Origin of the sequence: Streptomyces sp. NBC_01551 (genome assembly GCF_026339935.1) — a bacterium.
Taxonomy (GTDB): domain Bacteria; phylum Actinomycetota; class Actinomycetes; order Streptomycetales; family Streptomycetaceae; genus Streptomyces.
In genome coordinates, this window is sequence record NZ_JAPEPX010000004.1 from 1 (window position 1) to 42,361 (window position 42,361).

Annotated in this window: 5 protein-coding genes; all 5 read right to left on the bottom strand. The window is 74.9% G+C overall.

Translation table 11 applies throughout. The features are described 5' to 3' along the window. A partial coding sequence (locus OG982_RS30490) for a type I polyketide synthase (RefSeq protein WP_266950192.1) occupies positions 1-18,776 on the bottom strand: 18,776 nt, incomplete at its 3' end. A gap of 24 nt (positions 18,777-18,800) precedes the next feature. After that, complete coding sequence (locus OG982_RS30495; RefSeq protein ID WP_266950194.1) at positions 18,801-29,144, bottom strand: type I polyketide synthase; 10,344 nt, start codon at positions 29,142-29,144, stop codon at positions 18,801-18,803. Positions 29,145-29,234: 90 nt separating this feature from the next. Next, positions 29,235-32,159, bottom strand: a complete 2,925-nt coding sequence (locus tag OG982_RS30500; protein ID WP_266950196.1) for an SDR family NAD(P)-dependent oxidoreductase — start codon at positions 32,157-32,159, stop codon at positions 29,235-29,237. After that, entirely contained in the window at positions 32,159-32,473 is a 315-nt protein-coding gene (locus OG982_RS30505) for an acyltransferase domain-containing protein (protein ID WP_266950197.1), read from the bottom strand. Before OG982_RS30505 ends, OG982_RS30500 begins: the two co-directional genes overlap by 1 nt. Then, positions 32,386-41,991, bottom strand: coding sequence for a type I polyketide synthase (locus OG982_RS30510; RefSeq protein ID WP_266950199.1), 9,606 nt, complete (start codon positions 41,989-41,991; stop codon positions 32,386-32,388). The genes OG982_RS30505 and OG982_RS30510 overlap by 88 nt, the downstream gene beginning before the upstream one ends. Positions 41,992-42,361 lie beyond the last annotated feature (370 nt).

A 42,361-nucleotide genomic window follows, 5' to 3' on the forward strand; every position in this document is an offset into this window, starting at 1 on the left:
CCCAACGCACCGAGCTGTTCGGTGAGTTCGGCGGCCGTGTCGGTGTCGGCGCCCCTGCGGCCGGTGAGCAGCAGGTGCCGGACCCCGTGTTCGGCGACCAGGTGGCGGGCGAGGAGACCGGCGAGTCCGCCGCCCGCCCCGGTGACCAGGACCGTGCCGCTCGTGTCGATCCGGCTGCGCGTGCCACCGTCGGGCGCCGTCGGGGCGCCGACCCGGGCGAGGCGGGGTGTGTACAGCGCCCCGCCGCGTACGGCCAGTTCGGGTTCCTCGGACGCGAGGGCGCCCGCGAGGGCCCGGCCGGAGGCGTCCGCGTCATCGAGGTCGACGAGGACGAACCGGTCGGGGTGCTCGGTCTGCGCGGCCCGCAGCAGGCCCCACACCGGGGCGTGGGCGAGGTCGCCGGTCTCGGTGTCCGTGTGGGCGGCCACGGCGCCCCGCGTGACGACGGCCAGGCGCGCGCCGGCGAAGCGGCCGTTGTCCAGCCAGCCCTGCACGGTCGCGAGCGCCCGGTGCGTGGCGTCGCGTACCTCCTGCGCGAGATGGGCGTTGACCTGGTCGGCCGTCGTGCCGGTGGCCGCCGTGAACGGCACGACCACGGTGTCGGGCATCGGCTGCCGGCCGGCCGTGAGGGCCGCGTCCAGTGCGGCGAGGTCCTCGTACGTCGCGACGTGGACGCCCGCGCCGCCCAAGGCGGCGGCGAGCGGCGACTGGCCGTCGGCGGCGTCGCCGATGACCACGAGGGTCGCGCCGGCCGGGCGGGCCGGCACCGTCGTACGGACCCAGTCGAGCCGGAACAGCGAGTCGTGGGCTCCTTCCGGGGCCACCGCGAACCGCTCCACGTCGAGGTCCCGTGTCACCAGGGCCTCGATCGACGCGACGGGCGCGCCCTGCTCGTCGGCCAGCTCCACGGACACGGTGTCCGCGCCGTCGGGGGTGATCCGAAGACGGAGCGCGTCCGCCCCGGCCGCGTGCAGCCGGACTCCGCGCCAGGCGAGCGGCTCGCGGCCGGCGGTGCCCACCGCCGCCAGCGCCTGCACGGTGGTGTCGAGCAGCGCCGGGTGAAGGGCGAACCCGCCCGCCGGGGCGTGCGGTTCGCGGGTCAGCCGGGCCTGCGCGAAGACCTCCTCGCCCCGCACCCAGACCCGGGTCAGGGTCTTCAGAGCGGGCCCGTGGTGGAGCCCGGCCGCCGTGAGCCGGTCGTAGACCACCTCGGCGGAGACTTCCTCGGCGCCGGTGGGCGGCCACGGCTCGTTGGTGCCCACGCCGCCCGTTTCACCGGTCTCCGTGAGGAACCCGGTGGCGTGACGGGACCAGGACCCGCCGTCCGGACCGTCGCCGTCGGTGGCCTCCGGGCGGCTGTGCACCTGCACGGAGCGGCGTCCTTCGTCGTCCGCCCCGCCCACGGTGAGCCGCAGCTGCACGGCCCCGTCCTCGGGGAGCACGAGCGGCGCCTCCAGGGCCAGCTCCCGCACCTGCCCGCATCCGACCTCGTCGCCGGCCCGCAGGGCCAGTTCGACGAAGGCCGCGCCGGGCACGACCACCGAGTCGGCCACGACGTGATCGGCCAGCCACGGGTGCGTACGCAAGGAGAGCCGGCCGGTGAACAGGAACCCGCCCGTGTCCGGCAGCTCGACCGCCGCGCCGAGCAGGGGGTGCCCGGCCGGCTCGACGCCGAGCGAGACGGCGTCCTCCGGTGCGACGAACGAGTCGACCCAGTAGCGCTGGCGCTGGAAGGCGTAGGTGGGCAGGTCGACGCGCCGGGCGCCGGTTCCGGCGAAGTACGCCGTCCAGTCGACGGTGACGCCGTGGGCGTGGGCCCGGGCGAGGGCCGTGGTGACGGCCTCGGCCTCGGGGCGGCCCTTGCGGAGCGCGGGTACGAAGACGGCGTCGTGCTCAATGCAGTCCTGAGCCAGGGCCGACAGCACACCGTCGGGGCCCAGCTCGACGTACGTGGTGACTCCGGCGGCCTCCAGGGCGCGGATGCCGTCGAGGAAGCGGACCGCCTCGCGGACGTGGCGGACCCAGAAGTCGGCCGAGGCCATTTCGTCCGTGACGAGGGCGCCGGTCAGGTTCGACACGACCGGGATGCGGGGGCTCGCGTACGTCAGCCCCTCCACGACCTGGCGGAAGTCGGCCAGCATTCCGTCCATGTGCGGGGAGTGGAAGGCGTGGCTGACGGTGAGGCGCTTGGACTTGCGCCCGGGGAAGGACGCCACGATCGCGGTCGCCGCGTCCTCGTCGCCGGCCACCACGACGGCCTGCGGGCCGTTGATCGCCGCGATGCTGACGCGATCGGTGAGCAGCGGCAGGACCTCGTCCTCCGAGGCCTGGACGGCGATCATGGCGCCGCCGGCGGGCAGGGCCTGCATCAGCCGTCCGCGCGCCGACACCAGTTCGCAGGCGTCGTCCAGGGAGAAGACACCGGCGACGTGCGCGGCCGCGATCTCACCGATCGAGTGGCCGGAGAGGAAGTCCGGCCGCACACCCCACGATTCGAGGAGCCGGAACAGCGCCACCTCGACCGCGAACAGCGCGGGCTGGGTGAACGCGGTCTGGTCCAGCACGGTGGCGTCGGACCCGAACAGGACGTCTCGCAAGGGCAGTTCGAGGTGGGAGTCCATGCGGGCGCAGATCGCGTCCAGCGCGTCCGCGAACACGGGGTAGGTGGCATAGAGCTCGCGGCCCATGCCGAGCCGCTGGCTTCCCTGTCCGGTGAACAGGAACGCCGTGCCGCCGGAGCCGGCCGCAGTACCGCGAACCACTCCCGCTGCCTGCTCGCCAGCCGCGAGGGCCCGCAGAGCGGCGAGGAACTCTTCCCGCTCCCCCGCGATGACGACGGCTCGGCGTTCGTGGGCCGACCTCGACGTTGCCAAGGAGTAGGCGACGTCGGTGGGTTCGAGCTGCTCGTCCGATGCGAGCAGGGTGGTCAGGCGCTCGGCCTGGACCTGCAGGGCCGCCTCGGTCTTCGCGGACAGCACCCACGGCACGGAGCCGGAACGCTGCTGCGGGGCCACGGACGGCTCCGTTTCGTGGCTGTCCGGCGCCTGCTCGATGATCGTGTGGGCGTTGGTTCCGCTGAAGCCGAACGAGGAGATGCCTGCGCGGCGCGGACGACCGGTGTCCGGCCATTCCCGCTGCTCGGTGAGCAGGGCGACCTCGCCCGCGGTCCAGTCGACGTGCGGGGTCGGCTCGTTCACGTGCAGGGTCTGCGGAAGCACCCCGTGCTGCATCGCCAACACCATCTTGATGACGCCCGCAACACCCGCGGCGGCCTGGGTGTGGCCGATGTTGGACTTGATGGAGCCCAGCAGCAGCGGCTGTTCGGCCGGACGGTCCTGACCGTAGGTGGCCAGGAGGGCCTGCGCCTCGATCGGGTCACCGAGACGGGTACCCGTGCCGTGCGCCTCGACCGCGTCCACCTCGGCGGCCGACAGACCCGCACTGGCGAGGGCGGCGCGGATGACACGCTGCTGGGACGGGCCGTTGGGGGCGGTGAGTCCGTTGCTCGCACCGTCCTGGTTGATCGCGGAGCCCCGTACCACCGCGAGTACCGGGTGGCCGTTGCGCCGGGCATCCGACAGCCGCTCCACGAGCAGCATGCCCACGCCCTCGCCCCAGCCGGTGCCGTCGGCGTCGGCGGCGAAGGCCTTGATCCGGCCGTCGGCAGCGAGACCGCGCTGACGGCTGAAGTCGATGTAGGCCCCCGGCGACGACATGACCGTCACACCGCCGGCCAGCGCCAGCGAGCACTCGCCACCGCGCAGCGCCTGGATCGCCCAGTGCAGGGCGACCAGAGAAGCCGAGCAAGCCGTGTCGACCGTGACCGCCGGGCCCTCGAGACCGAACGCGTAGGAGAGACGGCCGGAGACCACGCTCGCCGCGTTGCCGGTACCGAGGAAGCCCTCGATGCCGTCCGGAACAGCGTTCAACGTCGTTCCGTAGTCCTGCCCGTTGGTCCCGATGAACACGCCGGCCTGGCTTCCGCGCACCGAGGACGGAGCGATGCCGGCCCGTTCGAAGGTCTCCCAGGTGGTCTCCAGCAGCAGGCGCTGCTGCGGGTCCATGGCCAGGGCCTCGCGCGGCGAGATCCCGAAGAAATCGGCGTCGAAGTCCGCTACGTCGTAGAGGAAGCCGCCCTCACGGGCGTAGAACGTGCCCTGCTTGTCCGCATCGGGGCTGTAGAGGCGGTCCAGGTCCCAGCCACGGTCTACGGGGAACTCACCAATGGCGTCACCGCCGGTCGACAGGAGCCGCCAGAGGTCCTCGGGAGTACTGACGCCACCGGGGAAACGGCAGCTCATCGCGACAATCGCGATTGGATCGTCGTCCACGGCCTTGACCGCCGGTGCCTCCGGGCCGGTGATCCCGGCCTCGGTACCCAGCAGTTCGTCCCGGAGGAATCCCGTGAGGGCGGAGGCGGTCGGGTAGTCGAAGATCAGCGTGGCCGGCAGGCTCACACCGGTGGCGGCACCGAGCCGGTTGCGCAGCTCGACCGCCGTGAGCGAGTCGAACCCGAGTTCCTTGAAGGCACGTTCGGCGCCGACGGCGTCAACGCCGTCGTGTCCGAGGACTGCCGCGACGTGCGTACGGACCAGACCGAGCAGCTCCCGCTCCAGCTCCGCCACACCCAGACCGGCGAACCGGTCAACCGGCGACGCGCTGCCGTCCGCGGTGCGGGCAGCGGGCCCGGCAGGCCGGACCTCCGACAGCTCGGCGAAGAGCGAGCTGGGTCGCACGACGGTGAAGGCTGGCGCGAAGCGCTTCCAGTCGACGTCCGCGACCAGCAGCGCCGCGTCGCCGGACGAGGCAACGCTCTGACGCAGCACTGCCATCGCCGTGTCCGGAGCCATCGGCGGCAGACCCTCACGACGCATCCGCGCCTCAAGCGCCTCATCCGCCGCCATGCCGCCTTCGGCCCACGGACCCCACGCGAGCGAGGTCGCAGCCAGACCGGTGGCGCGCCGCTGCTCGGCCAGCGCGTCCAGGTAGGCGTTCGCGGCAGCGTAGTTGGCCTGACCCGGCGCACCGGTCATGCCGCTCATCGAGGAGAACAACACGAACGCCGACAGCTCGATGCCGAGTTCGACGGTCAGCTCGTGCAGGTTGAGCGCGGAAGTCGCCTTGGCGCGCAGCACGCTCTCGAAACGGTCCGGCGTGAGTGCGTCGAGAACACCGTCATCGAGGATTCCGGCGGTGTGGACGACCGCCGTGAGCGTGTCGGCCTCGGCCGCCAGCAGCGTGCGCAGGGCATCACGATCGGCGGCGTCACACGCCACGACCGACACATCGACACCCTGCTCGGACAGCTCCGCGACCAGCTCGGCGGCACCAGGCGCATCCGTGCCCCGGCGGCTGGTCAGCACCAGACGCTCGGCGCCCGCACCGGCCAGCCAACGGGCGACGCGGCCGCCCAGAGCGCCCGTACCACCCGTCACCAGAACGGTGCCGGACGGCGTCCAGGAGTCGGCGCTCCCAGCAGAGGCGCGGACCAGCCGACGTCCGAAGACACCGGAGGACCGCACCGCGACCTGGTCCTCACCAACACCGGCCAGCACACCGACCAGACGGGACATGGCCCGCTCGTCCCACACCTCGGGCAGGTCGACCAGACCACCCCAACGCTCAGGAAGCTCCAGAGCAGCCACACGCCCCAGACCCCACACCTGAGCCTGGACAGCAGACGCCAGACGGTCCGAACGCCCCACACTCACCGCGCCACGGGTCAGGCACCACAACGGCGCCTCCACCCCGATATCACCCAACGCCTGCACCAAACCAGCCGTCGAGATGACCCCGGCAGCCTCATCCAGCGCCAGCAGCGACACCACACCGGAAACAGCACCAACGCCGGCCAGCAAGCCCGCCAGAGCCGCACGATCCGTACCCGGCTCGACCACAACCCGCCGGACCTCGCCACCACGCCCGGCCAGGGCTTCCGCCACAGCCGCGTCCTCCACGCCCGCAACAGCGACCACCAGCCACAGCCCCGACAACGACGCACCCGTACCCGCGTCCGTCAACGGCTTCCACGACACCCGGTAACGCCAGCCATCGATGTCCGACGGCGTGCTCGCGTCGCCGCGGCGCACGAGAGCCGTCTCCGGCCAGTACCGCCGGCGCTGGAAGGCGTACGTCGGCAGGTCGACCCGTACGGCACCCGCTCCGTAGAGCGCCTGCCAGTCGACGGAGATCCCACGGACGTGGCTCCGGGCCAGAGCGGCCATCGCCGTCTCGGTCTCGGGACGGCCCTTTCGTACGACGGGTAGGAACGCCGCTCCGTCGACGCTGAGGCACTCCTGGCCGAGGGCGGAGAGGACACCGTCGGGGCCGAGCTCGAGGTACGTCGTGACGCCCGCGCCCTCCAGGGCGCGGATGCCGTCGAGGAAGCGGACCGCCTCGCGGACGTGCCGCACCCAGAACGCCGCCGAACCCATCTCGTCCGAGACGAGGGCGCCGGTCAGGTTGGAGACGACCGCGATGCGCGGGGCCTCGAAGGACAGGCCCTCCACCACCCGGCGGAATTCCTCCAACATGCCGTCCATGTGCGGCGAGTGGAACGCGTGGCTGACCGTGAGCCGCTTGGACTTGCGGTCGGCGAACGCCTCCACCACCGCAAGCGCGGCGTCCTCGTCACCGGCGACCACGACCGATCGCGGGCCGTTGACGGCCGCGATGCTCACGCGGGCGGTCAGGAACGGCAGGACCTCGTCCTCCGAGGCCTGGAGCGCGATCATCGCGCCGCCCTCGGGCAGGGCCTGCATCAGGCGGCCACGGGCCGCGACCAGCGTGCACGCGTCCTCCAGCGAGAACACGCCCGCCAGATGCGCGGCGGCGATCTCGCCGATCGAGTGGCCGGAGAGGAAGTCCGGCCGCACACCCCAGCTCTCCAGGAGCCGGAACAACGCCACCTCGACGGCGAACAGCGCCGGCTGCGTGTACTCCGTACGGTCCAGCAGAGCCGGATCCGTCCCGAACAAGACGTCCCTCAGGGGCAGTTCGAGGTCGAACCCCGCGCACACCCCGTCGAGCGCGTCGGCGAAGGCCGGGTAGGCCTCGTACAGCTCACGCCCCATGCCCGGCCGCTGGCTGCCCTGTCCGGTAAAGAGGAAGGCGACCTTGCCGCCGGCGGGTGAGCCCTTGACCACGCCCGGCGCCGAGTCGCCCGCCGCCAGCGCCGCGAGGCCGGCCAGCAGGCCCTCACGGTCCGCGGCCACCACCGCCGCACGCTCGTCGAACGCCGAACGTCCGGTCGCCAGAGTCCTGCCGACGTCGGCCGGCCGGAGAGCCGGCTCCGCGAGCAGCCGTGCACGCAGGCCGTCGGCCTGGGCGCGGAGTCCCGCGTCGCTCTTCGCCGAGATCACCAGCGGAAGGGGCAGGAAGCCCGGGTCCGCCGACCCGGCGTTCTCCTGCTCCTCCTCCGCCCGCGGCAGTGGCGCCTGCTCGATGATCGTGTGGGCGTTCGTACCGCTGAAGCCGAACGAGGAGATGCCTGCGCGGCGCGGGCGGCCGGTCTCGGGCCACGCACGCTGCTCGGTGAGCAGGGCGATGTCGCCCGCCGCCCAGTCCACCTGCGGCGACGGCTCGTCGATGTGGAGGCTCCGCGGCAGCACCCCGTGCTGCATGGCCAGCACCATCTTGATGACGCCCGCGACACCGGCGGCGGCCTGCGTGTGACCGATGTTGGACTTGATGGAGCCCAGCAGCAGCGGCCGGCCGTCGGCCGACCGGTCCTGGCCGTACGTCGCCAGCAGGGCCTGCGCCTCGATGGGGTCACCGAGGGTCGTGCCCGTGCCGTGGGCCTCGACCGCGTCGACCTCCGCGGCCGACAGGCCGGCGCTCGCGAGGGCCTGGCGGATGACACGCTGCTGGGAGGGGCCGTTGGGGGCCGTCAGGCCGTTGCTCGCACCGTCCTGGTTGACGGCCGAACCGCGGACCACGGCCAGCACCGGATGTCCGTTGCGCTGCGCGTCCGAGAGCCGCTCGACGAGCAGCATGCCGACACCCTCACCCCAGCCCGTGCCGTCGGCTGCCGCGGCGAACGCCTTGATACGACCGTCCGCGGCCAGGCCGCGCTGGCGGCTGAACTCGATGAAGGTGCCGGGCGTCGACATGACGGTGACGCCACCGGCCAGAGCCAGCGAGCACTCGCCGTTGCGCAGGGCCTGGATCGCCCAGTGCAGGGCGACAAGCGACGACGAGCAGGCCGTGTCGACGGTGACCGCCGGGCCTTCGAGACCGAACACGTACGACAGCCGGCCGGACACGACGCTGGCGGCGTTGCCCGTGCCCAAGTGCCCCTCAAGGCCCTCCGGTTCCTCCAGGAGGACGGAGAGGTAGTCCTGGCCGTTGGTACCGACGAACACGCCGGCCTGGCTGCCGCGCAGCGTCTCGGGGTCGATGCCGGCCCGCTCGAACGCCTCCCACGAGGTCTCCAGCAGCAGGCGCTGCTGCGGGTCCATGGCCAGGGCCTCGCGCGGCGAGATCCCGAAGAAGTCGGCGTCGAAATCGGCGGCGTCGTAGACGAAGCCGCCCTGCCGGGCGTACGAGGTGCCCTGCGCGCTCGGGTCGGCGTCGTACAGGGCGTCGAGGTCCCAACCGCGGTCCAGGGGAAGGTCCGAGATCGCGTCGGAGCCGGATGCCAGCAGCTGCCAGAGGTCCTCGGGATTGCGGACCCCGCCGGGGAAGCGGCAGCTCATCGCGACGATCGCGATCGGGTCGTCGTCGACCGCCGAGGCCACCGGGCCGATCGCCTCGGCCTGCGCGCCGAGGAGTTCGGAGAGCAGGTTGGCGGCCAGTACGGCCGGGGTCGGGTAGTCGTAGACGAGCGTGGCCGGCAGCCGCAGTTCGGTGGCCGCACCGAGGCGGTTGCGGAGTTCGACGGCGGTGAGCGAGTCGAAGCCGATCTCGCGGAAGGCCCGCCCCGCCTCGACGTCCTCGGCACCGGAGTGCCCGAGGACCTCGGCGACCTGCGTGCGCACGAGGTCCAGGAGGAACGGCTCGCGGTCGCTGTCGGACATGCTCCGGAGGTGCTCGGCGAGCGACGAACCCGAACGCTCGGGGCGGTCGCCCGCATGCCCCGAAGCACGGGCGACGGCCTCGGCCTCCGGCAGATCGGTGAGCAGCTTGCCGGCGCGCACCGCCGTGAACCCGGGCACGAACTTCGCCCAGTCGAAATCGACGATCGTCAGGGCCGCGTCGTCGGAGCCGACGGCCTGCCGGAGCGCGGTGATCGCGAGATCGGCGTTCATGGGCGGGACACCGCCCCGGCGCATCCGGGCCTCAAGCGCCTCATCGGCGGCCATGCCGCCTTCGGCCCACGGACCCCACGCGAGCGAGGTCGCTGCCAGACCGGCAGCACGACGCTGCTGGGCCAGGGCATCCAGGTAGGCGTTCGCGGCAGCGTAGTTGGCCTGACCGGCGGCGCCGATCGTGCCGCTCATCGAGGAGAACAGCACGAACGCGGAGAGCTCGATGCCGAGTTCGACGGTCAGCTCGTGCAGGTTCAGCGCCGAAGCCGCCTTCGCACGCAGGACACTCTCAAAGCGCTCGGGCGTCAGAGCGTCGAGAACACCATCATCGAGGATCCCGGCGGTGTGGACGACCGCCGTCAGCGTGTCCGCCTCAGCCGCCAACAGCGTGCGCAGGGCGTCACGGTCGGCGGCGTCACAGGCCACGACCGACACGTCGACACCCAGCTCCGCCACCAGCTCGGCGGCACCCGGAGCATCAAGGCCACGACGGCTGGTCAGCACCAGACGCTCGACACCCGCACCAGCCAGCCAACGAGCAACCCGGCCACCCAGAGCACCCGTACCACCGGTCACCAGAACGGTGCCGGACGGCGTCCAGGAGTCGGCGCTCCCGGCAGAGGCACGGACCAGCCGACGCCCGAAGACACCAGAAGACCGCACCGCGACCTGGTCCTCACCAGCACCGGCCAGCACACCCACCAGGCGGGCCATGGCCCGCTCGTCCCACACCTCGGGCAGGTCGACCAGGCCACCCCAACGCTCAGGGAGCTCCAGCGCCGCCACACGGCCCAGACCCCACACCTGAGCCTGAACGGCCGAGACCAGACGGTCCGACCTGCCGACACTGACCGCACCACGGGTCAGGCACCACAGCGGCGCCTCCACCCCGGCATCACCCAACGCCTGCACCAAACCAGCAGACGCCACAACACCAGCGGCCTCATCCAGCGCCAGCAACGACACCACACCGGCCACAGAGCCGACGTCCGACAGCAGACCCGCCAGAGCCGCACGATCGGCGTCAGCCTCGACGACAACCCGCCGGACCTCGGCACCACGCCCGGCCAGCGCACCCACCACAGCTGCGTCATCCACACCACCGGCGGGGACAACCACCAGCCACGAGCCCGACAACCGCACACCAGAGCCCGCGGCATCCGTCAGCGGCTTCCAGGACACCCGGTAGCGCCAGCCGTCGATCTCGGACTGCTCCTGGCCCTGCCGGCGCCATGCCGACAGCGCGGGGACGAGCTCGCTGAAGCGTGCATCGCCGTCCACGTCCAGTTCGGAAGCCAGAGACGTGAGATCGCCGCGCTCCACCGCGTCCCAGAAGCGGGAATCCACCACGTCAACGGCCGGAGCGGGGGCAACGGCGCCGGACAGGATCGTCTCCGGCCAGTAGCGCTGCCGCTGGAACGCGTACGTCGGCAGCTCGACCCGCTCCGCGCCCGTACCGGCGAAGAAGGCGGACCAGTCCACCTCCACACCCCGCACATGAGCCTGCGCCACAGCGGTGACCGTCGTCTCCGCCTCGCCACGGCCCGCACGCAGCACCGGCACGAAAGCGACGTCCGCGTCACCGGCCAGGCAGTCCTGGGCGAGGGCCGACAGCACGCCGTCAGGGCCCAGCTCGACGAACGTCGTCACGCCGGCCGCTTCCAGGGCGCGGATCCCGTCGAGGAAGCGAACGGCCTCACGGACGTGCCGGACCCAGAACTCGGCCGAGGCCATCTCGTCCGAGACGACCGAGCCCGTCAGGTTCGACACGACCTGGATACGCGGGGCCTCGAACGACAGGCCCTCCACCACCTGGCGGAAGTCCTCCAACATGCCGTCCATGTGCGGCGAGTGGAACGCGTGGCTGACCGTCAGCCGCTTGTGCTTCCGGTCGGCGAACGCCTCCACGACCGCGACGGCCGCGTCCTCGTCGCCGGCGACCACAACCGACTGAGGACCGTTGACCGCCGCGATGCTCACGCGCTCGGTCAGCAGCGGCAGGACCTCGGCCTCCGACGCCTGAACCGCGATCATCACGCCACCACCCGGCAGCGCCTGCATCAACCGCCCACGCGCCGCCACCAGCGCGCACGCGTCGTCCAGCGAGAAGACCCCGGCCACGTGCGCGGCCGCGATCTCACCCACCGAGTGGCCGACCAGGAAGTCCGGCCGTACGCCCCAGGACTCCAGGAGCCGGAACAGCGCCACCTCGACCGCGAACAACGCCGGCTGCGCGTACTCAGTACGGTCCAGCAGCGCCACATCCGCCCCGAACAGGACGTCTTTCAGCGGCAGTTCGAGGTCCAGCCGCTCGCACACCGCGTCCAACGCATCCGCGAACACCGGGAAGGCGTCGTACAGCTCACGCCCCATCCCCAGCCGCTGGCTCCCCTGCCCCGTGAACAGGAACGCCAGCCCGCCACCCGACACCGCACCCCGCACCAGCCCCGGGACCTGCTCACCGGCCGCGAGGGCCGCAAGGCGGCCGAGGAGGGTCTCGCCGTCCGACGGTGCGCCGATCAGTACCGCGCGGTGCTCCAGCGCGGCTCGGTGCGCGGCGAGGGAGAGGCCGAGGCCGAGTGCGCCCCGGGCCCCGGACTGCGTCAGTACGTCGGCCGCGGCCGGGTGCAGGCGGTCCGCCTGGGCCCGCAGGGCGGCCGCGGTGCGGCCGGAGACGAGCCACGGCAGCACCGGGAGTCCCGGCCCGGCCGGGGTCGCGGGCGTCGGTTCGCCCGTGTGCTGCGGTGCCTGCTCGATGACGGCGTGGGCGTTGGTGCCGCTGTAGCCGAAGGAGGAGATGCCGGCCCGGCGCGGGCGCCCCGTCTCGGGCCAGGCGCGCTGCTCGGTGAGGAGCTCGATGTCCCCGGCCGACCAGTCCACGTAGGGGGTCGGCTCGTCGATGTGGAGGGTCTGCGGGAGTACGCCGTTGCGCATCGCCATGACCATCTTGATGACGCCGGCGACACCGGCCACGGCCTGCGTGTGCCCGATGTTCGACTTCACGGAGCCCAGCAGCAGCGGCCGGTCCGCGAGCCGGTCCTGGCCGTACGTGGCCAGGAGTGCCTGCGCCTCGATCGGGTCGCCGAGCCGGGTACCCGTGCCGTGGGCCTCGACGGCGTCCACGTCGCCGGCGGTCAGGCCGGCATCGGCGAGGGCTTCGCGGATGACGCGCTGCTGCGAGGGGCCGTTCGGGGCGGTGAGTCCGTTGCTCGCGCCGTCCTGGTTGACGGCGGTGCCGCGGACGACCGCGAGCACCGGGTGGCCGTTGCGGCGGGCGTCCGAGAGCCGCTCCAGGAGGACGAGGCCGACGCCTTCGGACCAGATCGTGCCGTCGGCGGCCGCCGCGAACGCCTTGATGCGGCCGTCCGAGGCGAGCCCGCGCTGGCGGCTGAACTCGGTGAACGCGCCGGGCGTGGACATGATGGTCACGGCGCCCGCGAGAGCCATCGCGCACTCGCCCCGGCGCAGCGACTGGGCCGCGAGGTGCAGGGTGACGAGCGACGAGGAGCAGGCCGTGTCGAGGGTGACGGCCGGACCCTCCAGGCCGAAGGAGTAGGAGATGCGGCCGGAGACGACGCTGGCCGCGTTGCCGGTGCCGAGGTGGCCTTCGAGGCCGTCGCCGTCGTTCAGCCAGAGCTGGAGGTAGTCCTGGGCGTTGGAGCCGATGAACACGCCGGTGCGGCTGCCGCGCAGGCCGGTGGGGTCGATGCCGGCCCGCTCGAACGTCTCCCAGGTGGTCTCCAGCAGCAGGCGCTGCTGCGGGTCCATGGCCAGGGCCTCGCGGGGCGAGATCCCGAAGAAGGCGGCGTCGAAGTCGGCCGCCTCGTGCAGGAAGCCGCCCTCGCGGACGTAGCTGGTGCCCTCTCGGTCGGGGTCGTCGCTGTAGAGGGCGTCGAGGTCCCAGCCGCGGTCGGCGGGGAAGGCGGTGATGCCGTCGCGGCCCTCGGCGAGCAGGCGCCACAGGTCCTCGGGGGAGGTGATGCCGCCGGGGAAGCGGCAGCTCATCGCGACGACGGCGATGGGGTCGTCGTCGTCCGCGGCGCGCGTGGTCGCGGCGGCCGGGCGGCGGGCCGGGAAGCCGCCCCGGCCGGCGTCGGCGGCCGCGGCGTCCGCGAGGTCGCCGACGAGCTCCTCGTGGAGGTACTGGGCGAGGGCGGTCGCCGTCGGGTAGTCGAAGACCAGCGTGGCGGGCAGCCGGCGGCCGACCGCCGCGCCGAGCCGGTTGCGGAGTTCGACCGCCGTGAGCGAGTCGAAGCCCAGCTCGTTGAAGGAGCGGCCCGGCTCGACGGCGGCGGCGCCCGGGTAGCCCAGCGCCGCGGCGACCTGCTTGCGTACGAGGTCGAGCAGCGTACGGTCGCGCTCGGCGGCGGGCAGGCCCGCCAGGCGCTGCCGCAGCCCGGAGGCGCCCGCCGCGGCGGCCGCGCCGCCCGCGTGCCGCCGGGTGGGGACCCGTACGAGTCCGCGCAGCAGCGGGGACAGCGTGCCGGCCTGGGCCTGCGGGCGCAGCCCGGCGAGGTCGACGCGCATCAGGACCGGCGCGGCCTCGTCGAGCCGGTGCGCGAGGTCGAAGAGGTCGAGGCCCTCCGCCGAGGTGAGCGGGGGCAGTCCGCCGCGGGTCATGCGGCTGATGTCGGCGTCGGTGAGGCTGCCGGCCATGCCGGCGCCGTCGGCCCACAGGGCCCAGGCCAGGGAGGTGGCGGGGAGCCCCAGGGACCGGCGGTGCTGGGCGAGCGCGTCGAGGAAGACGTTGGCGGCCGCGTAGTTGCCCTGGCCGGCGCCGCCGAAGACGCCGCCGATGGACGAGAACAGCACGAAGGCGCGGAGGTCGAGGTCGCGGGTCAGGTCGTGGAGGTTGACGGCCGCGTCGACCTTGGGGCGCAGTACGGCCGACAGGCGCTCGGGCGTGAGGGAGGTGATCACGCCGTCGTCGAGCACGCCGGCGGTGTGGACGACGGCGCCGAGCGGGTGCTCGGCGGGTATCTCCGCCAGTACGGCGGCCAGCGCGTCCCGGTCCGCGACGTCGCAGGCGGCCCAGGTCACCGAAGCGCCCTCGGCGGTGAGTTCGGCGCCGAGCCGCTGCGCCTCGGGGGTGGATCCGCCGCGGCGGCCGACGAGGAGCAGGTGCCGTACGCCGTGCTCGGCGACGAGCCGGTGGGCGATCAGGCCTCCGAGGAGGCCGCCGGCGCCGGTGATCAGCACGGTCGACTCCGGCGCGTAGGCCGGGCCGGCGGCGGAACCGGCCGTGGCCTGCTCGTCGGGGGTCGCTTCGGAGGTCTCTTCGGCGGTCTCCCGGGCCACGCGGGCGAGGCGGAGCGCGTGAAGCGTGCCGGCGCGTACGGCGAGCTGCGGCTCGCCCGCGGCGAGCGCGGCGGGCAGTGCGCGTACCGATTCCTCGGCGGCGTCGGTGTCGATCAGCAGCAGCCGGTCGGGGTGCTCGGACTGCGCGGAGCGCAGCAGGCCCCGGACGGCCGCGTGGACCGGGTCGGTGACCGTGTCGGTGGCGTCGGCGCCGACGGCGACGGCTCCCCGGGTGAGGACGACGAGGCGGGTGGCGGCGAACCGGTCGCCGGTGAAGGGCTCGTCGCCCAGCCAGGTGCGGGCGAGGGCGAGGGCGCGGTGCGCGGCCCGGTGCACGGCCTCGGCGGAGAGTTCCGGCGTGGTCTCGGCGTCGGCGTCGGCCTGTCCGAAGCCGACGAACACGGCCTCGGGTACGGGCGCTCCGGCGTCGACGGCCGCCGCCAGCTCGGCGAGGTCGGCGTGGACGTGGATCGCGTCGGCGGCGGAGAGGAGGGCGGCGGGGACCGCGGTACCCAGCGCGGCCCACCGGCCCTCGGGCGCCGTACCCGGCGCGTCGGCAGCGGCGGGCAGCGCCGTCCACTCGGTCCGGAACACCGACTCGTGGTAGGCGGTGCGCGCGGCTTGGACCTGCTCGGCCGATACGGCGCGCAGGACGAGCGAGTCGACGGTCGCGACGGGCACGCCCGTGGGGTCCGCGATCTCCAGACGCACGCCGTCGGTCCCGCGGGGCGTGAGGCGCACGCGCAGGGCGTCGGCCCCACCTGCGTGGAGGGTCACGCCGCTCCACGCGAACGGGAGACGGCCCTCGCCCTCGGTGCCGCCCAGGACGCCGAGGCCCAGCGTGTGGAGCGCGGCGTCCAGCAGGGCGGGGTGGAGGCCGAAGTCCCGTGCCGCGGAGGCGGTTTCCTCGGGCAGGGCGACCTCGGCGTAGACGCTGTCGCCGTGCCGCCAGGCCGCGGTGAGGCCGCGGAACGCCGGGCCGTAGCCCATGCCGACCTCGGCGAGGTCGGCGTAGAGGCCGTCCGTGTCGAGGGTCTCGGCGCCGGCCGGGGGCCACTGCTCGGGAGCGAAGCGCGGCGAAGTCGAGGCGGGCGCGTGGGCCAGTACGCCGCCGGCGTGGCGCGTCCACGGCTCGTCGGCCGCGCTGTCCTTCGGGCGGGAGGAGAGGCCGAAGGCGCGTCGGCCCGTGCCGTCGGCGTCGGGAGCGCTCACGTACATCTGGAGCTGGACGCCGCCGCGTTCGGGCAGGATCAGCGGCGCTTCGAGGGTCAGCTCCTCGACGGTGTCGCAGCCGACCTGGTCCCCGGCCCAGATCGCCAGGTCCACGAAGGCGGTGCCGGGCAGCAGGACGCTGCCCATGACCTGGTGGTCGACCAGCCAGGGGTGGGTGGTGGGCGAGAGCAGGGCGGTGAAGACGAAGCCCTCGGAGTCGGCGAGCGCGACGGTCGCTCCGAGCAGCGGGTGCGAGGCCTCGTCCAGTCCGGCCGAGCCCACGTCACCGGCCCGGGTGCCCGGCTCGATCCAGTAGCGCTGTCGCTGGAAGGCGTAGGTGGGCAGGTCGTCGACGCGGTGGGCGTCGGCGGCGGGGAAGAAGGCCTGCCAGTCGACCCGGATGCCGTGGGCGTGGGCCCGGGCGAGGGCGGTGACGAGGCTCTCCGCCTCGGGGCGGCCCTTGCGGAGCACGGGGACGAAGACGGCGTCCTGCTCCACGCAGTCCTGGGCGAGGGCGGACAGCACGCCGTCGGGGCCGAGTTCGACGTACGTGGTGACTCCGGCGGCCTCCAGGGTGCGGACGCCGTCGAGGAAGCGGACGGCGTCGCGGACGTGCCGGACCCAGAAGTCGGCGGAACCCATCTCGCCGTCGGTGACGAGGGCGCCGGTCAGGTTGGAGACGACCGGGATGCGCGGGGCGCCGAACGACAGCCCGGCCACGACCTCGCGGAAGGCGTCGAGCATGCCGTCCATGTGCGGCGAGTGGAAGGCGTGGCTGACCGTCAGCCGCTTGGACTTGCGGTCGGGGAACGACTCGGCGATCGCCGTCGCGGCGTCCTCGTCGCCGGCGATGACCACCGAGCGCGGGCCGTTGACGGCCGCGATGCTGACGCGGTCGGTCAGCAGCGGCAGGACCTCGTCCTCGGACGCCTGGAGGGCGATCATCACGCCACCACCCGGCAGCGCCTGCATCAGTCGGCCGCGCGCCGCCACCAGTGCGCACGCGTCCTCCAGGGACAGCACCCCGGCGACGTGCGCGGCGGCGATCTCGCCGATCGAGTGACCGGCGAGGAAGTCCGGCTTCACACCCCACGACTCCAGCAGCCGGAACAGCGCCACCTCGACCGCGAACAGCGCGGGCTGGGTGTACTCGGTCCGGTCCAGCAGGTCGGCGTCGTCGCCGAACAGCACGTCCTTGAGCGGCAGTTCCAGCCGCTCGCACACCGCGTCCAGCGCGGCCGCGAATACCGGGTGGGTCTCGTACAGCTCACGCCCCATCCCCAGCCGCTGGCTGCCCTGCCCGGTGAAGAGGAAGGCGACCTTGCCTGCGACCGGCGAGCCCTTCACCACGCCCGGCGCCGCGTCGCCCGCCGCCAGTGCGGCGAGGCCGGCCAGCAGACCCTCGCGGTCGGCGGCCACCACCGCCGCGCGGTCCTCGAAGGCCGCCCTGCCGACCGCGAGCGACCGGGCGACGTCGACCGGGCTCAGCCCGGGGTTCTCCCCGGCGTGGGCGAGCAGGCGCTCCGCCTGCTCGCGCAGCGCGTCCTGGCCCTTGGCCGACAGGAGCCAGGGCACGGCTTCGGGCTCCGGCCCCGCCCCGCCCTCGGCCCGCTCCGGGTTCCGGTCGGCCTCCGGCGCCTGCTCGATGATGGTGTGCACGTTGGTGCCGCTGACGCCGAAGGCGGAGACACCGACCCGGTACGGGCGCCCGGTCTCCGGCCACGCCCGCTGCTCGGTGAGCAGCGAGACCGCGCCCGCCGACCAGTCGACGTGCGAGCTCGGCCGGTCCACGTGCAGGGTCTTGGGCAGCACGCCGTGCCGCATGGCCATGACCATCTTGATGATGCCCGCGATGCCGGCGGTGTTCTGGGTGTGACCGAGGTTCGACTTCAGGGAGCCCAGCCACAGCGGCCGGTCCGCCGGGCGGTCCTGCCCGTACGTGGCCAGCAGTGCCTGCGCCTCGATGGGGTCGCCCAGGGTCGTGCCCGTGCCGTGGGCCTCGACGGCGTCGACGTCGGCGGGGGCCAGGCGGGCGCTTTCGAGGGCCTGGCGGATGACGCGCTGCTGCGCCGGCCCGTTGGGGGCGGTCAGGCCGTTGGAGGCGCCGTCCTGGTTGACGGCCGAACCCCGTACGACGGCCAGGACCCGGTGCCCGTTGCGGCGGGCGTCGGAGAGGCGCTCCACCAGCAGGACGCCGACGCCCTCCGACCAGCCGGTGCCGTCCGCCGCCTCGGCGAAGGACTTGCAGCGGCCGTCGGCCGACAGGCCGCGCTGGCGGCTGAACTCGACGAAGACCTCCGGGCCGGCCAGGACGGTGACGCCGGCGGCCAGGGCCAGCGAGCACTCCCCCTGGCGCAGGGCCTGGACGGCCATGTGCAGGGCGACGGAGGAGGACGAGCAGGCCGTGTCGACGGTGGCGGCGGGGCCCTCCAGGCCGAAGACGTAGGCGAGCCGCCCGGAGACCACGCTGGAGGCGGTACCGGTCAGGAGGTGTCCCTCGACGCCGTCGGGCAGCTCGTCCGAGCCGGCGCCGTAAGCGTTGGCGGACGCGCCGACGAACACGCCGGCGCGGCTGCCGCGCAGGGTCGCCGGGTCGATGCCGGCGCGCTCGAAGACCTCCCAGGTGGTCTCCAGCAGCAGGCGCTGCTGGGGGTCCATGGCGAGGGCCTCGCGCGGGGAGATCCCGAAGAAGGAGGCGTCGAACTCGGGGGCCTCGTGCAGGAAGCCGCCGTGGCGGGCGTAGGTCGTGCCGGGGTGGTCGGGGTCGGGGTCGTACAGCGACTCGACGTCCCAGCCGCGGTCGGCGGGGAAGCCGGAGATGGCGTCACCGCCGCTCTCGACGAGATTCCACAGGTCCTCGGGCGAGCTGATTCCGCCGGGGAAACGGCAGCTCATGCCGACGATCGCGATCGGTTCGCGGGAGGCGTCGGTGAGCTCCTGGTTCCGGCGGCGCAGCCGCTCGGTTTCCTTCAGGGAGGCCCGCAGCGCTTCAACGACTTTTTCGTTCGGGGTGGTCATCACTTACTCCGCACTTCGGGCACGTCAGAAGTTGCTGTTGCTGGTGGTGTTGCCGGAGGTGTCCTCGTCGAGGCCGCCACCGCCGTCGAGGGCGAGGTCGAGGAGGTCCTGGAGGTCCATCGTGTCGATGGACCCGGCCGTCTCGGAGGCGCCCGCACCGGGGTCCTCGGCGGGGGTGTCGGGTCCGGCGAGCCGCAGGAGGGTGTCGAGGAGTCCCGCTTCGCGGATCCGGCCCATGGGAATGGTGGCCAGGGTCCGGCGCAGCTCCACGTCCTGCGGGTCGGTGTCGAGGTCCGCGCCGGCCGTTGCGCCGCTTCCCTCGGGGAAGAGGGTGCGCAGCAGGTGGCGGGTGAGGGCCTCGGGGTTGGGGTAGTCGAAGACGAGGCTGGACGGCAGCCGCAGGCCGCACGCGGCGCCCAGGCGGTTGCGCAGTTCGACCGCCGTGAGGGAGTCGAAGCCCAGGTCCTTGAAGGCCCGGTCGGCTGCGACGGCGTCCGCGGAGGGGTGGCCGAGCGCTGCCGCCGCGTGCTCGCGCACGAGGTCGAGGAGGGCCGTGTCCCGGTCGTCCCCGGACAGTTCGGTCAGCTTGCCGAGTACGGACGCGGACGGGTCGGCGGTCGCGGAGGTGGCCGCTGCGGGTGCCTCCTCGCGCAGGGCGCCGCGTACCTCGGGCAGGTCGCCGACGAGCGGCCGGGGCCGTGCGGCGGCGAACACCGGGGCGAACCGCTCCCAGTCGACGGAGGCCACGGTCACCGCGGCGTCCCGGCCGGCGAGGGCGCGTTCCAGGGCGAGCAGGTTCGTCTTCGGGTCCACGGGCGGCAGTCCGCGGCGGCTGAGCTGCTCCTCCGCGTCGCCTTCGGTGGCCATGCCGGCTTCGGCCCACGGCCCCCAGGCGATCGCCGTGGCGGCGAGCCCGCGGGCCGCGCGGCGCTCGGCGAGCGCGTCGAGGAAGGTGTTGGCGGCGGCGTACGCCCCCTGGCCGCCGCTGCCCCAGACACCGGCGATGGAGGAGAAGAGGACGAACGCGTCGAGAGAGTCCGGGGCGTCGAACAGCGCGTCGAGGTGGACGGCGCCGGCGGTCTTGGCGGTGACGACCCGGGCGAAGCCGGGCAGGTCGGTGCCCGTGCCGGGCGGCTGGGAGACACCCGCGGCGTGCACGACGGCGCGGACGGGGGTGCCGTCGGCCGCCAGGCTCGCGACGAGCGCTTCGAGCGCGTCCCGGTCGGTGACGTCGCAGGCCGCCACGGTCACGGCCGCGCCGAGCGCCTCCAGTTCCGCGCGGACCTCGCCGGCGCCGGGCGCGTCGGCGCCGCCGCGGCTGACGAGCACGAGCCGCCGCGCGCCGCGTTCGGCGAGACGGCGCGCCACGTGGCGGCCGAGCGCGCCGGTACCGCCCGTGATGAGCACGGTGCCGGCCGGGGTCCACCGGGGTGCGGTGCCCGCGCCGGTCGTCGGGGCGTGGACGAGGCGTCGTACGAGCGGGCCCACGGCCCGGATCGCGAGCTGGTCCTCGTCGCCCGCGCCGGTGAGTACGGCCGACAGCCGGGACAGGGCGCGCTCGTCGCACGCCTCGGGCAGGTCGACCAGGCCGCCCCAGCGGTCGGGGTGTTCCAGGGCGACGACCCGGCCCAGGCCCCAGACCTGGGACTGGGCGGCGCCGCCGAGCGCGTCGCCCGGGGCGGCGGCGACGGCGTCGCGGGTGACGCACCACAGGGGTGCGTCGGCGCAGCCGGCCGGCCCGTCCGGGTCGGTGAGCACCGAGGTGAGGGCGGCCGTGAGGGCCAGTCCGACGGGGACCGCCGGGTGCTCGGGGTGCGGCCGCTCGTCCAGTGCCAGGAGCGACAGGACGCCGGTGACCGGTCGCCCGTCGGCGGCCGCTGCCACCGCGTCGCGCAGCGTCTCGTCCAGGCGTGCGCGCAGGACCGCCGGGTCGCCGTCGGCGACGTCGAGCGGGAGCGGCAGGATCCGGGCCCCGTCTCCGCTGATGCGGTCGGTCAGCGCGCGGACCCACGGGTCCGCCGCCTGGGGGGCGGGTACGGCGACGAGCCAGGTGCCGCCGACGATCGCGGGGGTGCCCCGGTCCTCGCCGGACCACGGCTGCCAGACGACGCGGTACAGGAGGGAGTCGGCCCGCTCCTGTGCCTGCTGCTCCCTCCGCCATGCGGACAGGGCGGGCAGCGCGGCGCTGAGCGGCTGGTCGCCGTCGAGGGCGAACTCGTCGGCGAGCGCGCTCAGGTCGGCCCGCTCCACGACGTCCCAGAACCGGGCGTCGGTCTCGCTGCCGGCGGAGCCGGCCTGAGCGGTGCCGGTGCGCGTAGTGGCGGGCTCGGGCCAGTAGCGGCGGGACTGGAAGGGGTAAGTGGGCAGGTCGACGCGCCGGGCGCCGGCCGCGGTGGCGGAGAAGTACGCCCGCCAGTCGAGGGGGACGCCGCGGGTGTACGCGTGGGCGAGCGCCGTGGTGGCGGTCTCGGCTTCGGCGTCGGGGCGCGCGGCGCGCAGGACCGGCACGAAGGCGGCGTCCTGCTCGACGCAGTCCTGGGCGAGGGCGGAGAGGACGCCGTCGGGACCGAGTTCGAGGTACGTCGTGGCTCCGGCGGCTTCCAGGGCGCGGACGCCATCGAGGAAGCGGACCGCCTCGCGGACGTGCCGGACCCAGAACTCGGCCGATGCCATCTCGTCCGAGACAACCGAGCCGGTCAGGTTGGAGACGACCGGGATGCGCGGGGCGCCGTACGACAGTTCCTCGGCGACCTTGCGGAAGTCGGCGAGCATGCCGTCCATGTGCGGCGAGTGGAACGCGTGGCTGACGGTCAGCCGCTTGGACTTGCGGTCCGGGAAGGCCTCGGCGATCGCGACCGCCGCCTCCTCGTCACCCGCGACGACGACCGACCGGGGACCGTTGACCGCCGCGATGCTCACGCGCTCGGTCAGCAGCGGCAGGACCTCGTCCTCCGACGCCTGCACCGCGATCATGACCCCGCCGGACGGGAGCGCCTGCATCAGACGACCACGGGCCACGACCAGGGCACACGCGTCCTCCAGCGAGAACACACCCGCCACGTGCGCGGCGGCGATCTCACCGATCGAGTGGCCCGACAGGAAGTCCGGGCGCAGACCCCACGATTCGAGGAGCCGGAACAGCGCCACCTCGATCGCGAACAGCGCGGGCTGGGTGTACTCCGTACGGTTCAGCAGAGCCGCGTCCGCCCCGAACAGGACGTCCTTCAGCGGCAGTTCGAGGTCCATCCGCGCGCACACCGCGTCCAGCGCGGCCGCGAACGCCGGGTAGGTCTCGTAGAGCTCATGCCCCATCCCCAGCCGCTGGCTGCCCTGTCCCGTGAACAGGAACGCCAGGCCGCCACCGGAGACCGACCCACGGATCGGCCCCGGCGTCTGCTCGTCGGCCGCGAGGGCCGCGAGGGCGCGCAGCAGGCCCGCGCGGTCGCCGGCGGCGAACGCAGCCCGGTGTTCGAGGCCCGCGCGGCCGGTGGCCAGGGAGTAGGCCAGGTCCAGGAGGCCGGAGCCGTCCTCGGAGACGGCGTCCTCGGCAGTGGTGAGCAGCCGGGCCGCCTGGGCGCGGAGCGCCTGCGGGCTCTTGGCCGACAGGGCGTACGGAACCGGGCCGGCGGCCGAAGTCGGCGTCGCCGGCGGGTCCGTGGGCTCCGGTGCCTGCTCGATGATCGTGTGGGCGTTGGTGCCGCTGATGCCGAAGGAGGACACCGCCGCGCGCCGCGGCCGACGGGTCTCGGGCCATGTCGTGGCCTCCGTCAGCAGGGCGATGTCACCGGCCGACCAGTCGACGTGCGGGGTGGGCTCGTCGACGTGGAGGGTCTGCGGGAGCACCCCGTGGCGCATGGCCTGCACCATCTTGATGACGCCCGCCACACCGGCGGCGGCCTGGGTGTGGCCGATGTTGGACTTGATGGAGCCCAGCAGCAGCGGCTGTTCGGCCGGACGGTCCTGACCGTAGGTCGCCAGCAGGGCCTGCGCCTCGATCGGGTCGCCGAGCCGGGTCCCCGTGCCGTGCGCCTCGACCGCGTCGACCTCGGCGGCGGACAGGCCCGCGCTCGCGAGGGCGGCGCGGATGACGCGCTGCTGAGAGGGGCCGTTGGGGGCGGTGAGTCCGTTGCTGGCACCGTCCTGGTTGATCGCCGAACCCCGTACCACCGCGAGTACCGGGTGCCCGTTGCGCCGGGCGTCCGAGAGCCGCTCGACGAGCAGCATGCCGACACCCTCACCCCAGCCCGTGCCGTCGGCCGCCGCCGCGAACGCCTTGCAGCGGCCGTCGGGGGCGAGACCGCCCTGGTGGCTGAACTCGCTGAACGTCCCGGGCGTCGACATCACCGTCACGCCGCCCGCGAGCGCGAGGGTGCATTCGCCGCCCCGCAGTGCCTGGACGGCCCAGTGCAGGGCGACAAGCGACGACGAGCAGGCCGTGTCGACGGTGACGGCCGGGCCCTCCAGGCCCAGGGCGTACGAGACGCGGCCGGACATGACGCTGCCCGCGTTGCCGGTCATCACGTGGCCGAGGACGCCGTCCGGGTCTTCAGAGCGCTCCAGCTGGGCGTCGTAGCCACCGTACGAGGCGCCGACGAACACGCCGGCCCGGGTCCCGCGCAACGACGACGGGTCGATGCCGGCCCGCTCGACCGCCTCCCAGGAGGTTTCGAGGAGCAGTCGCTGCTGCGGGTCCATGGCGAGGGCCTCGCGCGGCGAGATGCCGAAGAAGTCGGCGTCGAAGGAGTCGGCGTCGTGGACGAATCCGCCCGCGAAGGTGCGGCCGTCCTGTCCGGCGTACAGCTCGGCGGTGTCCCAGCCCCGGTTGCCGGGGAGTCCGGCGATCGCGTCGCCGCCGGTCTCGACGAGCCGCCACAGCTCTTCGGGACTGCGGACGCCGCCGGGGTAGCGGCAGCTCATGGCGATGATCGCGATGGGGTCGTCGGCAAGGGTCACGGCAGCGCCCGGTGCGGCGTGCGCGCCGGTCTCGTCCGCGCCGGCTTCGTCGGCGTTGCCGAGGAGTTCGGTGCGCAGCTGCCGGGCGAGCGCGGTGGGCGTGGGGTGGTCGAAGACGAGCGTGCTGGCCAGGCGCAGCCCGGTGGCCGCGCCGAGGCGGTTGCGCAGTTCTACGGCGGTCAGCGAGTCGAAGCCGAGGTCCTTGAACGCCTTGGCGGGTTCGACCCGTTCGGCCGAGGCGTGGCCGAGTACGGAGGCGACCTGCGTGCGTACGAGGTCCAGCAGGGCCCGGTCCTGTTCGGGGCGGGTGAGTCCGCTCAGCCGCTCGGCGAGCGGGGTGCCCGCGTCGGTACGGGTGCTCGCGGTCCGGCGTCCCGCCGGGCCGAGGAGTTCCCGGAACACGGGGGCGACGGGGCCGGGTGCGGCAGCATCGCGCAGTGCGGCGGGGTTGAGGCGGGCGGGGACGAGGACGGGCCGGCCCGAGGTCAGCGCCGCGTCCAGCAGGGCCATGCCGTCGGCGGCGGACAGGGCGCCCATGCCGTGCTGCTCCATGCGTCGCAGCTGGGCCTCGTCGAGGCCGGCGGTCATGCCGCTGGCGTCGGCCCACAGGCCCCAGGCGAGCGCGGTGGCCGGCAGGCCCTGGTGGTGGCGGTGCTGGGCGAGGGCGTCCAGGAATACGTTGGCGCAGGCGTAGTTGGCCTGGCCCGCGCTGCCGAGGGTGCCGGCGATGGCGGAGTAGAGGACGAACGCCGTGACCGGCAGGTCGCGGGTGAGTTCGTGCAGGTGGAGGGCGGCTACGGCCTTCGGCCGCAGGACGGTGTCCAGGCGCTCGGGAGTGAGGGATGCGAGCACGCCGTCGTCGAGGACGCCCGCGGTGTGGACCACGGTGGTGAGGGGGTGCGCGGCGGGTACGCCGGCCAGGACCGCGGCCAGGGCGTCACGGTCGGCGGCGTCGCACGCCGCCCAGGTGACCTCGGCGCCCAGCTCGGCCAGCTCCGCGGTGCGTGCGGCGGCGCCGGGCGCGTCGGCGCCACGACGGCTGAGCAGCAGCAGGTGGCGTACGCCGTGGGCGGTGACGAGGTGGCGGGCGACGATCCCGGCGAGCGTGCCGGAGCCGCCGGTGATCAGGGCGGTGCCGTCCGGGTCGATGACGACGGCGTCGGCCGTCGGCGCGGTGGCGGGCGGGGTGCGCCGCAGCCGCGGCACGTGGACGGCGCCGTCGCGCAGCAGCAGCTCCGGCTCGCCGGAGGCGAGGGCCGCGGCGAGGAGGGCGGTCTCGGCCGGGTCGACGGCCGGGTCGGTGAGGCCGGCGAGGTCGTGGACGTCGGCGAGGAGGAAGCGGCCGGGGTTCTCGGTCTCCGCCGAGCGCAGCAGACCCCGGACGGCGGCGTGCGGGAGGTCCTCGCCGCCTTCGCCGGGACCGGCGACCGCGCCGCTGGTCACGACGACCAGGCGGGACGCCTCGAACCGGGTGTCGGCCGACCAGGCGCGCACGAGGGCGAGCGCCCGGTGCGCGGCCTCGCGCAGGGTTTCCTCCGCGAGCGCGGCGTCCTGGCGGGGGAAGGGGGCCAGGACGTAGGCCGGTACGGGCAGGCCCGCGTCGACCGCCGCGCCCAGCTCCGCCAGGTCGGCGTGGCGGGTGGCGTGGCCGAAGCCGGTCGAGCCGAGGACGGCCCAGCCGCCGGCGGGCTCGGCCGCGCCGGCATCCGGCCGGACCGGCAGCGGCGCCCAGTCGAGTTGGAACAGCGCCTCGCGCAGGACGGCCGGCACCGGGTGCGGGGCACCCGTGGTCGCGGTGGTCCCGGCCGTGAACGGCCGCGCGGCCAGTCGGCCGACGGTCGCCACCGGGTCGCCGAGGTCGTCGGCGAGGTCCAGGGCGAACGCGCCGTCGGCGGCGGGCCGGATGCGGACGCGCAGGGCGTCGGCGCCCTGCGCGTGCAGGGTCACGTCCGACCAGACGCTGCCCGGCCCGACGCCCGTGCCCGGGCGGTCGGCGTACGGGAGTGCCAGGGCGAGCGCGGCGTGCGCGGCGGCGTCCAGCAGCGCCGGGTGCAGGCCGAAGTCGGCCGTCTGCGGGCGCTCCTGCGGGCCGTCTGCGGGCAGGCGCACCTGGGCGTAGTACGCGCCGTCGTGCTGCCAGGCCGCGTCGACGGTGGCGTGGAGCCGGTCGGTGTCGTGGAGCCGGTCGGTGTCGAGGGCTTCCGCCCCGGTGGGCGGCCACTGGGCCAGGTCGAAGGCCGTGGCCCGTGCGGCGGGCGCGAGGACGCCGTGGGCGTGGCGCGTCCACCCGGTGTCGCCGGTGGCGTCGTCCTCGGGCCGGCCGGACACGGTGAAGGTGCGGTGGCCCTGCTCGTCCGGGTTCTCGACGAGCACCTGGACGCGGACGCCGCCGTCGGCGGGCAGTGCGAGCGCCGCGTCGAGCACCAGTTCCTCGACGTGCCCGCAGCCGGCCTGGTCACCCGCGCGGACGGCGAGTTCGACGAACGCGGCACCCGGCAGCACGACCGTACCGGCCACGGTGTGGTCGGCGAGCCAGGGCTGGGTGCGCAGCGAGAGGCGGCCGGTGCACAGCACCTGGTCGGAGCCGGCCAGGGTGACGGCCGCGCCGAGCAGCGGGTGCGAGGCCGGGTCGAGTCCGGCCACGCTGACGTCGCCGGCCGGGGCGGCGCCGGGCTCCAGCCAGTAGCGCTCGTGCTGGAAGGCGTAGGTGGGCAGGTCGACGCGCTGGGCGCCGGTGCCGGCGAAGTACACCGACCAGTCGACGCGGGCGCCGTGGGCGTGGGCGCGGGCGAGCGCGGCGAGGGCCGTCTCGGGCTCGGGCCGGCCGCTGCGCAGCGCGGGGAGGAAGGCCGCGTCGTCGGCGGTGACGCAGTCCTGGGCGAGCGCGGACAGCACGCCTTCGGGGCCGAGTTCGACGTACGTCGTGACTCCGGCGGCCTCCAGGGCGCGGACGCCGTCGAGGAAGCGGACCGCCTCGCGGACGTGCCGGACCCAGAAGTCGGCCGAGGCCATCTCGTCGGTGACCAGGGCACCGGTCAGGTTGGACACGACGGGGATGCTCGGGGCCTCGTACGTGAGGCCCCGCGCCACCGTGCGGAAGGCGTCGAGCATGCCGTCCATGTGGGGCGAGTGGAAGGCGTGGCTGACGGTGAGCCGCTTGGTCTTGCGGCCCTGGGCCTCGAACCGCCCGGCGACGGCGGCCGCGGCCTCCTCGTCTCCGGCGACGACCACGGCACGCGGGCCGTTGACGGCGGCGATGCTCACCCGCTCGGTCAGCAGCGGCAGGACCTCCTCCTCCGAGGCCTGGACGGCGATCATGGCGCCGCCGGCGGGCAGGGCCTGCATCAGGCGACCGCGGGCCGCGACCAGCGTGCACGCGTCCTCCAGCGAGAACACCCCGGCGACGTGCGCGGCGGCGATCTCGCCGATGGAGTGGCCGGACACGAGGTCCGGCCGCAGACCCCACGATTCGAGGAGCCGGAACAGCGCCACCTCGACGGCGAACAGCGCGGGCTGGGTGTACTCCGTACGGTCGAGCAGGTCCGCGTCGCCCCCGAACAGGACGTCCTTCAGGGGCAGTTCCAGCTTCCCGCACACCGCGTCGAGGGCGTCCGCGAACACCGGGTACGTCTCGTACAGTTCACGGCCCATCCCGAGCCGCTGACTGCCCTGCCCCGTGAACAGGAACGCGCTCCGGCCCTCGGCCACGCTGTCCGTGACCAGGCCCGCGGCCTCCTGGCCGGCGGCGAGCGCGGCCAGGGCGGTGGCGAGGTCGTCGTCCGTGCGGCCGAGAAGCACGGCGCGGTGTTCCAGGGCGCCGCGCGTGGTGGCGAGGGAGTAGCCGAGGTCGAGGGCCGACGCGGCGGCGCCCTCCTGGGCGGCGCGGGCGGCGATCAGCCGGGCGGCCTGGGCGCGCAGTGCGGCGGCGCTCCGGCCCGAGAGCGTCCAGGGGAGCACGGCGGGCCGGGCGGGAGCCTGGGCGGCCGGCCCGCTCTCCGGGCCCGCACCTTCCGGGGCCTCCTCGGGCGGGGCCTGCTCGATGATGGTGTGCGCGTTGGTGCCGCTCACGCCGAAGGCGGAGACGGCCGCGCGGCGCGGGGCCCCGGTCTCGGGCCACGCCATGGGCTCGGTCAGCAGCGACACCGCTCCGCCCGACCAGTCGACGTCGGGGGTCGGCTCGTCGACGTGCAGGGTCTGCGGCAGCACCCCGTGGCGGATCGCCATGACCGTCTTGATGATGCCGGCGACACCGGCGGCGGCCTGGGTGTGGCCGATGTTGGACTTCAGGGAGCCGAGGCGGAGCGGCCGGCCCTCGGGGCGGTCCTGCCCGTACGTGGCCAGCAGTGCCTGCGCCTCGATGGGGTCCCCGAGCCGGGTGCCCGTGCCGTGGGCCTCGACGGCGTCGACCTCGGCGGCCGAGAGCCGGGCGTTCTCCAGGGCCTGGCGGATGACGCGCTGCTGGGACGGGCCGTTGGGGGCGGTCAGGCCGTTGCTGGCGCCGTCCTGGTTGACGGCGGAGCCCCGCACCACGGCGAGCACGGGGTGCCCGTTGCGGCGGGCGTCGGAGAGACGTTCCACCAGGAGGACGCCGACGCCCTCGGACCAGCCGGTGCCGTCGGCGGACGCGGCGAAGGACTTGCAGCGCCCGTCGGCGGCGAGGCCGCGCTGGCGGCTGAACTCGACGAACACGTCGGGGGTGGGCATCACGCAGACGCCTCCGACCAGGGCGAGCGAGCACTCGCGCTGGCGCAGGGCCTGGCCGGCCAGGTGCAGGGCCACCAGGGAGGAGGAGCACGCCGTGTCGATGGTCGCGGCGGGGCCCTCCAGGCCGAGGACGTAGCTGACCCGGCCCGACAGCACGCTCGTCGCGCCACCCGTCAGCAGCAGCCCTTCGAGCCCTTCCGGAACCTCCCTCAGGTCGGCCCCGTACCCCATGGCGCCCGCGCCGATGTACACGCCGGTACGGCTGCCGCGCACGGAGGCCGGATCGATCCCGGCCCGCTCGAACACCTCCCACGAGGTTTCCAGGATCTGGCGCTGCTGCGGGTCCATGGCGAGGGCCTCGCGCGGCGATATGCCGAAGAATCCGGGGTCGAACACGGTGGCGTCGGTGAGGAATCCGCCGCCCGTGTTGTAGAAGGTGCCTTTGCGGTCGGGGTCGGGATCGGCGAGGGAGGCGATGTCCCAGCCGCGGTCCCCGGGGAATCCGGTGATGGCGTCACCGCCCTGGGAGACCAGTCGCCACAGGTCCTCGGGGGACCGTACCCCGTCGGGGAAACGGCAGCTCATCGCGACGATGGCGATGGGCTCGTGGGCGTCCTGCTCGACCTCCTGGAGACGGCGGCGGGCCCGCCGCAGCTCCGTGGTCATCCACTTCAGGTTTTCGAGAAGCTTTTCTTCGTTCGCGCCGGCCACTGGAACGTCACCTCCTGGAGAAATGGGGAATGCATACGGGATTCGGAATCGGCTGGAAACGCCGATCGGGCATCGGATCGGGCATCAGGTTCAGGCTTTTCCGAATTCGTTGTTGATGATGTCGAAGAGGTCCTCGGCGGACGCCGATTCGATGGCGTTCTCCTCGTCCTCCAGGGCGTGGGCGGCAGCCCGGTCCGTTCCGTTCCAGTTCGCCAGGAGCGCTTCGAGGCGTGCCGTCACGCGGGCGCGTTCGGCGGCGTCGTCCTCGGGGACCGACGTCAGGAGGAACTCCAGCTTGTCGATCTCCGCGAGCGCCGGGAGCGCGGGCGCCGTGTCCTCGCCGAGGAGTTCGGCGCGCAGGTGCGCGGCCAGGGCGGCGGGCGTCGGGTGGTCGAAGACGAGGCCGGCGGGCAGCCGCAGCCCGGTGGCCGAGCCGAGGCGGGTGCGCAGTTCGACCGCGGTGAGCGAGTCGAAGCCGAGCTCCTTGAACGCGCGGCCCGCCTCGACCGAGCCTGCCCCGTCGTGCCCGAGGACCGCGGCGACGTGCCTACGGACCAGGCCGAGCAGGATCCGTTCGGCCTCGTCTGCGCCCGTGCCGCGCAACTCGGCCACCAGCCGGGCCGCTTCGCCGGCATCTCCGTCGCCACCGGTGCCGGTGCCGGTGCCGGAGCCGGAGCCGTGCTGCTCCGCGGCGACTGCGCGGCGTACCTCGGGGAGGTCGGCGATGAGCGGGCGCGGCCGGGCCGCCGTGAAGGCCGGGACGAACAGCTCCCAGTCGACGTCGGCGACGGTCACGGTCGTGTCGTCCGCGTCCAGCGCCTGCTGGAGGGCGGCGATCGACAGCTCGGGGGCCATCACCGGCAGGCCTCGGCGGCGCAGCTGCTGGGCCGCCTCGTCGTCGGCGACCAGCCCGCCCTCGCCCCACGGACCCCAGGCCACGGCGGTGGCCGTCAGCCCGCGGTCCCGGCGCCGCTGCGCCAGGGCGTCGAGGTGGGCGTTGGCGGCCGCGTAGGCGCCCTGGCCTCCGCTGCCCCAGACACCGGCGATGGAGGAGAAGAGCACGAACGCGTCGAGCTCCGTGTCCCCGAGCAGCTCGTCGAGGTGTTCGGCGCCCGCGACCTTCGCGGAGAGGACGGCGGCGACATCGCCCGCACCGGTCTCGGCGAGCGGCGCGAACTGGCCGACGCCCGCCGTGTGGAAGACCGCGGTCAGGCCGGGGCCGGAGGTGTCGTCGCGCAGGGCGGCGAGCAGCTCGCCGACGGACTCCCGGTCGGCCACGTCGCACGCGACGACCGTGGCCCGCGCACCGAGCGCGGAGACCTCCGCGACCAGCGCCTCGACCCCGGGTGCCCGCGGCCCGCGCCGGCCGGCCAGCACCAGGTGCTCGGCACCGTGAGCGGCGAGCCAGCGGGCCACGTGACCGCCGAGTGCGCCCGTGCCGCCGGTGACCAGGACGGTGCCGCGGGGCCGCCAGGGGGCGCGCTCCGCCGCTCCGTCGCCGCTCGCGACGGCCGCCGGGGCGGCGTGCCCGATGCGGCGGGCGAGGAGACCGGCGGACCGTACGGCGAGCTGGTCCTCGTACCCGTCATTCCCGCCGGCGAGTACGTCGAGCAGCCGGTCGAGCGCCCGGGCGTCCACGCTGCCGGGCAGGTCCACCAGACCACCCCAGCGTTCGGGGTGTTCCAGGGCGACGACCCGGCCGAAGCCCCAGACCTGCGCCTGCGTCGCGCTCCGTACCCGGTCGGAGGGGCCGGTCGCGACCGCCCCGGAGGTCACGCACCACAGCGGGGCGTCGACCTCGGCGTCGCCGAGGGCCTGGACGAGCGTCCCGGTCAGCAGCAGCCCGGCCGGCGCCGCCGGATGGGCCGGGTGCGGGGCCTCGGCGAGCGCCAGCAGGGACAGCACCCCGTCGGCGCGGTTGCCGGCGAGGGCCGTACGCAGCCGGTCGGCCACGGCGGCGCGGTCGGTGGTGGCCGCGTCCAGCGCGACCTCCCGTACGTCCGCGCCTCCTGCCCGGAGGGCGTCCGCGATCCCGGGGAGCTCGGGCTCGGCGCCGGTCGCCGCGGTGACCACCAGCCAGGTGCCGGCGGGGCGGGCGGTGCCGTTTGGATGGCCGAGCGGCTTCCAGGTGACCCCGTAGCGCCAGCCGTCGACGACCGACCGCTCCGCGCTCCGGCGCCGCCAGGCGGACAGCGCCGGGAGCAGCGCGCTCAGCGGCTGGTCGGCATCGATCTCGAGGGTGGAGGCGAGGGCGGCGAGGTCCGCGTTGTCGACGGCCTCCCAGAACGCCGCGTCCACCGCACCGCCGGTCGAGCCCGCACCGGAGTCGACCACCGCCGGGCGCGGAGCCTCCTCCAGCCAGTAGCGCTGGCGCTGGAAGGGGTAGGTGGGCAGGTCGACCCGCTGGGCGCCGGTTCCGGTGAAGTACGCCGTCCAGTCGACGGTGACGCCGTGGGCATGGGCCCGGGCGAGGGCCGTGGTGACGGCCTCGGCCTCGGGGCGGCCCTTGCGGAGCGCGGGTACGAAGACGGCGTCGTGCTCAATGCAGTCCTGAGCCAGGGCCGACAGCACACCGTCGGGGCCGATCTCGACGTACGTCGTCACGCCGGCGGCTTCCAGGGCGCGGATGCCGTCGAGGAAGCGAACGGCCTCGCGGACGTGCCGCACCCAGAAGTCGGCCGAGCCCATCTCGTCGGTGATCAGCGCGCCGGTCAGGTTGGAGACGACCGGGATCCGGGGGCTCGCGTACGCCAGCCCCTCCGCCACCTGGCGGAAGGCGTCGAGCATGCCGTCCATGTGGGGCGAGTGGAAAGCGTGGCTGACGGTCAGCCGCTTGGCCTTCCGGTCGGCGAACGACTCGGCGACCGCGGCCGCCGCGTCTTCGTCACCGGCGATGACCACCGAGCGCGGGCCGTTGACGGCCGCGATGCTGACGCGGTCGGTCAGCATCGGCAGGACCTCGTCCTCCGAGGCCTGGACGGCGATCATGGCGCCGCCGGCGGGCAGGGCCTGCATCAGCCGTCCGCGCGCCGACGACCAGCGTCGCAGGCGTCGTCCAGCGAGAACACACCGGCGACGTGCGCGGCGGCGATCTCACCGATCGAGTGACCCGACAGGAAGTCCGGCTTCACACCCCACGACTCGACGAGGCGGAACAACGCCACCTCGACCGCGAACAGCGCGGGCTGGGTGAACGCGGTCTGGTCCAGCACGGTGGCGTCGGACCCGAACAGGACGTCCTTCAGCGGCAGTTCGAGGCCAAGCCGCTCGGACACCGCGTCGAGCGCGGCCGCGAAGGCCGGGTAGGTCTCGTAGAGCTCGCGTCCCATGCCCAGCCGCTGGCTGCCCTGCCCCGTGAAGAGGAGGGCGAGCTTTCCGCCCGCCGTCGGCCGCAGTACCGCTGGACCAGGCCCGCCGCCTGAGCGGCCGCTCGGCGAGGGCGGCCAGAGCCGGTGCGGAAGCCGTCGAGGTCGGCGGCGACCACGGTCGCGCGGTGGTCGAACACGGCCCGGCCGGTCGCCAGCGAGTGGCCGATGTCGGCCGGCGCCGTCTGCGGGTGTGCCTCCAGGTGGGACAGGAGCCGCTCGCCCTGGGCCCGCAGGGCCTCGGGGGTGCGGGCGGTCAGGTGCCACGGGAGCGCCGCCGGTGCGACCGGGACGGCGGGGGCGGCCGGGGTGGCGGGGCTCTCCGGGAGTTCGACGATGGCGTGCGCGTTCGTACCGCTCATGCCGAAGGAGGAGATGCCGGCGCGGCGCGGGCGGCCGGTCTCGGGCCAAGCCCGCTGTTCGGTGAGCAGCGAGACCGCGCCCGCCGACCAGTCCACGTGCGGGGACGGCTCGTCCACGTGCAGGGTCTGCGGCAGGACGCCGTGGCGCATCGCCTGGACCATCTTGATGATGCCGGCGACGCCCGCCGCGGCCTGGGTGTGGCCGAAGTTGGACTTGACGGAGCCCAGCCACAGCGGCCGGTCCGCGGGGCGGTCCTGGCCGTAGGTGGCGAGCAGGGCCTGCGCCTCGATGGGGTCGCCGAGCCGGGTGCCGGTGCCGTGGGCCTCGACGGCGTCGACGTCGGCGGAGGCGAGGCCCGCGTTGGCGAGGGCCTGGCGGATGACGCGCTGCTGGGACGGACCGTTCGGGGCGGTCAGACCGTTGGAGGCGCCGTCCTGGTTGACGGCGGTGCCGCGTACGACCGCGAGGACCTGGTGGCCGTTGCGGCGGGCGTCGGAGAGCCGCTCGACGAGCAGCATGCCGACGCCCTCGCCCCACGCGGTGCCGTCGGCGGCGGCCGCGAACGGCTTGCAGCGGCCGTCGGCGGCGAGGCCGCGCTGGCGGCTGAACTCCGTGACGACGTCGGGGGTGGTGATGATGGTGACGCCGCCCGCCAGGGCGAGGGAGCACTCGCCGGCCCGCAGGGCCTGCGCCGCGAGGTGCAGGGCGACCAGCGAGGAGGAGCACGCGGTGTCGACGGTGACGGCCGGGCCCTCGAAGCCGAAGGTGTAGGAGACGCGGCCGGAGGCGATGCTGCTGGAGCCGCCGGTGCCGAGGTAGCCCTCGACGCCTTCGGGGACGGTGTTCAGGCGGGACACGTAGTCGTTGTGCATCTGGCCGACGAACACGCCGACCTGTCCGCCGCGCAGGCCCGTCGGGTCGATCCCGGCGCGCTCGAAGGCCTCCCAGGAGGTCTCCAGCAGCAGCCGCTGCTGCGGGTCCATGGCGAGGGCCTCGCGCGGGTTGATCCCGAAGAACGCCGGGTCGAAGTGGGGGGCGTCGTAGAAGAAGCCGCCTTCGCTGGCGTACGAGGTGCCGGGGTTGTCCGGGTCGGGGTCGTAGAGCGCCTCGGTGTCCCAGCCTCGGTCCGCGGGGAGGTGGGCGATGCCGTCGCGGCCCTCGGCGAGCAGCTCCCACAGGTCCTCGGGGCTGCGGACGCCGCCGGGGAAGCGGCAGCTCATGGCGACGATGGCGATGGGGTCGTCGGCCTCGGCGGCGGCCGACCGGACCGTGAGGGCGGCGGCAGCGGCCTCGGAGCCGAGGAGTTCGTCCTTGAGGAATCCCGTGAGGGCGGAGGCGGTGGGGTAGTCGAAGACGAGGGTGGCGGGCAGCCGGACCCCGGCGGCGGCGCCGAGGCGGTTGCGGAACTCGACGGCGGTCAGCGAGTCGAAGCCGAGGTCCTTGAAGGCGCGGCCGGGTTCGACGGCGTCGGGGGTGGCGTGGCCGAGGACGGCGGCCACCTGGTCGCGTACGAGGTCGAGCAGGAGCGCGTCGCGCTCGTTCTCGGGAAGGCGTACGAGCTGCTCCACCAGCGGGGTTCCGGTCCCGGCCGCGGTGGCCTGGGCGGCCCGGCGGGCGGGGGCGCGCACGAGGCCGCGCAGCAGCGCGGGCACCATGCTCGCGTCGGCCTGGCGCAGCGGCGCGAGGTCGAGCTGCATGGGGACGAGGTGGGCGTCGCCGGTGTGGTGGGCGGTGTCGAGGAGGGCGAGACCCTCTTCGGAGGAGAGGCCGAGGACGCCGGAGCGCGTCATGCGGTCCTTGTCGGCGGTGTCGAGCTCGCCGGTCATGCCGCTGGCCTCGGCCCACAGGCCCCAGCCGAGGGAGGTGCCGGGCAGGCCGTGGGCCTGGCGGTGGCGGGCGAGGGCGTCGAGGAAGACGTTCGCGGCCGCGTAGTTGGCCTGGCCGGCGCCGCCGAAGGTGCCGGCGGCGGAGGAGAAGAGGACGAAGTCGGCCAGGTCGTGGTGGCGGGTCAGCTCGTGCAGGTGGAGCGCGGCGTCGGCCTTGGGCCGCAGGACGTGGTCGATCCGTTCCGGGGTGAGGGCCTCGGCGATGCCGTCGTCGAGGACGCCGGCGGTGTGGACGACGGCGGTCAGCGGGTGTTCGGCCGGTACGGAGGCCAGCAGCGCGGCGAGGGCCTCGCGGTCGGCGGCGTCGCAGGCGGCGACGGTGACGTCGGCGCCGAGGGCGCGCAGCTCCGCGGCGAGTTCGGCGGCGCCGGCGGCGGCCTCGCCGCGGCGGCTGGTCAGGACGAGGCGGCGGGCGCCCCTGACGGTGACGGCGTGCCGGGCGACGAGTGCGCCGAGGGTGCCGGTGCCGCCGGTGATGAGGACGGTGCCGTCAGGGTTCCAGTCGGCGGGCACGGTGAGCACGATCTTGCCGACGTGGCGTGCCTGGCTGAGGTAGCGGAAGGCCTCGGGGGCCTGGCGCAGGTCCCATGCGGAGACGGGCAGGGGGCGCAGGGAGCCGGCCCGGAAGAGGGCGAGGAGCTCGGTGAGCATCTCCTGGATGCGGTCGAGGCCGGCCTCGGTGAGGTCGAACGCCTGGTAGCTGACGCCGGGGTGGGCGGCGGCGACGTCCCGGGGGTCGCGGACGTCGGTCTTGCCCATCTCGACGAAGCGTCCGCCGCGCGGCAGGAGCCGCAGGGAGGCGTCGACGAATTCGCGGGCGAGGGAGTCGAGGACGACGTCGACGCCGCGTCCGGCGGTGGCGGTGCGGAAGGTCTCCTCGAAGTCGAGGGTGCGGGAGGAGGCGATCCGGTCGTCGGTCAGGCCGAGTCCGCGCAGGGTGTCCCACTTGGCGGGGCTGGCGGTGGCGTAGACGTCGGCGCCCCAGTGGCGGGCCAGCTGGACGGCGGCCATGCCGACGCCGCCGGCGGCGGCGTGGACGAGGAGGGTTTCGCCCTCGCGCAGGCCGCCGAGGTCGTTGAGTGCGTAGTACGCCGTCATGAAGACGATCGGCACGGCGGCGGCCTCGGCGAAGGTCCAGCCCTCGGGCATCGGGGCGATCATGCGGCGGTCGACGACGGCCAGCGGGCCGAAGGCGCCGGGCAGCATGCCCATGACGCGGTCGCCGGGGGCGAGGTCGGTGACGCCGGGGCCGGTCTCGACGACGGTGCCGGCGCCTTCGCTGCCCATCAGGCCGGGGTCGCCGGGGTACATGCCGAGGGCGTTGAGCACGTCGCGGAAGTTGAGGCCGGCGGCGCGGACGGCGACGCGGACCTGGCCGGGCTCCAGGGGCGCCTCGGACTCGGGGCTGGGGACCAGGGTGAGGTGGTCGAGGGTGCCCTTGTCCTGGATGTCCATGCGCCAGGCGGACTCGCCCGGGGGCGGGGTCAGCGGCGTGGTCGCGGGGACGCGGGCGAGGCGGGGCGCGTGGACGGTGCCGCGGCGGATCGCGAGCTGCGGTTCGCCGGTGGCGAGGGCGGCGGCCAGTGCCTCGGCCAGTGTTTCGGCCAGTGTTTCGGCGGGGGTGGCGGCGTCGAGGTCGGCCAGGACGAAGCGGTCGGGGTTCTCCGACTGCGCGGAGCGGACCAGGCCCCAGACGGGGGCGTGGACCGGGTCGGCGAGGTCCCAGTCGCCCGGGGTGGCGACGGCGCCGCGGGTGACGAACACCAGGCGGGACGCGGCGAACCGGTCGTCGCCGAGCCAGCCCTGGACCAGGGCGAGTGCCCGGTGCGTGGCGGCACGGACGGCGTCCGGGGTGAGCGCCCCCGCCGGGGCGGACGGGCAGGGGGCGAGGACGTAGGCGGGAGCCGGGGCGCCGGCGTCGAGGGCCGCGCCGAGGGCGACGAGGTCGGCGTGGACCGGCCCGGGCAGCGCGGCACTTCCGGAGCCGGTGCCGGAGCCGGAGTCGGCGGCACCGGCAGCGGCAGCGGCAGCGGCAGCGGCAGCGACGGTGCCGGAGCCGGAACCGGAGTCGGAACCGGAGTCGGCGGCAGCGGCAGCGGCAGAGCCGGAGTCGGCGCCCGAGCCGGAGTCAGTGCCTGAGGCCGAGCCAGCGGCGGAGCCCGGGGCGGAGTCAGTGCCTGAGGCCGAGCCGGCGGCGGAGCCCGGGGCGATGACGGCCCAGGGGGCCGCGGGGGCGCCGGCGGGGGCGGGCGGGAGCGGGACGGTGGCCCACTCGATCCGGAACAGCGACTCGTGGTAGGCGGCGCGGGAGGCGCCGGCCAGCCGGTCGGCGGAGACGGGCCGGACGATCAGGTGGTCGACGGTGGCGACGGGCGCGCCGGTCGTGTCGGCCAGCTGGAGGGAGAGGGAGTCGGCGCCGTCCGCGGTGAGGCGGACGCGCAGCGCGGACGCCCCGACGGCGTGCAGGGACACCCCGCGCCAGGAGAACGGCAGTCCGGCCTGCCGGTCGCCGTCGGAGGAGACGAACGTGGCGTGCAGGGCGGCGTCGAGGAGCGCCGGGTGCAGGCCGAAGCGGGTGGCCTCGGTGTGCCGGTCGTCGGGCAGGGCCACCTCGGCGTAGACGTCGTCGCCGAGGGTCCAGGCGGCGCGCAGGCCCTGGAAGACGGGCCCGTAGGCGAAGCCGCCCTGGCCGAGGTGCTCGTACAGGCCGTCGACGGTGACGGCCTCGGCGCCGGGCGGGGGCCAGGCGGTGAGGTCGAAGGCGGGGCGCGGCGCGCCGGTGGCGAGGACGCCCGCGGCGTGCCGGGTCCAGGGCTCGTCGTCGGCGGCGTCGGGGTCGCCGGAGTACAGGTCGAGGGTCCGTCGGCCGTCCTGGTCGGGTGCGCTGACCACGATCTGGAGGCGTACCGCGGCGTGCGGGGCGAGGACCAGCGGGGCTTCGAGGGTGAGTTCCTCGAGGACGTCGCAGCCGGCCTGGTCGCCTGCGCGGACGGCGAGTTCGACGAAGGCGGTGCCGGGCAGCAGGACCGTACCCATGACGGCGTGGTCGGCGAGCCAGGGGTGGGTGTCGAGGGAGAGGCGGCCGGTGAACAGGAAGCCCTCGCCGTCGGCGAGCGGGACGGCGGCGCCGAGCAGCGGGTGGTGGGCGGCGCCCAGGCCCGCCGATTCGACGTCCCCGATGAATCCGGCGGGGGCTTCGAGCCAGAACCGGCGGCGCTGGAAGGCGTACGTGGGCAGGTCGACGCGGCGGGCGCCGGTCGCGGCGAAGTACGCGGGCCAGTCGAGGGGGACGGCGCGGGTGTGGACGGCGGCCATCGCGGCGGTGAGCGCCTCGGCCTCGCCGCGGTCGCGGCGCAGGGCGGGGACGAACACGGCGTCGGTGGCGTCGTCGGTGTCGGTGAGGCAGTCGCGTCCGAGGCCGGACAGGACGCCCTGCGGGCCGAGTTCGAGGTACGTGGTGACGTGCTCGGCGTCCAGGGTGCGGATGCCGTCGAGGAAGCGGACGGCCTCGCGGACGTGGGAGACCCAGTGCTCGGGGGTGCGCAGTTCGTCGCCCGCCACGGCTCCGGTGAGGTGGGTGACGACGGGGATGACGGGCGCGTGGTAGGTGAGGGAGGCGGCGACGTCGCGGAAGGCGTCGAGCATGCCGTCCATCAGCGGGGAGTGGAAGGCGTGGCTGACGGTGAGCCGCTTGGTCCGGCGGCCGCGCCGCTCGAACTCGGCGGCGATCTCCAGCGCGAGGGTCTCCTCGCCTGAGACGACGACGGCGGAGGCGGAGTTGACGGCGGCGATGCCGATCCGGTCCTCGTGGCCGGCGAGCAGCGGCCGGACCTCGTCCTCGGTGGCGGTCAGCGCGATCATGGCGCCGCCCTGGGGCAGTGCTTCCATGAGGCGGCCGCGGGCGGCGACGAGGGCGGCCGCGTCGGGCAGCGAGAGGACGCCCGCGACGTGCGCGGCGGTGATCTCGCCTATGGAGTGGCCGGCGACGAAGTCGGGGTGCACGCCCCAGGACGCGACGAGGCGGTAGAGCGCGGTCTCCAGCGCGAACAGGGCGGGCTGGGTGTGGCCGGTCCGGTTCAGGAGGTCGCCGTCCTCGGCGAACAGGATGTCCTTGAGGGGCTGTTCGAGGTGCGGGTCCAGGGCGGCGCACACCTCGTCGAGGGCGGCGGCGAAGGCGGGGTGGGCGGCGTACAGTTCGCGGCCCATGCCGGGGCGCTGGCTGCCCTGTCCGGTGAAGAGGACGGCGAGCCGGCCGTCGGCGGCGTCGTGCCGCACGAGCCGGGCGCTGTCGCGGCCCTCGGCGAGGGCGGCGAGTCCGGTGAGGAGTCCGTCACGGTCGCCGGCGACGACGACGGCCCTGCGGTCCAGGGCGGTACGGGTGGTGGCCAGGGAGAACGCCACGTCGGCCGGGTCCGCCTCGGGGTGCAGCGCGAGGTGGTCGGCGAGCCGGGCGGCCTGGGCGCGCAGCGCGTCGGGGGTCCGGCCGGAGAGGAGGAACGGCAGCGGGGCGGCGGACTCGGCGGCCGCGCCGGCCGGGTCGCCGTCGCGGTCCGTGTCCTGCTGGGCGGGCGGCTGTTCGATGATGACGTGCGCGTTGGTGCCGCTGACGCCGAAGGAGGAGATGCCCGCGCGGCGGGGGCGGCCCGTCTCGGGCCAGGCGGCGGCTTCCGTCAGCAGTTCGACGGCGCCGGCGCTCCAGTCGATGTGCGGGGACGGCTCGCCGATGTGCAGCGACGCGGGCAGGACGCCGTGGCGCATCGCCTGCACCATCTTGATGATGCCCGCGGCGCCGGCGGCGGCCTGGGTGTGGCCGATGTTGGACTTGATGGAGCCCAGCCGCAGCGGCCGGTCCTCGGGCCGGTTCTGGCCGTAGGTGGCGAGCAGGGCCTGGGCCTCGATGGGGTCGCCGAGGGTGGTGCCGGTGCCGTGGGCCTCGACGGCGTCGACGTCGGCGGTGGTCAGTCCGGCGTGCGCGAGGGCCTCGCGGATGACGCGCTGCTGGGAGGGCCCGTTGGGGGCGGTGAGGCCGTTGGAGGCGCCGTCCTGGTTCACGGCGGTGCCACGGACGACGGCCAGGACCGGGTGGCCGTTGCGGCGGGCGTCGGAGAGCCGCTCGACGAGGATCATGCCGGCGCCCTCGGCCCAGCCGGTGCCGTCGGCGTCGGCGGAGAAGGACTTGCAGCGGCCGTCGGTGGACAGGCCGCGCTGGCGGCTGAAGTCGATGAAGGTGTCCGGGGTGGACATGACGGTGACGCCGCCGGCGAGCGCCATGTCGCATTCTCCGCTGCGCAGGGCCTGCGCGGCCAAGTGCAGGGCGACGAGGGAGGAGGAGCAGGCCGTGTCGATGGTGACGGCGGGGCCTTCGAGGCCGAAGGTGTAGGAGATGCGGCCGGAGGCGACGCTTCCGGCGGTGCCGGTGCCGAGGTAGCCCTCCAGGCCCTCGGGGACGGCCGGGAGCCGGGTCAGGTAGTCGTGGTACATGACGCCGGCGAAGACGCCGGTGCGGCTGCCGCGGACGGAGGCGGGGTCGATCCCGGCGCGTTCGAAGGCCTCCCAGGAGGTCTCCAGCAGGAGCCGCTGGTGCGGGTCCATGGCGAGGGCCTCGCGCGGGTTGATGCCGAAGACGTCCGGGTCGAAGTCGGCGGCGTCGTGCAGGAAGCCGCCCTCGCGGGTGTACGAGGTGCCGGCCCGGCCGGGGTCGGAGTCGTAGAGCGCGTCGAGGTTCCAGCCGCGGTCGGTGGGGAACGGGGAGATCGCGTCGGCGGAGCCGGCGACGAGCTGCCACAGCTCCTCGGGGGTGTTGACACCGCCGGGGTAGCGGCAGCTCATGGCGACGATGGCGATGGGCTCGTCGGCGACGGCCCGGGTGGTGGCGGTGGTGGCGGCCGGGGCCTGGGCCGCCTGGTCACCGAGGAGTTCGGTGCGCAGGAACGCGGCGAGCGCGTTCGGGGTGGGGTAGTCGAAGACGAGAGTGGCGGGCAGCCGGACGCCGGTGGCCGAGCCGAGGCGGTTGCGCAGCTCGACGGCCGTGAGCGAGTCGAAGCCGAGTTCCTTGAAGGCCCGGCCGGGGTCGACTGCGTCGGGGCCGGGGAAGCCGAGGACGGCGGCGACCTGGACGCGGACGGTGGCCAGCAGCAGCCGGTCGCGCTCGGCGGCGGTCAGCGGCAGCAGCCGCTCGGTGAGGCCGTCGGCGGGCGCGGCGCCCTGGGCGGCGGCGGCCCGGCGCGCGGCGGGCCGGACCAGGCCGCGCAGCAGCGGGGGCACCATGCTCGCGTCGGCCTGGCGCAGGGCGGCCAGGTCGAGGTGCATCGGGACGGCGGTGGCCTCGCCGGTGGCGCGGGCGGTGTCCATGAGGGCGAGGCCCTCGGCGGAGGACAGCGCGGCGACTCCGGCGCGGGAGATCCGCTCCAGGTCGGTGTCGGCGAGGTCGCCGGTCATGCCGCTGCGTTCGGCCCACAGGCCCCAGGCGAGCGCGGTGGCGGGCAGGCCTTCGGCGCGGCGGCGGTGGGCGAGGGCGTCGAGGAAGGTGTTGGCGGCGGCGTAGTTGGCCTGTCCGGCGGCGCCGAGGGTGCCGGCGGCGGCGGAGAACAGGACGAACGCGGCGAGGTCGGCGTCGCGGGTCAGTTCGTGCAGGTGGACGGCCGCGTCGACCTTGGCGGGCAGGACGTGGTCGAGCCGCTCGGGGGTGAGCGCCTCGAGGATGCCGTCGTCGAGGACGCCGGCGGTGTGGACGACGGCGGTCAGCGGGTGTTCGGCCGGTACGGAGGCCAGCAGCGCGGCGAGGGCCTCGCGGTCGGCGACGTCGCAGGCGGCGAGGGTGGCCTCGGCGCCCAGGGCGCGGAGTTCTTCGAGGAGTTCGCCGGCTCCGGCGGCGGCCTCGCCGCGGCGGCTGGTCAGCAGCAGGCGGCGGACGCCGTGTTCGGTGACCAGGTGGCGGGCGACGAGCCCGCCGAGGGTGCCGGTGGCGCCGGTGACCAGGGCGGTGCCGTCCGCGTCGAGCGGGCGGGCCTCCTGCCCCTCGGGGGCGGGCAGGGCGGGGACGCGGCCGAGCCGGGGGACGACGGCGCGGCCCTCGCGCAGGGCGAGCTGCGGCTCGGCGGTGGCGAGCGCTGCGGGCAGGGCGCGCAGGGACTCCTCGCGGTCGTCCAGGTCGAGCAGGACGAACCGGTCGGGGTGCTCGGACTGGGCCGAGCGCAGCAGGCCCCACAGCGGGGCGTGCGCCAGGTCGGCCACGTCGCAGGCGCCGGCGGTGGCGACGGCGCCGTGGGTGACGAACACCAGCCGGGAGCCGTCGAAGCGGGCGTCGGCGAGCCAGGCCCGGGCGAGGTCCAGGGCGTGGTGCAGCGCGTCGCGGACGGCGGCGGACAGCGCGGCGTCGACGGTGGTCCGCGCGGGCGCGTCCACGGCGGGGACGGGGACGACGACGGCCTGCGGTACGGGGCCGCCGGCCTCGATGGCCGCGGCGAGGGCGGCGAGGTCGCCGTGCGCGGCGGCGGTGGGCAGCACGGCGGTGAAGCGGGGGCGGCCCCGGCCGCGCCGAGCAGGGCCCACTGGCCGGGGGCGACGGTGGTGGCGGCCGGCAGGGCCAGCGGGCTCCACTCGA

Excerpts from the sequence above, each read along its gene's own strand:
- OG982_RS30505 (WP_266950197.1), bottom strand. The coding sequence starts at position 32,473 with ATGGGACGCGAGCTCTACGAGACCTACCCGGCCTTCGCGGCCGCGCTC.
- OG982_RS30500 (WP_266950196.1), bottom strand. The coding sequence starts at position 32,159 with ATGCAGGCCCTGCCCGCCGGCGGCGCCATGATCGCCGTCCAGGCCTCG.